The organism is Streptomyces sp. 3-6 (assembly GCF_056323165.1).
This window is the reverse complement of record NZ_JBWHZP010000005.1, coordinates 1-57223: the sequence shown is the minus strand read 5'-3', so window position 1 is coordinate 57223 and position 57223 is coordinate 1. Positions and strand designations below refer to the sequence as shown.

At 73.6% G+C, this 57223-nt stretch carries 48 protein-coding genes, 1 rRNA gene, 1 pseudogene and 1 riboswitch; of the genes and pseudogenes, 18 read left to right on the top strand and 32 right to left on the bottom strand.

Going from position 1 to position 57223, the window contains the following annotated elements; genetic code table 11:
- Positions 1-135 precede the first annotated feature (135 nt).
- The 4 genes from ung to fabG form a co-directional block, all read right to left on the bottom strand.
- A complete protein-coding gene (ung, locus tag AC02VZ_RS09130) occupies positions 136-819 on the bottom strand; it encodes a uracil-DNA glycosylase (RefSeq protein ID WP_476475057.1) in 684 nt (227 codons plus the stop codon).
- 114 nt (positions 820-933) lie between these two features.
- Positions 934-2520, bottom strand: coding sequence for an ABC transporter substrate-binding protein (locus AC02VZ_RS09125; protein WP_476475056.1), 1587 nt, complete (start codon positions 2518-2520; stop codon positions 934-936).
- 312 nt (positions 2521-2832) lie between these two features.
- Positions 2833-3591 (bottom strand): SDR family oxidoreductase, encoded by a 759-nt coding sequence (locus AC02VZ_RS09120; protein WP_476475055.1) that lies wholly within the window; start codon positions 3589-3591, stop codon positions 2833-2835.
- A 28-nt stretch (positions 3592-3619) separates the two neighbouring features.
- A complete protein-coding gene (gene fabG / locus AC02VZ_RS09115) occupies positions 3620-4381 on the bottom strand; it encodes a 3-oxoacyl-ACP reductase FabG (RefSeq protein WP_432053564.1) in 762 nt (253 codons plus the stop codon).
- A 322-nt stretch (positions 4382-4703) separates the two neighbouring features.
- On the opposite strand from fabG, the gene AC02VZ_RS09110 reads away from it, so the two are divergent.
- Positions 4704-5231 carry an excalibur calcium-binding protein gene (locus AC02VZ_RS09110; RefSeq protein WP_476475054.1) on the top strand — a complete coding sequence of 176 codons (528 nt, stop codon included), beginning with the start codon at positions 4704-4706 and terminating at the stop codon, positions 5229-5231.
- A gap of 76 nt (positions 5232-5307) precedes the next feature.
- Here AC02VZ_RS09110 and AC02VZ_RS09105 read toward each other — a convergent pair whose 3' ends face one another.
- Together AC02VZ_RS09105 and AC02VZ_RS09100 are read right to left on the bottom strand one after the other, a co-directional pair.
- Positions 5308-5691, bottom strand: a complete 384-nt coding sequence (locus tag AC02VZ_RS09105) for a DUF3037 domain-containing protein (RefSeq protein WP_432053562.1) — start codon at positions 5689-5691, stop codon at positions 5308-5310.
- A complete protein-coding gene (locus tag AC02VZ_RS09100) occupies positions 5688-6452 on the bottom strand; it encodes a HipA family kinase (RefSeq protein WP_476475053.1) in 765 nt (254 codons plus the stop codon). The genes AC02VZ_RS09105 and AC02VZ_RS09100 overlap by 4 nt, the downstream gene beginning before the upstream one ends.
- Before the next feature lie 796 nt (positions 6453-7248).
- On the opposite strand from AC02VZ_RS09100, the gene AC02VZ_RS09095 reads away from it, so the two are divergent.
- The 3 genes from AC02VZ_RS09095 to AC02VZ_RS09085 all read left to right on the top strand — a co-directional run bounded on the left by AC02VZ_RS09095 (position 7249) and on the right by AC02VZ_RS09085 (position 12795).
- Positions 7249-8364, top strand: a complete 1116-nt coding sequence (locus AC02VZ_RS09095) for a sensor histidine kinase (RefSeq protein WP_476475052.1) — start codon at positions 7249-7251, stop codon at positions 8362-8364.
- On the top strand, positions 8352-9005 hold the full coding sequence (locus AC02VZ_RS09090) for a response regulator (RefSeq protein ID WP_476475051.1): 654 nt from the start codon (positions 8352-8354) through the stop codon (positions 9003-9005). The genes AC02VZ_RS09095 and AC02VZ_RS09090 overlap by 13 nt, the downstream gene beginning before the upstream one ends.
- 523 nt (positions 9006-9528) lie before the next feature.
- The gene (locus AC02VZ_RS09085) at positions 9529-12795 is read left to right on the top strand and encodes a helix-turn-helix transcriptional regulator (protein ID WP_476475050.1); all 3267 of its coding nucleotides are present in this window, start codon (positions 9529-9531) and stop codon (positions 12793-12795) included.
- Between the two features lie 325 nt (positions 12796-13120).
- On the opposite strand, the gene AC02VZ_RS09080 is transcribed toward AC02VZ_RS09085, so the two are convergent.
- From AC02VZ_RS09080 to AC02VZ_RS09065, 4 genes are all read right to left on the bottom strand, one after another.
- Complete coding sequence (locus tag AC02VZ_RS09080; protein WP_476475049.1) at positions 13121-14749, bottom strand: ATP-binding cassette domain-containing protein; 1629 nt, start codon at positions 14747-14749, stop codon at positions 13121-13123.
- The gene (lanKC, locus tag AC02VZ_RS09075; RefSeq protein ID WP_432053556.1) at positions 14746-17442 is read right to left on the bottom strand and encodes a class III lanthionine synthetase LanKC; all 2697 of its coding nucleotides are present in this window, start codon (positions 17440-17442) and stop codon (positions 14746-14748) included. Before lanKC ends, AC02VZ_RS09080 begins: the two co-directional genes overlap by 4 nt.
- 114 nt (positions 17443-17556) lie before the next feature.
- Entirely contained in the window at positions 17557-17670 is a 114-nt protein-coding gene (locus AC02VZ_RS09070; protein WP_432053555.1) for a class III lanthipeptide, read from the bottom strand.
- Between the two features lie 115 nt (positions 17671-17785).
- The gene (locus tag AC02VZ_RS09065; RefSeq protein WP_399852944.1) at positions 17786-17896 is read right to left on the bottom strand and encodes a class III lanthipeptide; all 111 of its coding nucleotides are present in this window, start codon (positions 17894-17896) and stop codon (positions 17786-17788) included.
- Positions 17897-18420: 524 nt separating this feature from the next.
- On the opposite strand from AC02VZ_RS09065, the gene AC02VZ_RS09060 reads away from it, so the two are divergent.
- Together AC02VZ_RS09060 and AC02VZ_RS09055 are read left to right on the top strand one after the other, a co-directional pair.
- Positions 18421-18969, top strand: coding sequence for a Rieske (2Fe-2S) protein (locus tag AC02VZ_RS09060; protein ID WP_476475048.1), 549 nt, complete (start codon positions 18421-18423; stop codon positions 18967-18969).
- A gap of 448 nt (positions 18970-19417) precedes the next feature.
- Entirely contained in the window at positions 19418-19888 is a 471-nt protein-coding gene (locus AC02VZ_RS09055; RefSeq protein ID WP_432053553.1) for a pyridoxamine 5'-phosphate oxidase family protein, read from the top strand.
- A 348-nt stretch (positions 19889-20236) separates the two neighbouring features.
- Here the strand turns inward: AC02VZ_RS09055 and AC02VZ_RS09050 are convergent, their stop codons facing one another.
- Complete coding sequence (locus tag AC02VZ_RS09050; RefSeq protein WP_432053547.1) at positions 20237-21139, bottom strand: LysR family transcriptional regulator; 903 nt, start codon at positions 21137-21139, stop codon at positions 20237-20239.
- A gap of 75 nt (positions 21140-21214) precedes the next feature.
- On the opposite strand from AC02VZ_RS09050, the gene AC02VZ_RS09045 reads away from it, so the two are divergent.
- The gene (locus AC02VZ_RS09045) at positions 21215-22165 is read left to right on the top strand and encodes a DMT family transporter (RefSeq protein WP_476475047.1); all 951 of its coding nucleotides are present in this window, start codon (positions 21215-21217) and stop codon (positions 22163-22165) included.
- 43 nt (positions 22166-22208) lie between these two features.
- Here the strand turns inward: AC02VZ_RS09045 and AC02VZ_RS09040 are convergent, their stop codons facing one another.
- Positions 22209-23546, bottom strand: a complete 1338-nt coding sequence (locus tag AC02VZ_RS09040) for an aminotransferase class I/II-fold pyridoxal phosphate-dependent enzyme (RefSeq protein ID WP_476475046.1) — start codon at positions 23544-23546, stop codon at positions 22209-22211.
- Between the two features lie 45 nt (positions 23547-23591).
- On the opposite strand from AC02VZ_RS09040, the gene AC02VZ_RS09035 reads away from it, so the two are divergent.
- Positions 23592-24281: a pyridoxamine 5'-phosphate oxidase family protein gene (locus tag AC02VZ_RS09035; RefSeq protein ID WP_476475045.1), complete on the top strand. Its 690-nt coding sequence runs from the start codon at positions 23592-23594 to the stop codon at positions 24279-24281.
- 779 nt (positions 24282-25060) lie between these two features.
- Here AC02VZ_RS09035 and AC02VZ_RS09030 read toward each other — a convergent pair.
- The 3 genes from AC02VZ_RS09030 to AC02VZ_RS09020 all read right to left on the bottom strand — a co-directional run bounded on the left by AC02VZ_RS09030 (position 25061) and on the right by AC02VZ_RS09020 (position 28104).
- Positions 25061-26017 carry a DMT family transporter gene (locus AC02VZ_RS09030; protein WP_476475044.1) on the bottom strand — a complete coding sequence of 319 codons (957 nt, stop codon included), beginning with the start codon at positions 26015-26017 and terminating at the stop codon, positions 25061-25063.
- Between the two features lie 220 nt (positions 26018-26237).
- Positions 26238-27236 carry an EamA family transporter gene (locus AC02VZ_RS09025; protein WP_432053542.1) on the bottom strand — a complete coding sequence of 333 codons (999 nt, stop codon included), beginning with the start codon at positions 27234-27236 and terminating at the stop codon, positions 26238-26240.
- A 271-nt stretch (positions 27237-27507) separates the two neighbouring features.
- A complete protein-coding gene (locus tag AC02VZ_RS09020) occupies positions 27508-28104 on the bottom strand; it encodes a Clp protease N-terminal domain-containing protein (protein ID WP_432053541.1) in 597 nt (198 codons plus the stop codon).
- Positions 28105-28302: 198 nt separating this feature from the next.
- On the opposite strand from AC02VZ_RS09020, the gene AC02VZ_RS09015 reads away from it, so the two are divergent.
- Entirely contained in the window at positions 28303-28515 is a 213-nt protein-coding gene (locus tag AC02VZ_RS09015) for a hypothetical protein (RefSeq protein ID WP_476475043.1), read from the top strand.
- Between the two features lie 187 nt (positions 28516-28702).
- On the opposite strand, the gene AC02VZ_RS09010 is transcribed toward AC02VZ_RS09015, so the two are convergent.
- Complete coding sequence (locus tag AC02VZ_RS09010) at positions 28703-29338, bottom strand: PadR family transcriptional regulator (RefSeq protein WP_476475042.1); 636 nt, start codon at positions 29336-29338, stop codon at positions 28703-28705.
- A 257-nt stretch (positions 29339-29595) separates the two neighbouring features.
- Here AC02VZ_RS09010 and AC02VZ_RS09005 point away from each other — a divergent pair, with 257 nt between their 5' ends.
- Positions 29596-30420, top strand: a complete 825-nt coding sequence (locus AC02VZ_RS09005) for a PhzF family phenazine biosynthesis protein (protein WP_476475041.1) — start codon at positions 29596-29598, stop codon at positions 30418-30420.
- 34 nt (positions 30421-30454) lie between these two features.
- Here AC02VZ_RS09005 and AC02VZ_RS09000 read toward each other — a convergent pair whose 3' ends face one another.
- Positions 30455-31255 (bottom strand): CPBP family intramembrane glutamic endopeptidase, encoded by an 801-nt coding sequence (locus AC02VZ_RS09000; protein WP_476475040.1) that lies wholly within the window; start codon positions 31253-31255, stop codon positions 30455-30457.
- 165 nt (positions 31256-31420) lie between these two features.
- A complete protein-coding gene (locus tag AC02VZ_RS08995; RefSeq protein WP_476475039.1) occupies positions 31421-32938 on the bottom strand; it encodes a glutamate-cysteine ligase family protein in 1518 nt (505 codons plus the stop codon).
- A gap of 563 nt (positions 32939-33501) precedes the next feature.
- On the opposite strand from AC02VZ_RS08995, the gene AC02VZ_RS08990 reads away from it, so the two are divergent.
- The 6 genes from AC02VZ_RS08990 (at position 33502) to AC02VZ_RS08965 (ending at position 38753) form a co-directional block, all read left to right on the top strand.
- Positions 33502-34083, top strand: a complete 582-nt coding sequence (locus AC02VZ_RS08990; RefSeq protein ID WP_432058626.1) for a hypothetical protein — start codon at positions 33502-33504, stop codon at positions 34081-34083.
- A gap of 528 nt (positions 34084-34611) precedes the next feature.
- A complete protein-coding gene (locus AC02VZ_RS08985) occupies positions 34612-34818 on the top strand; it encodes a DUF5999 family protein (protein WP_432058627.1) in 207 nt (68 codons plus the stop codon).
- Between the two features lie 260 nt (positions 34819-35078).
- Positions 35079-35474: a TOBE domain-containing protein gene (locus AC02VZ_RS08980; RefSeq protein ID WP_432058628.1), complete on the top strand. Its 396-nt coding sequence runs from the start codon at positions 35079-35081 to the stop codon at positions 35472-35474.
- A gap of 284 nt (positions 35475-35758) precedes the next feature.
- Positions 35759-36598 (top strand): molybdate ABC transporter substrate-binding protein, encoded by an 840-nt coding sequence (modA, locus tag AC02VZ_RS08975; protein WP_476475038.1) that lies wholly within the window; start codon positions 35759-35761, stop codon positions 36596-36598.
- Complete coding sequence (locus AC02VZ_RS08970; protein WP_432058630.1) at positions 36595-37476, top strand: ABC transporter permease; 882 nt, start codon at positions 36595-36597, stop codon at positions 37474-37476. The genes modA and AC02VZ_RS08970 overlap by 4 nt, the downstream gene beginning before the upstream one ends.
- Positions 37477-37481: 5 nt before the next feature.
- A complete protein-coding gene (locus AC02VZ_RS08965; RefSeq protein WP_432058631.1) occupies positions 37482-38753 on the top strand; it encodes an ABC transporter ATP-binding protein in 1272 nt (423 codons plus the stop codon).
- A 165-nt stretch (positions 38754-38918) separates the two neighbouring features.
- On the opposite strand, the gene AC02VZ_RS08960 is transcribed toward AC02VZ_RS08965, so the two are convergent.
- On the bottom strand, positions 38919-39578 hold the full coding sequence (locus tag AC02VZ_RS08960) for a DUF5701 family protein (protein WP_432058632.1): 660 nt from the start codon (positions 39576-39578) through the stop codon (positions 38919-38921).
- A 56-nt stretch (positions 39579-39634) separates the two neighbouring features.
- The gene (locus tag AC02VZ_RS08955) at positions 39635-40300 is read right to left on the bottom strand and encodes a CatB-related O-acetyltransferase (RefSeq protein WP_476475037.1); all 666 of its coding nucleotides are present in this window, start codon (positions 40298-40300) and stop codon (positions 39635-39637) included.
- Between the two features lie 96 nt (positions 40301-40396).
- Here AC02VZ_RS08955 and AC02VZ_RS08950 point away from each other — a divergent pair, with 96 nt between their 5' ends.
- Positions 40397-41056, top strand: coding sequence for a TetR/AcrR family transcriptional regulator (locus tag AC02VZ_RS08950; protein ID WP_476475036.1), 660 nt, complete (start codon positions 40397-40399; stop codon positions 41054-41056).
- A gap of 372 nt (positions 41057-41428) precedes the next feature.
- Here AC02VZ_RS08950 and gcvP read toward each other — a convergent pair whose 3' ends face one another.
- Positions 41429-44314 carry an aminomethyl-transferring glycine dehydrogenase gene (gene gcvP, locus AC02VZ_RS08945; protein ID WP_476475035.1) on the bottom strand — a complete coding sequence of 962 codons (2886 nt, stop codon included), beginning with the start codon at positions 44312-44314 and terminating at the stop codon, positions 41429-41431.
- Positions 44315-44489: 175 nt separating this feature from the next.
- A riboswitch (glycine riboswitch) is annotated at positions 44490-44585 on the bottom strand.
- 112 nt (positions 44586-44697) lie between these two features.
- Here gcvP and AC02VZ_RS08940 point away from each other — a divergent pair.
- Positions 44698-45072 (top strand): PRC-barrel domain-containing protein, encoded by a 375-nt coding sequence (locus AC02VZ_RS08940; RefSeq protein WP_362100941.1) that lies wholly within the window; start codon positions 44698-44700, stop codon positions 45070-45072.
- Here the strand turns inward: AC02VZ_RS08940 and AC02VZ_RS08935 are convergent.
- The 11 genes and pseudogenes from AC02VZ_RS08935 to rrf all read right to left on the bottom strand — a co-directional run bounded on the left by AC02VZ_RS08935 (position 44991) and on the right by rrf (position 57075).
- A pseudogene (locus tag AC02VZ_RS08935) lies at positions 44991-46524 on the bottom strand (DNA polymerase IV). The gene AC02VZ_RS08940 and the pseudogene AC02VZ_RS08935 sit on opposite strands and share 82 nt — an antisense overlap.
- Positions 46525-46898: 374 nt before the next feature.
- The gene (locus AC02VZ_RS08930; RefSeq protein ID WP_432058638.1) at positions 46899-47576 is read right to left on the bottom strand and encodes a MerR family transcriptional regulator; all 678 of its coding nucleotides are present in this window, start codon (positions 47574-47576) and stop codon (positions 46899-46901) included.
- A gap of 227 nt (positions 47577-47803) precedes the next feature.
- Entirely contained in the window at positions 47804-48277 is a 474-nt protein-coding gene (locus AC02VZ_RS08925) for a bifunctional nuclease family protein (RefSeq protein WP_026253112.1), read from the bottom strand.
- A gap of 141 nt (positions 48278-48418) precedes the next feature.
- On the bottom strand, positions 48419-49159 hold the full coding sequence (gene ftsR, locus AC02VZ_RS08920) for a transcriptional regulator FtsR (RefSeq protein ID WP_432058639.1): 741 nt from the start codon (positions 49157-49159) through the stop codon (positions 48419-48421).
- Between the two features lie 39 nt (positions 49160-49198).
- Positions 49199-50134: an FHA domain-containing protein gene (locus AC02VZ_RS08915; protein WP_432058640.1), complete on the bottom strand. Its 936-nt coding sequence runs from the start codon at positions 50132-50134 to the stop codon at positions 49199-49201.
- Between the two features lie 61 nt (positions 50135-50195).
- Positions 50196-50978, bottom strand: a complete 783-nt coding sequence (locus AC02VZ_RS08910) for a DUF881 domain-containing protein (protein WP_432058641.1) — start codon at positions 50976-50978, stop codon at positions 50196-50198.
- A 1265-nt stretch (positions 50979-52243) separates the two neighbouring features.
- Positions 52244-52576, bottom strand: a complete 333-nt coding sequence (locus tag AC02VZ_RS08905; protein ID WP_003988855.1) for a small basic family protein — start codon at positions 52574-52576, stop codon at positions 52244-52246.
- Positions 52573-53406 (bottom strand): DUF881 domain-containing protein, encoded by an 834-nt coding sequence (locus AC02VZ_RS08900; RefSeq protein WP_432058642.1) that lies wholly within the window; start codon positions 53404-53406, stop codon positions 52573-52575. Before AC02VZ_RS08900 ends, AC02VZ_RS08905 begins: the two co-directional genes overlap by 4 nt.
- Before the next feature lie 225 nt (positions 53407-53631).
- Positions 53632-56127, bottom strand: coding sequence for a mannose-1-phosphate guanyltransferase (locus AC02VZ_RS08895; RefSeq protein ID WP_362100922.1), 2496 nt, complete (start codon positions 56125-56127; stop codon positions 53632-53634).
- Positions 56128-56241: 114 nt separating this feature from the next.
- Positions 56242-56850 carry a cardiolipin synthase ClsA gene (clsA, locus tag AC02VZ_RS08890; protein WP_432058643.1) on the bottom strand — a complete coding sequence of 203 codons (609 nt, stop codon included), beginning with the start codon at positions 56848-56850 and terminating at the stop codon, positions 56242-56244.
- A 109-nt stretch (positions 56851-56959) separates the two neighbouring features.
- Positions 56960-57075: ribosomal RNA gene (gene rrf / locus AC02VZ_RS08885) — 5S ribosomal RNA — on the bottom strand.
- Between the last annotated feature and the right edge of the window lie 148 nt (positions 57076-57223).

Sequence of the window (57223 nt, the reverse complement as noted above, 5' to 3'; positions counted from 1 at the left end):
CGCCCTCCGCACCGCTCGCCGGATGTCGCTCCCGACGCTAACCGCAGCCGGCCGCGACGGCGGACAGGGCGCCCCGTGGCGCACCGGCGGGTCGTCCGGGTGCGGGAACCCGGCGGTCCCGCACCCGGCGCCGGGTCAGCCGAGGTCGGGGATGGTCCAGTCGACCGGGGCGTGGCCCTGGGCGGCGAGGGCCTCGTTGATCTGCGTGAACGGGCGGGAGCCGAAGAACTTCTTCGCCGAGAGCGGGGAGGGGTGGGCGCCCTTCACCACCGTGTGACGGGACGTGTCGATCAGGGGCAGCTTCTTCTGCGCGTAGTTGCCCCAGAGCACGAAGACGGCCGGCTCGGGCCGGTCCGCCACCGCGCGGATGACCGCGTCGGTGAACCTCTCCCAGCCGCGGCCCTTGTGCGAGTTGGCCTCGCCGGCGCGCACCGTGAGCACCGCGTTCAGCAGCACCACGCCCTGCTCGGCCCATGGCATGAGGTAGCCGTTGTCCGGGACGGGCGTGCCCAGCTCCGCGTGCATCTCCTTGTAGATGTTGCGCAGCGACGGCGGGGTGCGCACGCCCGGCCGCACCGAGAAGCACAGACCGTGGCCCTGGCCCTCACCGTGGTAGGGGTCCTGGCCGAGGACCAGGACCTTGACCTTGTCGTAGGGGGTGGCGTCCAGCGCCGCGAAGACCTCCTCGCGGGGCGGGTACACGGGGCCCTTCGCCCGCTCCTCCTCGACGAACTCCACCAGCTCCTTGAAGTAGGGCTGCTGCAGCTCGTCGCCCAGAACCCCGCGCCAGGACTCGGGCAGCATGGCGATGTCGGTCACGTCAACGTCCTCACGATTGCGGTCACTTGCCGGTGCCCGCAACCTACCGGCGACCACTGACAACGCCCTCCGCGCGGGGGCGGACGACCGACCCCGCGCGGGCTGCCCGGTCCGTCACCAGCTGGTCTTGCGGGAGAGCTCCCACATCATCATGATCGTCGAGGGGTCCAGGGCCCGCTCGCCGCCCGAGATGTCCCGGCTGGCCGCGACGTACTGCCGGCCCTGCCACAGCGGGAGCAGTCGCGCGTCGTCGACGAGGATCTCCTGGGCCTCCTCGAACTCGCGGACCACGTTGCCGCGGTCGCTCTCCCGGCGGGAGCGCGGCAGCAGCACGTTGGTGATCTGGGTCGCCTCGTAGGGCGTGCCGAGCGCGTTCTGCTTGCCGACGAACGGGGCGATGAAGTTGTCCGCGTCCGGGAAGTCGGGGAACCAGCCACGCCCGAAGACCGGGTACTCGCCCTTCTGGTAGCCGGCGACGTACGTCTTCCACGGGCGGCTCTTGAGCGTGATGTCGAACAGCTTGGACGCCTCCAGCTGCCGTTCGAGCTCCTTGAACTCCACCGCGGTCGCGGATCCGTAGCGGTCCGTGGTGTACCAGAACGTCAGCGGGACCTTCTGCGTGATGCCCGCGTCGGTGAGGATCTGCTTGGCCTTGGCCACGCTGGGCTCGCCGTAGTTGTCGAAGAAGCCGGTCGTGTGGCCGGTCAGCCCCTTGGGCACCATGGAGTACAGCGGGTCGACGGTGTCCTTGTAGACCTTGTGCGCGATGGCCCCGCGGTCGATGACCTGCGCGATGGCCCGGCGCACCTCCTTCTTGCCCGCCCACGGGTCCTTGGGGTTGAACACCAGGTAGCTGATGTCGGTCCCGGTGCCCTCGACGAGCTGGATCTCGTCCTCGGAGCCGGTCTTGCTCTGGAGGTCGATGATGTCGTCGGCGGCGAGACCGCGGTAGGTGATGTCGACCTCCTTGCCGCGCAGCGCCTCGACCATCGGCTGGGATTCCTGGAAGTAGCGGACGGTCACCGCCTGGTTCCGCGGCTTGGCGAATCCCTTGTACGTGCCGTTGCGGACCAGTTCGGCCGTCTTGCCCTCGTCGTAGGACTTCAGCGCGTACGGGCCGGAGCCGACGATGCCGCTCTCCTTGCGCAGGGCGTCGGCGGGGTAGTCGTCCGGGGCGACGATCGACATGGCGGGCGTGGCCAGGACGAACGGGAAGGTCGCGTCGGGCTTGTTGAGGTAGAAGACCACCTCGCGCTCGCTCGGCGCCTGCACCCGCTCCAGGCTGCCGAGCAGACCCGCCGGTCCGCCGTTGACGTTGATCTTGCGGATGCGGTCGATGGAGTGCTTGACCGCCTTGGCGTCGAGGGTGGCGCCGTCGGAGAACTTCAGCCCCTCGCGCAGTTCGCAGCGGAAGACCTGGTTGGAGTCGTCCGAGAAGGCGCAGCTCTCGGCGGCGTCCGGCTGGGGCGTCGTCGCGCCGACCGGATAACTCAGCAGGGTCTGGTAGATGTTGCGGAACAGCTCCCAGGAGCTGTCCCAGGAAGCGGCAGGATCCAGCGTGCTGGGCGCACTGGTCGTCCCCACGACGATTGGCTCCTCGTCATCCGGGGTATCGGACGACAAGACGCCGCATCCGGCGACCAACGACGATATGGACGCGATGGCCGCCATCCGCCGCAGGCCTCGGTTCCGGTTGAACACGCGCACGCTCCTCGATCTGCCGTACCAAGGGTCGGCAGACGATACCGCAGTGTTCCGCGTGCTGACCCTCCCCCGGACGACAGTTGAGATCGAGCCGCAACCGACGGCGACGCCATATCCCCCCACAAGCCCCGGAACGCCGACACGGGCTTCCCTTTCGTCAAGGAAAGCCCGTGCCGGGACCGTCGGGTCAGCTCCGTACGGAGCGGTTGCTCCGCCGCCGGGGCCGGGTGTCCGCGCAAGCGGTCGCTCCCGCCGCCCGGGGCGTGGTGTCCGCGCAAGCGGCTGCTCCGCGGCCCGGGCGGGGCGCGGTCAGACCACTCCGGCCTTCAGGAAGACGCCGCCGTCGACCACGAGGGTCTGGCCGGTCACCCAGTCCGACTGCTGCGAGGTGAGGAACGCGGCGGCGCCGCCGATGTCGGAGGGCACACCGAGCCGGCCCAGCGGGTAACCGGCGGCGGCCTCCTCCTCCCGCCCCTCGTACAGGGCCTGCGCGAACTTCGTCTTCACCACGGCCGGGGCGATGGCGTTGACCCGGACCTTCGGCGCGAACTCGTGCGCGAGCTGCACGGTCAGGTTGATCAGGGCGGCCTTGCTGACGCCGTAAGCGCCGATGAACGGCGAGGGCGCCAGGCCCGCGACGGACGCGATGTTGACGATCGCGCCGCCGTTGTCCTTCTGCCAGGCGTGCCAGGTGCGCTGGGCGAAGCCGAGCGCGGAGACCACGTTGGTCTCGAAGACCTTGCGGGCCACGTTCAGGTCGAGGTCCGCGATCGGCCCGAACACCGGGTTGGTCCCGGCGTTGTTGACGAGGTAGTCGACGCGGCCGAAGGTCTCCATGGTGCGCTCGACGGCGACGGCCTGGTGGGCCTCGTCGTGCGCCTTGCCGGCCACGTACATGGCGCGGTCGGCACCCAGGGTCTCGACGGCCTCCTTCAGGGCGTCCTCGTTGCGGCCGGTGATGCACACCCGGTCGCCGCGCGCGACGAGCGCCTCGGCGACGCCCAGGCCGATGCCCCGGCTGGCGCCGGTGATCAGGGCGACCTTGCCCGAGAGTTCCACTGCGGTCATGTCCAGTGCTCCAGTCGTCCCGGTCGTCCTAGTCGAGCGGCCCGCCGGCCACGTACAGCACCTGGCCGGAGACGAAGCCGGCCGCTTCCCCGGTGAAGAAGGCGATGGCGTTGGCGATGTCGTCGGGCTCGCCGACCCGGGCGACGGGGATCTGGGTGGCCGCGGCGGCCTTGAAGTCCTCGAAGCCCATGCCGACGCGGTCGGCGGTGGCCTTGGTCATCTCGGTGGCGATGAAGCCGGGGGCGACGGCGTTGGCGGTGACGCCGAACTTGCCGAGCTCCTTGGCGAGGGTCTTGGTGAAGCCCTGGAGGCCGGCCTTGGCGGCGGAGTAGTTGACCTGGCCCCGGTTGCCGAGCGCGGAGGAGGACGACAGGTTGACGATGCGGCCGAAGCCCGCGTCGACCATGTGCTTCTGGCAGGCCTTCGACATCAGGAAGGCGCCGCGCAGGTGCACGTTCATGACCGTGTCCCAGTCGGAGACACTCATCTTGAACAGCAGGTTGTCGCGCAGCACGCCCGCGTTGTTGACCAGGATGGTGGGAGCGCCGAGCTCCTCGGCGATCCGCGCGACGGCGGCCTCGACCTGCGCCTCGTCGGAGACGTCGCAGCCGACGGCGATCGCCCTGCCACCCGCGGCGGTGATCTTCTCGACGGTGTCCTTGCAGGCGGCCTCGTCGAGGTCGATCACGGCGACGGCACGGCCCTCGGCGGCCAGTCGTACGGCGGTGGCGGCGCCGATGCCGCGCGCGGCACCGGTGACGACCGCGACCCGCTGCTCAGTGGTGGACATTGCTGCTTCTCCTCGCCCTTGGGGTGCGGCTCCAGCGGTCCGGCCCATCGGTGAGCGACCGCTTAGTACCTTCAGCAGACGTGACGCTAGAAGCCCTGGCACGCGGTGTCAACGGCGCGTCCGGCCCGTGTGATCCATTACCCGTCTCCCGGACGCCCCATCCGCCGCCCCATCCGCCGCCCCGGCGGCGGCACCGGCCGGGCCCGCGCCCCCGGCCGCACGCCCGGCACGGCACCCGATCGGCCCACGGCCGCGCGCCCGCGGAGACCGGCGGACCTAGCGTCGGAGGCCGAGCCATCCGTGGCCGGAAAGGAGGCGCTCCATGCGCCGTCGTACCGGTGCCATAGGCACACTGATCGCGCTCACCGCGGTCCTGCCGGCCGCCCCCGCGCACGCCCAGGACCTGGACTGCCGCGACTTCACCTACCAGGAGGACGCGCAGGCGCTGTTCGACTCCGACCGCCGGGACCCGCACCGTCTCGACGAGGACCAGGGCCCCGACGACGGCATCGCCTGCGAGGCACTCCCCCGGCGCGCCGGCGGCACCGCCTCCTCGACCAGTTCGCCCCGTCCGACGACGGCCGCCCCGTCCGCCTCGCCCGCCGGACCCACCACCGCCCCGCCCACCGGGCCCACCGCCGTCCCCACGACGACGCCCGCGCCCGAGCCGCCGCCCGGCGTGGCCGGCACCTCGACGTCCCCCGCCGCGGTCGCCTCGCGCGGGGTGCGGGGCGGGCTGGGCGGCTCCTCCGACAGCGGCCCGAGCGGCCTGGAGCTGGGCATCGGGGCGGCCTTCGTGGCCGGCGCCCTCGCTGTCGGCGGCTACCTCCTCAGGCGCCGTCGGTCCTGACCCCGCGGCTACCGCACCAGGCCACCGGTCCTGATCCCGCGGCTACCGCACCAGGCCACCGGTCCTGGCCCCGCCGCTACCGCACCAGCAGGTTCAGCAGCCGTTCCGTCTCGGTGGCCGGGTCGGCGGTAAAACCGGTGTGCACCGGGCCGGGCTGCACGATGGTGGAGCGGGGCGCGATCAGCCAGCGGAAACGGCGGCCCGCGTCGTCCTGCGCCGCCTGGCCCGCCCCGTCCCCGCCCGCGCAGACCCGCTCGACGGCCCGCAGCGCCGCCCGCACGCCCGGGAGGTCGACGTCCGGGTCGAGGGCCAGCAGGCGGGCCTCGTCCAGATGGGTGCGCGCCGCGACGAAGGACAGCGGCCGGCAGTACAGCAGGACCCCGGCGTTGACGCACTCACCGCGTTCGACGCGCGGCACCACCCGCAGCAGCGCGTACTCGTAGACGTGCCGGCCGCTCACCGGTCCTCCTCGATGCCGTCGATGTGCCGGTGGACGGTGGCCGCGCGGGCGAGCAGCGGGCGCGCGTAGGCCCGCCGCAGGTCGTCCGGGGTGTCGAAGCCGGGCTCGTCGTGCAGCCAGGCGTCCGGCACGGCGGCGGTGACCTCGGCGAGCAGGTCCTCGGTGACCAGCGGCGCGAGACGCGCGGCGGCGGCCCGGACGTCCGGCGCGAACGTGCGCAGCACGTGGTCGGAGGCGTCGTAGGGGCGGGCGGCGGAGGCGTCGGCGCCGGGCCAGTTGTGGTGCCAGATCATGGTCGCGCCGTGATCGATGAGCCACAGTTCCCCGCGCCGGAGCAGCAGGTTGGGGTTGCGCCAGGAGCGGTCGACGTTGTTCACCAACGCGTCGAACCAGACGATCCGCCCGGCCTCCTCCGGGTCCACGTCGAAGGCCACCGGGTCGAACCCGAGGGCACCGAAGAGGAACTCCATGCCGAGATTGGTGCCGCCGCTGCTGCGGAGCAGCGCCTGCACCTCCTGGTCGGGCTCCCCCAGGCCGAGCACCGGATCGACGTCGACGGTCACCAGGCGCGGCACCCGGAACCCCAGCCGGCGGGCGAGTTCCCCGCACACGACCTCGGCGACCAGCGTCTTGCGGCCCTGGCCGGCGCCGGTGAACTTCAGCACGTAGGCGCCCAGGTCGTCGGCCTCGATCAGCCCGGGCAGGGAGCCTCCCTCGCGCAGGGGCGTGATGTAGCGGGTGGCGGTGACTCCGGTCAGCACGTTCCCAGGCCATCCGATCCGCCGGCCCTGCCGTCCGTGTCCGACTCCGGACACCCGGGGCCCGGGAGTCGGGCACGGTCAACCGGCGGAAGAATGCGGGGAGTTCCGGCCGGCACGCTGATCTCCCCTCTTCCCGAGCGTCCCGTCGAGGACGGCGCTCTGTCGAGGCCGGTGCGCTGCTGCTCCGGGCCTCCGGCGTGACGTGAGCATAGTAACCGAGCGTGACAGCCGCCGCGGAACGCCCGAGCCGTCGCGCGGAGATCACCGCGGACTCCCCCGCCGCCCGCAGGATCGAGGCGTAACGCTGCCGCGGCACGTGGAAGCCGCCCTTCGGCACCGCCCGCCACCGCCACCCCTACGCCTCCTCGGGACGCGGCGGGGCGACGCCCGGCCACCGTCGGCGCGGGCTTTCTGGTGTACGTGCTCCGGGTATGCGCGTGCCAGGTGTACGCGCTCGGGTGTTCGCGGCCGCGAGCTGTTTCCCACCGGGCCGCCGAGCGGGTCGGGCGGGACGACGCACACGGCCGTGCGTCCCGGCACGGGGCTGAACGCGGGGGCGTTACGGACGTTGATCTTCCGAGTCTGGGCGATCTGCGACCGAACTGCGCTCGGCATGGACATGTTGGGGCAGAATACGTGGCGTCGTGGACACGTACCGGCGCCGCGGGTCCCATCCCGTCCCGCACCGGACCGCGCGGCGCCCCGGGCAGGGAGGCGTGGCGTGGCTTTGTCGGCGGTGCCCTTGTGGTTACGGCGACCCGGACTGTCGCGTGAACGGACCGCGGTGGGCTCGGGGTTGCAGCGCGCCAGGTCCTTCATGGTGCTGGCCACCCTGCTCTACCGGGTCAGCCATCTGACGGTGGGTCTGGTCGCGGTCCTCCAGCACCAACGCGACCAGCCGGTGCCGTACGTGCTGCTCGCGCTCGCGCTGGGGCTGAGCGCGCTCGTCCACGGTACGGCGCTGCGGAGCGGGTGGTTGCAGCGGCGGCACATCTGGGCGGACGTCCTGGTCAACGGGGTCGGGCTGCCGCTGGCCCTGTACGCCTGGGGCGGCGCCGACAGCTCCGCCGCGCTCGGCTGGACGATGCTGCTCGGCGGCTCGGCGTGCGCCACCGCCGCCCTCGTCCTGGACCGGCTCCAGGTGGTCGGCGTGGTCGTCCTCCTCGCCGCCGCCCATCTCCTGGGCTACCGGCTGGTGGACGCCAGCACCGCGGTCGTCCTCGGTCACACCAACTCGCTGCTCTCGTCCGCCGCGATGGCCTGGGTCTTCTGGTGGTACCTGCGGCGCCAGGGCCGGCTGCTGGACGACGCCAACGCCCGCGCGCTGGCCGCCGAGGCGGCCAAGGCCCGGTACGCCGAGCGGCTGGAACACCACCGGCTGCTGCACGACACCGTCCTCGCCACCCTGACCACCCTCGCCGCCGGCGGGGTGGACGCCAACGCCCCCGCGGTGCGGGAGCGTTGCGCCCGCGAGGCGGCGTATCTGCGCCGGCTGATCGAGCGGACCACCGACGAGGTCCACCACCGGGGGATCAGCGAGGCACTGGAGGAGGTGATAGGCGCCGCGGAGAGCCTGCGGCTGCGGGTCACCGCCCGCTACCACGCCCTGCCCGAAGTGCCGCCGGAGGTCTCCGGCGCCCTCGCGGACGCGGTCCGGGAGGCGTTGAACAACGTGCGCCGGCACGCGGGCACCGACCACGCCTACCTCACCGCCACCGGCGACCCGGAACGGCCCGGGACCGTCGTGGTCACCGTCGTCGACCGGGGACGCGGGTTCGATCCGCAGCGGCACGAACCCGGTCTCGGGCTGCGCCGCTCGGTCTGCGGGCGGATGACCGCTGTGGGCGGCCGGGCCGAACTGGACACCGAACCCGGTGAGGGCGTACGAGTGGAGCTGAGATGGCCCGGGTGATCACCGTCGCACTGGTGGACGACGACCGGATGCTCGCCGACGGCATGCGGGCCTGGCTGGAAGGGGTGCCGGGCCTGCGACTGGTGGCCACCGCCACCACCCCCGCGGAGCTGCTCCGCCTGCCCGACCCGGAACCGTCGTACGTGCCCCCCGACGTGGTGCTGCTCGACCTCCGGCTGGGCGACGGCTCCGACCCGGCCGACAACATCCGGCTGCTGCTGAACTCCGGGAGCCGGGTGCTGGTGATCAGCACCGTTCCGGACCGGGCCCGGATCATGGAGTCGGTACGGGCCGGCGCGGCCGGCTATCTGACCAAGGACAACGACCTGCCGACCCTGGTCGCCGCGATCGAGGACGTCGCCGCCGGCCGCAGCGCCCACTCCCCGGAACTCGCCTTCGCCTGCGCGCACGACGAGAGCCCCACCCGCCCCCGGCTCTCGCCCCGGGAGCGGCAGATCCTGCTCGACTACGCGTCCGGGATGACGCTGAAGTCGGCCGCCCGGCGCGCCGGCATCACGGTGCACACGGCCAAGGACTACCTGGACCGGGTCAAGGCCAAGTACCGCCAGGTGGGCCGGCCCGCGTACACGAAGATCGACCTGGCCCGGGTGATGCGGGAGGACAGCCTGGACGCGCAGTGAGCGGGCGGCGGTGCGGGCGCAGGTGCCGGTGCCGGTATCGACGTCGGTTTCCGGGGCCGGGGCCGGTTCCGGAGTTCCGGTTCCGTTCCGGGTCAGGGCCACGTGTTCTCGCGCCGCCGCGTCGTGCGGACCTGCCGCCCCGGAGCGGCCGGGCACTGCGCCGGGCCGGGCGGTGACGCGGAGGGCGGCGGCCCTCCTGCAGGAGGGCAAGGGACACAACGGGGGCCCACAAGCCCCCCAAATGGACGGCTGTAGAGGGGCTGTGCACCGTTCCTATCCTTGGTCCCGGCTGTTCGGCGCGGGGCGACGGGAGGGCGAACCGGTGCACCGACCTCGCGCCGACGGCACGGGGTGGCGCCCGCCCGCGGCACCCCTGCCTCCCGTACGTCCCGCTGCTCCGTTCCGTCCCCAACGCCTGCTTCCTCCGCTTCGCTCCGCCCGGTGCCCGGCGCCGCGCCCCTGCGTCCCGGGCCCGCACGGCCGATCGGGCCGAGTCCTCTCTTCCCCACCTCAGGAGAGACAGATGACGCAGCTCCACGTCCGCCCCGCCGTTGTCCCCGTCGTCCTCGGTCCGCTCCCCTCCGGGCCCCGGGCCGTCCCCGGAGTCGGTGAACCACCCGAGGAGCAGACGGAGTTCGTCGGCCGGGCAGCCGAACGGGGGCGGATCGCCGCCGCCCTGGCCGCCGCGCGAGCCGGCCGGGGCGGGGCGATCTTCGTCACCGGCGAGCCCGGCGCGGGACGGACCCGGCTCGCCGCCGAGGCGCTCGCCGCGGCCGGACCAGGCGTGGCCACCACGAGCGGCCGGGCCAGTACGGTCGGCTCGGTCGTGCCGTACCGCCCGCTGGTCGAGGCGCTGCTGTCGCTGGCCCGTGCCGGACTCCTGCCAGGTCAGGAGGAACTCGGCTGCTACCAAAGGGTGTTGACTCGTCTGCTGACCGGCACCCCGGGGGTCGGCTCCCCGTTGGCGGTCGCCGAGGCCGTCCTGCGCCTGGTCGCCGTCGTCGGTCGGCGGCGCGGGGCGCTGCTGCTGGTCCTCGACGACCTGCACGACGCCGACCCCGGCACCCTGACGGTGGTCGAGTACCTGCTGGACCACCTCGCACGGCTGCCCGCCGTCCTGCTGCTCACCGCCCGGAGCGAGCCGTGCGTGGCGGTCGAACTCGCCGCCCGGGCGCGGCAGCGCGGCACCGCGGTCGTCCTGGACCTGGCCCCGCTCGACCTCGACGAGGTGCGCCGGCTGGTCGCCACGGTACGCCGGATCCCCGCGAGCGAGGTCGACGCCGAGGTGGTCCACCGGGTACGGCAGTACAGCGGCGGCATCCCGTTCGTCGCCGTCGAACTGCTCCGGCAGCCCGGTGGCGGCGGCGAACGGCTCCTCCGGTCTCATCCGCAGCACCACCACAGACCGGCGGTGCCCGGCGCGGTCGCCCACAGCATCCGATGTCGCACCGCCCGTCTCACCCCGCTCGGTACGGAGTTACTGAACGCGGCGGCGCTCTGCGGCCCGCGCTTCCCGTTGCCGGTGCTGCATCGCGCGCTCGGCTGCACGGACGCCGATTTCACCGCGGTGGTCCGGGCGGCGACCGCCGCCCACCTGATCGTGCCCGACGCCGACGACCCGCGGTGGTACGCCTTCCGGCACCCCCTGGTGGGCCACGCGCTGCTGGCCGATCTCGGACCGGTCGGCCGCGCCGCCCACGCCCGTCGGGTCGCCGCCGCCCTGGTCGCACTCCACCCGGAACTCCCCGGCGGCTGGGGCGTACTCGCCGCGGACCTCCACGCCCAGGCCGGCGACACCGCGCAGGCCGTCCGGTTGTACTGCGCCGCGGCGGAACGCAGCGTGAGAGCGAACGGCGGCGCCGGGGCGGAGGGCGGCGCGGGGGCGGATCACGGTACGGCGGGTGAGGGTACGGGGCTCGGGGACGGTACGGCGGACGGGCGTACGACGGGAGTCGGGGGCGCGGTCGTCCTGCTGGACCGGGCGCACCGGCTGGCCGGTCCCGAGACCCCGCCCGAGCTGCGGACCACCGTACTGGCCCGCCTGCTGGACGCCGCCGCCTGGTCGGCCCGCTTTCAGCCGGTGGCCGCGCTGCTCACCGGCGAGGAGGCGCCGTCCGAGGACCTCCCCGCCGCGTCCCGCGCCGTACTTCACGCCCGCCTGGCCGAACTCTCGCTCCTCACCGGGCGGTTGGCGACCGCCGAACGGCACCTCGACACCGCCCACTGGCTGCTCGGCGACGAACCGGCCGACGCCGACACCGCCGTGGTCGACCTGGCCGCCGCGCACGCGCAGCTCCACCGGCCGGCGCCCGAGCGCCTGCGCACCGCCGCCGAACGCGCCGAACGCGCCCGGGCCGCCGCCCTGCGCGCCGAACGGCCCGCCCTCGCCTGCCGTGCTCTGCTCCTCCTCGCCCGACTCGCGGAGGATTACGCCGAGTCGGCCGCCCGGGCACGGCTGGAGGAGGCCCGAACGCTGGCCCTGGCCCACCACCTCCCGGTGCTCCGGCTGGCCGCCGAGGCCGAGTTGGCCCGGCTCGCCGCGGACCGCGACGGCTGCCTGTCCCCGCTCGAAGACGCCCACCGGGAGGCGGTCCGCCGGGGCGTACTCCCGTTGGCGCTGCACCTCTGCCTGGCGATGGCCCTGGAGCGGATCCGTCGCGGCGAGTTCGAGACCGCCGGGGAGAAGATCCGTGCGGCGACCGCCGAGGCCGAACGGCTCGGCCTGGTGGGAACGCTGGCCGAGCTGCGGCTGGCCGAGGCGGTACGCCTGGCCCATCAGGGCCGCCGCGCGGAGGCGGAGAGCGCGTTGGAGAGGCTGGAGTCGGTGGCCGACGCCGCCCCCGGCCTGCGCCCGGTGGCGTACGGGCTGGCGCGCGCCTTCTGCTCGCTGCTGGAGGAACGGCCGGGCGACGCGGAGCGGGAACTCGCCCAGGCGCTCGCCCTCGACGCGGAGAACCCCTCGACCGCCGACTTCGGCCGCCACGGACTGGCGGTGCTGCTGGGCGTGTTGGCGGGGCGGCTGGGCCGGCAGCACCTGCCCGGCACCGCCGGCGCCGGCGGCACCCGCTGGAACCGCCAGTTCGCCGGGCTGGCCCACGCCGTCCTGCTGGGCCGCGAGGGCCGCACCGGAGCGGCGACCGCCGCGGCGGCAACCGCGCTGGAGGCCGCCACCGCCCACCCCGTCGCCCGCCACCTGGCGGTCCGCCTGGTCGCCCCGGCAGCGCACCGGGACGGCTGGGGCACCCCGGTGGAGTGGCTGCGCGAGGCCGAGGAGTACTTCCACGGTGCCGGGCTGCGAGCCCCCGCCGGCGCCTGCCGCGCGCTGCTGCGCGGCATGGGCGCCACGGTCCGGCAGCGGCGCACCGGCACCGAGCGGGTACCACCGGCGCTGCGCCGGTGCGGTGTCACCGCCCGGGAGTTCGAGGTGGCCCAGCTGCTCGCCGAGCGGGTCGCCAACAAGGACATCGCCGCCCTGCTGCACATCTCCCCACGCACCGTGGAGAAGCACGTGGCGAGCCTGCTCCAGAAGACCGGCCACCCCGACCGCACCTCCTTCGCCACCGCCGTCCGCGCCACCCCGGCCCTCTTCGAGGGCACGGGTGCGGGCACGGGGGGCGGCATGGGTGCGGACCTGGGTGTGGGCATGGCTGTGGGCGTGGGTGTGGGCATCGGTACGGAGACCGGTCGCGGTACGGGGACGGGTAGGGGTATGGGGATCGGCAGGGCCCGGCTCACCCCGACCTCACCCGCCTTCCCGTCGGTCGGCACCGCCGGGAGGGCGAGCGGCTGAGCCCCACGCCCGGCCGCAAGCCCCCGGGGAGCCCGGCGAGCAGCTTCGCGGGTACCCGGTACGGGTCCGCTTTCCCCCTTCCCGTACGGCAGACCCTGAACGGTCCTGCCGGCGGTCGTCGGTCGCCGGCGGCCCGTACCGGGCTCCTGGCACCGGGGGCGGAGGTGGCACGGGCTCGGAGAGGCCCCCCTTGAGGTCGGAGGGACGGTGGCGCTGGAGCGGGGTGCCCCGCCCTCCGGAGACGGGGGCAGTCCCCGGCCACGGAGGCCGTCCCCCGGACACGGGGGCCGTCCCCCGGGCCCGGAGGGCCGTGCCGTCGGCCGGTTCACGGGGAGGGGACCGATGGGTGGGCGGACGTCAGTCGGCGCGCGGTGGGCTGCTCCGCCGCGCCCGCGTCCGGCGCCGGGCCGGCCGCCGGGCCCGGCTTCGGCGGTGGTGGCAGGGTGACCACGCGGTCGAAGTGGCTGTCCAGCACCTCGTCGCCGTGGTGCACCACCAGCAGCGCCCGCCCCTCGGTCCGCCCGCTCAGCTCCCGGAACACCACGTCCCGGCCGAGTTCGTCGAGGTTGGCGAACGGCTCGTCGGCGAGGTAGGCGTCCGCGTCCTCGCTCAACAGCGCGCCCACCCCGACCCGTTGCCGCTGCCCGGAGGAGAGGTTCGAGGGAAGCTGGTCGGTCAGTCCGTCCAGGCCGAGCGCGGCGCGCAGCTCCTCGTCCGGCACCAGCTCACCCACCGGCAGTGGCGGGAGGTTCACCGGCGCGGTCAGGCTCGCCACCCGCGGCGGGAGGACGACCGTACCGGTGTCCGGGGCGAGGGTCCCGGCGACGACGTGCAGCAGGGTGGTCTTCCCGCAGCCGTTGGGGCCGCGGAGCAGGACGCGCTCACCGGTGCCCAGGTCGAAGTCGGCGACCGGCACCTCCTTGGCGTCCGGCACCTCCGCGGTGTCGTCGTAGCGGACCCGTACCCCGCGCAGCCGTACCGCGGGGCCCTCGTCGGCGTAGGCGGACCCGGGGGCGTCGCGCAGCGACCGGATCCGGCGCAGCACCGCGTTGCTCCGCCGGACCTGCGGAATCATGTTGATCAGGTCGAAGATGCCGGAGACCGCCCGCCACAGCGAGTTCACGAAGGCGAGGAAGCTGCCGAAGGACATCCGGCCGGTGAACACGAAGAACGCCCCGACCACCATCGACGCGGTGTCCGACAGGTTCATCACCAGGTCGCTGAGGGTCCGTTGCTTCAGCGACAGGCGGTAGTTGACGTAGGTGAGGTCCAGGAAGCCGCTCAGCGCACGCCGGTTGACCGCCCGGGTGCCCGGGAGCAGTGCGGGCAGGCCGCGCAGCGCGTGGAAGGACTCCAGGGTGCGGGTGAGGCGGCTGACGTAGCCGGCCTCGGCCTCCCGTTCGGGCTCCGTGTTGTCCTCGATCCGCTTGGCCAGCCGGTTGCTCACGACCACCAGCGGCGGCACGATCACCAGCAGGATCAGGCTGGCCTGCCAGGACAGGTAGAGCAGCACGCCGACGAAGACCACCGAGGAGACCAGCGTCCGGCCGATCCGGATGCAGACGTCCATCGCGGGAAGGACGCCCTCGGTGACGTCGTTGTGGATCCGGCTGACGTACGAGGCGTTCCCGGGTCCGGTCAGCTTGCGGCTGTCCAGGCCGAGCGTACGGTCCAGCAGTTCGGTCTCCAGCGTCAGCATGAACGCGTTCTCGAAGCGCTTGCGCCACGCGGAGATCCAGAACGCCGCCAGGTTGAGGCTGATGCCGAGCACCAGGTAGCAGCCGCCGAGGAAGAGGAAGCGCCGCAGGTCGGCGGTCATGATCGCCTGGTCGAACAGCGCCTTGAGCAACAGCGGGTGGAGCAGCGCCTCGATCCCGCCGGTGCTCGCCTCGGCGATCAGGATCGCCACGAACCGCGGGCGATGCCCGCGCAGGGTCACCCACAGTTCCTTCACGGCGCCACCTCGTCCAGCAGGAAGGCGGGCCGGCCGCCGTGGTTGACCCGGTGCAGAACCCGCAGCACCCCGGCCGAGCCGGTCAGGTAGTCGGTGGAGCAGCGCAGCAGTCCCTCGCCGGGGACGCCCAGCGGCACCGGCCCGTCGTCCTCGCGCGGCACCCCGAAGCGCTCGGCCGGCTCGAAGAGGAACACCGAGCGCACGTAGTCGAGTTGGCGCAGCGCGGTGTCCCGGTAGGCGCGGTCGCCGGTGAACTCGGCCGCGTCCAGCAGCGCCTCGGCCACTCCGGTGAGCCCGAAGCAGTACGCCGGGAGCACCGAGAAGCGCACTTCCAGACCGCGCAGCACCTCCCGGGCAGCCTCCAGGTCGCCGTAGCGCAGCAGCACCTGCGCCACGCCCGCCGACCCCACCTCGATGTACGGCTCCATGGTGCCCTCGTGCTCGAACATCTTCCGGCCCTCGTCGTCCAGCTCCTTGAGCCGGCTCATCTCCCAGGCCAGGGCCTCCCGACCGAGCCGCAGCCACTCCTCCTCGCCGGTCACCTGGTGCATCCGCAGCAGGAAGAGCGCCACCCCGGCCTGGCCGAAGCCCAGCCCGGTCAGCGGCTCCTCCCCGGTGAACTCGTTGCGCCAGTGGGCCATTCCGTCCGAGCGCTCCGCGCGCTCGCGCAGCACCCGCGCGCACTCCCGGGCGGCGGCCAGGTCGACCGGGTCCCGGCCGTGGTGGAAGAAGCGGAGGTTGGTCACGCCCAGGCCGCTGAGGCCGTAGTAGAAGGTGTGGTCGCCGACCTCGAGCGCCCGCCGGTTGGCGTGGCCGAGCAACTCCCGTGCCCGCGAGCCCAGTCCGAGCTCGTCGGCCGCCCAGGCGATGCCCGCGAGACCGGCCATCAGCCCGTCCGGGTAGTCGCGTACGTCCAGGTCGGCGATCCGCTCGGCCAGCCAGTCGCGCCACTGCGGCCGTACCGGCACACCGGAGGCGTGCAGCGCCCACAGCACCCCGCTCGCCCCGAAACCCAGGCTCAGCGGGTTGGTGACGTGCGCGAACGGGTCCACCGGGAAGAGCGTGGAGCGCTCGGGGTCGGCCACTGCGGTGACGAACGCGGCCACCCCGGCCTCCGCCTCCACCAGCCGCGCCGGCTCCGGCAGCTCCGGGGGTGGCGGAGCGGCCGTCACGAGGTCTACCAGCTCCGAGCCGTCGACCAGCTCCTCCAGCACGTCGGTGAGGGTGATCCGGTTCGCGGCCAGGTCCATGATCAGGGTGTGGATCCGCTCCGGCCAGCCCAGCGCGTCGACGAAGACCCGGTAGCTGTCCAGGATGTCCGTGCGCAGGTAGGACATGGCGGCGATCGGGAAGACGAAGTACGCCATGGTGGTGGCCAGGCCGAACAGGTCACCCTCCGGGCCCACCGCCCGGTAGAGGTGCCCGGAGAGGCTGAACCCCGGGGTGAACAGCTCGACCGGCTTCGCCAGGGCCGCGTCGTCGCCCGCCTCGGTGCCCGGCGCCTCGATCAGCCGGCACGCTTCCAGGTCGACGATGGTCACCTCGTGGGTGGTGGTGTCGATGAGCAGGTTCGCCGGGGTGAAGTCGCCGAGGATCACCCCGTGTTCGTGGGCCGCCCGGATCGCCCGGGCCAGCGCGCGGAAGACGTCCAGGAAGAGCCGCAGGAAGTCGCGGGACCGTTCGAGGTCGAAGCCGGGCCGGGCCAGCGGGTTGTCGGCGAGCAGCACCGTGCGGATGTCGGCGCCTTCCACGAACTCCTCGGCGATGTAGTGGTGCTCCCAGTGCTCGAAGTACGCGATCGGCCGCGGATAGGCCCCCACGTCGGCCAGCCGGTTCAGGAACATCCACTCCCGGGCCAGGATGTCCACCGCGTCGTGGCCCTGCCGCGGATTGGGGTTGGTGTGCGGGCGGGCCTCCTTCAGCACCACCTTGCGGTCCCCGTCCGCGGTGTCCTCGGCGGTGTAGACCCCACCGCTGTTGGAGAACTGGATCGCGCCGGTCACCCGGAAACGGCCGCCCAGCAGCCCGTCGTCCTCCGGCTCCTCGGCCGGCTTCCAGTCGTCGAACGGCCACTCCACCCACCAGGGCTGGGCGTATCCGGGCCGCCGGTCGTCGGGCACCGGCCCCTCCGGCCCCTCGATGTGCGCCACCGGCCGCCCGAGCACGTCCACCGCCCGCGAGTGCAGGAACTGGCCGTAGCGGAAGTACAGCGCCCTGCTGTCCCGGTAGCGCATGTCGGACAGCACGTACGCGCCCTCGACGCCGTCCAGCAGCCGGGCCAGGTCGGCCAGACAGGACCGGAACTCCGCGTCGTCGCGCGGGTAGACGGTGACCAGCTTGCCGCCGCTGCCCCGGGACATGCCCTTGGAGTTGAGCATCTCGTACACGTTGAGGTCGAGGGCGATCTTGAAGTCGGCCTCCCGGTCGACCAGGTGGCGGATCACCACGTTCGCCACCCGGTGCACGCTGCGGTGGTCCGCCGACACGTGGATCTTCCAGCCCTGCGCGGGCAGTGCGGGGTTGTGCCGGTGGCTCCACCAGATCCCGCTGCGGACGAAACGCGCTCGGGTCCGCTCGTCGAACCCGGCGAGGAAGTGGTCCTCCCGCGGGTGGTAGTAGACGTCCAGCGGGTCGAAGAACAGGGTGTCGTTCCAGGCGAAGAGGAAACGGTTGATCCAGCGTTCGTCGCGCATGTCAGCCTCTGTGGTCGTCGTCCGGGGGCCGCGGGTCGAAGCGGTGGCCGGCGGGGCACGGGCGGAGCGGTCCGGGCGCGGGCACCCGGTGCCCGCGCCCGGACCGCCCGGGGACTACTGCGGCTGCTCGGCGCTGCAGCAGGTGCTGCTGCTGCTGGTGATGCTGAGCGGGCCGCGGGCCGCGGCCGAGGTGGACGGCTGCAGGGTCTGGAGCTTCAGCACACTCATCTGGATTCCTCCCGGAGTACGGATGGGGGGCGGGGGTGGGGTGGTCACCCCCGGATCGCCGGTGGCGGCGGTCCCGACGGGGACGCGGGCGCGACTCCGTCCGGACCGCCGGCGATCACTGCGGCTTGGTGGTGCAGCAGGAGCTGCTGCTGCTGGTGAGGCTCACGGGGCCGCGGTTCGCCGCCGAGGTGGACGGCTGCAGGGTCTGGAGCTTCAGCACACTCATGGGACTCCCCCTTGGGGTACGGCTGCAGTGGCAGGCCGCCCGGGCGGGCGGCGACCCCGAGTCAACCCCCGCCCGACGCGGACCACATGGGGACTCCGCCCCCATAATCCGGTCCCTCCACCCCCACTCGGCCGCCCGCTCCCCCACCCCCGAATGCGGGTACCGGCGCCCCACCCGCCTCCGGCGGGGACCGGTGCCCCTTCCCTCCCCGCCCCGCAGGCGGGCCGCCACGCCCGGACGGCAACGCTCCGCCCCACGACGACGGACCGCCCCGGTGGAACCAGCCGCCCGTGGGAACGCGACCCGTGGGAACGCGGCCCGGTGGAACCGACCCGTGGAAACGTGGCCCGGCGGACCGGCCCGTGGGAACGCGGTCCGGAAGCGGCGGCCGGTGCCGACAGCCGAACGACAGCTGTGGCTTACGTCCCCCCGACCCCCGGGCGGCCAAGCTGGGACCGCTGAACGGCGTGGGCCCGCCGGCCGTACCTGTCCACGGATCAACCTCCCCGGAAGGGACGCACCGCATGACCAGGGCATCGCTCGAACCCACCCCCGAGATCCCGGCCGCATCCGAGCAGGACGACGCCGCCCCCGGACCCGGGCGCCGGGCCGTGATGGCGACGGTCACCGCCGCGGGTCTCGCCGTGGCGCTGACCGCGTGCGGAGGTTCCGACGACTCGCCGTCCGCCGGCGCTTCCGGCGACTCCTCGTCCGCCGCCGGCTCGGACGACTCCGCCGGCGGCTCGGCGGACGACGACGGCGGCGGGAGTGAGGGCGGCGAGGCCGGTGCCGCGCTCGCGACCACCGCCGAGATCCCCGAGGGCGGCGGCAAGGTCTTCGCCGACCAGAAGGTCGTGGTCACCCAGCCGTCCGCCGGGGAGTTCAAGGCCTTCTCGGCGAACTGCACCCACCGGGGCTGCGCGGTGCAGAGCGTCGCCGACGGAGTGATCAACTGCCCCTGCCACAACAGCAACTTATCCATCACCGACGGCAGCGTGCGGGGCGGACCCGCGCCGAAGCCGCTGCCGTCCGTGCCCATCACCGTCGACGGGGACTCGATCTCGCTGGCCTGAACCGCCGGGACCGGACCGCACGACCCCCTCCGCCCGGCGGATGCCGACGCCGCCTCCTCCGGGCGCCGGGGCGGTGAGCCGCCGGCACCCGCCGGGCCACCGTCCCCTCCACCGGGACGGCGGCTCGGGCGCCCGCTACCGCACAGGTGGCAGGACCACCGATGCGGTCGCGGGCCGCCGGCGCGCCGAGTCCGCCGGCTCGGTCGGCGCACGGAATCCGACCGGCGGGCGGGGGCGGACCCCGGCGGGTCGGCGCACGACGGTGCCGGACGCACCGGGCAGGCGACCGTGCGGCGTGCGACCGTGCTCTCGCGCACGGTCCTCCCCGGTCACCGCCGACCGGGTGGTGAGTCGGCGTACATTGCGCGGAGCGGGAGAACGACCCATCCTTTTCTGACGTGATGTCAGAGGATCTCCTCTGGCACGACGTGAGAGAAAGAGAGGCCGTATGAGCGCCACGCAACGCCGGGGCCGGAAGATCATGATGACGCCCGGCGAGCTGGACGATTTCCTCACCGCCCAGCGCACCTGCCGGGTGGCCACGGTGTCGGCCGACGGCGCACCGCACGTGAGCGCGCTCTGGTTCGCCTGGGACGGCGTCTCGCTCTGGCTGTACTCGGTGGTGCGCAGCAAGCGCTGGACGCAGCTGCGCCGTGACCCGCGGATCGCGATCGTGGTGGACACCGGCGAGGAGTACGACCAGCTGCGCGGGGCGGAACTGTCGGGCCGGGCCGAGTTCGTGGGCGAGGTCCCCCGCGTCGGGGACCTGCACGCCGAACTGGACGTCCCGGAGACACTGTTCGCCCGGAAGTACTTCGGCCTGGAGGAACTGCCGCACGACGGCCGGCACGCCTGGGTACGACTGACCCCGGAGAAGGTCGTGTCCTGGGACTTCAGGAAGCTGGGGGCCGCCGGTTAGGCCCTGCCAGGACGCCCCCGAGCGGTACGGTCCCGGCCACGCCGCTCCCCTCCCGCCGACGGTCCGAACACGGCACCGTCGAGCGGGAGCCCCCAGGGTCACCGGGACACGGGCGCCCAGCCGGCGCCCCCGGGACATCGAGCGGCTGGCGCCGGCCGACTCCCCATGCGCTCGGGCCCGCCAACACGCGGCCGGGACACACGGGGCATGCCTCGCGTTCCGGGTCCGCCCCTGTCCCCGGGAACCGTCCGGGCACCCGCCCGACGCGCACCGCAGGCCGCGTCCGAGGCGCGGCGTCGCAGGCCGCGTCCGAGGCGCGGCGTCCTTTCGGCGCGGGGCGGCGGCCGGTCAGCCGACGCGCTCCCCCGCCGCCCGTAGTTCCCGTACCGCCGCGCGGATGGACGGGCGGCGGTCGGCGTCCGCGCGCCAGACGACGTACACGTGGCGGCGGACCCGCTGCCGGAGGGGGATGGTGACCACGCCGGCGGGCAGCGGGTCGCGGCCCAGCAGCGGGACGACGCACACGCCGAGGCCCGCCGCGACGAGGCCGAGCTGGGTGTGGCTCTCGGCGGCGCGGTGGCCGATGATCGGCTCCACACCCCGCGAGCGCAGCGTGAACATCAGCCACTCGTGGCAGAACTCGCCCTCGCCCCAGGTGATCCATTCGTCGTCGGCGAGTTCGGCGAGGTCCACCTCCTCCCGGCCGGCGAGCCGGTGTCCGGCGGGCACCGCCACGTCGGCCGGGTCGTCCAGGAGGGGCGCCTTCACCAGGCCGTCCGGCAGCGGCATCGGCTTGTTGTACCAGTCGAGCACCACCGCCAGGTCGAGGTCGCCGCGCACCACCCCGGCGATGCCCCGCTCGGGCTCCAGCTCGCGGGAGCGCACGCGCAGGGCGGGGTGCTGCTCGCGCAGGGCCGCCAGGGCGAGGGGGAACAGGCCCCGCGCGGCGGTGGGGAACGCCGACACCCGCAGCTCGCCGACGACCTGCCCGCGCTGCGCCTCCAGGTCGGCCTGGGCCAGCTCGACCTGGGACAGGATGCGGCCGGCGTGTTCGGCGAGCAGCCGGCCCGCGTCGGTGAGCCGTACGCCGCGGCCGTTCTTCGCCAGCAGGCGCTGCCCGACCTCACGCTCCAGCTTGGCCATCTGCTGCGACACGGCGGAGGTGGTGATGTGCAGTCCCGCGGCGGCGCCGCTGACCGAGCCGTGCCGGGCGAGGGCGTCGAGGGTCCGTAGGCGCTCCAGGTTCAACATGTAAGCGATGCTACGAGATATCGGGTGCGAATTCTCGATTGTGCTACGAGATGACGGTCCTTCATCGTGGCATCCATGAGCAGCACGACCACCACCACGACCACCCCCCAGGGTCCCGCCCGTCGGACACCCGGCCGCACCCGCCGCCGGCCGGACTGGCGGCTCCGCTTCGGCGCGCTGTCCCTGATCTGGGGGTTCAGTTTCCTCCTGATCAAGGTCGGCACCGAGGGATACGCCCCCTTCCAGGTCACGCTCGGCCGGCTGGCCTTCGGGACGGCCGTGCTGGCCACGGCGATGGCCGTGCGCCGTGAGCGGCTGCCGCGCGGACTGCGCACCTGGGGACACCTCGCGGTGGCCGGGTTCCTGCTCAACGCCCTGCCGTTCTCGCTGTTCGCGTTCGCGGAGCTGACCATCCCGTCCACCCTGGCGGGCATCTGCAACGCCACCTCACCGCTGTGGGGCATGGCCCTGTCGCTGGTGGCCCTGTCCGAGGACCGGCCGACCCGGGTGCGGCTGGCGGGTCTCGGCGTGGGATTCGTGGGGGTGCTGACCGTGCTGGGGGCCTGGCAGGGCTTCGAGGGCCTGGACGCGAGGGGCACGGCCCTGGCGCTGCTGGCGTCGCTGAGTTACCCGGTCGGCTGGATCTACGTCCGCCGCACCCTCGCCGGCAGCCCCCATTCCCACCTGTCCCTGACGGGCGGGCAACTGCTCCTGGCGACCCTGCAACTCGCCGTCGTCACCGTGCTGTTCACGTCCGCGCCGACCGGGCTCGCGGTCGTCCCGCTGCTGGCGATCGCCGCGCTGGGCACGCTCGGCACGGGCCTGGCGATGCTCCTCCAGTACGGCCTGGTCGCCGAGGTCGGCCCGACGACCGGCCAGATGGTGACGTACTTCGTCCCGGTGATCGCGGCGGCGGCCGGCGTCACGATCCTGGGCGAGCGGCTGACCTGGTCGATCCCGGTCGGCGCGGTGATCGTGCTGGCGGGCGCCGCGCTCACCCAGGTCAAGCCGCGCTCCTCCGGGTGAGGCGCCGGGGCGCGGGTCCCGCCGGCCTCGGGCCGACGGGGCGTCAGACGTACGTCCTGACGGCTCCGCCCGGGGCTTCGAGCGCCGACGCGATCGCCGCCGCGAGCGGTTCGGTCTCGTCGACGGTGAGGGTGGAGACGGTGACGCGGATGCCCTGCGGTGCGTGGGAGCGGAAGCGGGCTCCGGGGGCGACGGCCCAGCCCGCGTGCAGCAGCCGGGCGACGGCGCCGGTCTCGTCCGGCACCGGCACCCACACGTTCGGACCGCTGCGCCCGTGGGCGGCGATCCCGCGCCGGGCCAGGGCCCCGATCAGCGCCTCACGGCGCCGTCCGTAGGCCGCGGCGACCGCGTCCGGGTCCACCACGCCGCCGGCCCACAGCCGGCCGACCGCGCGCTGGAGCAGCAGGGGCACCCAGCCGGGGCCGAGTCGCTGCCGGCCCCGGACCCGGTCGAGGGTGACGGGGTCTCCGGTGAGCACGGCGAGCCGCAGGTCGGGGCCGTAGGCCTTGGCCGCCGACCGGACGAACGCCCAGGCGGGGGTGGTCCCGGCGAGGGGGTGCGGCGGGAGGTCGACGATGTGGTGACCGTGGTCGTCCTCGATGAGCAGGGTGCCCGGATGACCGGCGAGCACCGAGCGCAGGGCCCGCGCGCGGCCGGCGCTCACCGCGGCGCCGGTGGGGTTCTGCGCGCGGGCCGTGACCACGAGGGCCCGCGCGCCGCCCGCGAGGGCGCGCCGCACATCGTCCGGGAGCGGACCCTCGTCGTCCACACCGACCGGCACCGTGCGCAGCCCGAGTGCCGGGACCAGGTCCAGGAGGCTGCCCCAGCCGGGGTCCTCCACGGCGACCGCGTCCCCGGGCCTGAGGTGGGCCGCGAGCACCCGTTCGATGGCGTCCAGCGCGCCGGAGGTGACGGCGAGGGGTCCGTCCGGGACGCCGTCGGCGTGCAGCCCGGCCCGGGCGGGCCCGGCCAGCTCGGCGGCGACCGGGTCACTGCCGTAGAGCACCGGGTCCCGGTCGCCCTGCGCCGCGGCGGCCGCGATCACGTCGGCGAGCGGCGGAAGGAGGGCGGGGTCGGGGTTGCCGTCGGACAGGTTCCGCACGCCGTCCGGCACCTCGACGCGGATCAGGTCGCGCGCGGTGGTGGCCGGTTTGGCCCGCACCCGGCTCCCGCGCCGGCCCGCGGTCTCGATGACCCCGCGCTCGCGCAGGGTCCGGTAGGCCGCCGCGACCGTGTTGGGGTTCACGCCGAGCTGCTCCGCCAGGGCGCGCAGCGGAGGCAGCGCCCGGCCGGGGGGCAGGGCACCCTCCCCGACTCCGCGCTCGATGCTCGCGGCGATCTCGGCGGCGCCGCTTCCAGTGATCCGATATTCTCCTAGCACAAACCCAAGTATGCACTAGTGCAAAAGAGGACGCCAGTGAACGCCATGCCGGGAACCCCTCCGCACCAGCCGCCGCCGTCGTCGTACGCGCGCACCGGGCGTACCGTCCCCACCCGTTCCGCCCACCGCGCGGCGTACGACAGGGAGTCGGTGCACGCGATACTCGACGCGGGCTGCGTCTGCCACCTCGGTTTCGTCCGCGACGGCGCACCGGTGGTGCTGCCCACCCTCTACAGCCGCGTCGGGGAACGCCTCTACGTGCACGGCTCGACCGGCTCCCGGCCGCTGCGCGCCGCACGCGACGACGACGCCGGGCTGCCCGTGTGTCTGACGGTCACCCACGTCGACGGCCTGGTGCTGGCCCGCTCGGCCTTCCACCACTCGGTCAACTACCGCTCCGTCGTGGTGCACGGACGCGCCCACGACGTGACCGACCCGGAGGAGAAGCGCCGGGCACTGGACTCCCTCGTCGAGCAGGCCGTACCCGGGCGGGCCGCCGACTGCCGCCCCGCCGACAAGAAGGAACTCGCCGCCACCGCCGTGCTCCGGCTCGACCTGCGCGAGGTCTCCGCCAAGGTCCGCACCGGCGGCGCCAACGACGAGCCCGAGGACCTCGCCCTCCCCCACTGGGCCGGTGTCCTCCCGCTGCGCACGGGGTACGACACCCCCGTCCCGGACCCCGGCCTGGCCCCGGGGACCGTGCTGCCCGGTTACCTGGCGGCTCTGGGGTGCTGATCCACCCCGGGGCCACACCCCGCGAGGGCGCCTGGCAGCAGCGGATCGGCCGTGCGCGACGTCGGCCGGCTCGCGCGCAACGGCCCGCCCGGTGAACCGCCGTGGGTCCTCCAACCCGGGTACTTCTCCGACGACGCCGGGCGCGGCGAGGCGGTCACCCACCCCGGCCCGGCCCACCGCGCTCCGGACAGGCTAGGGAGGCGAATTCCGAGTTCGCGTGAGCGTGATCGACGACCATGTCCGGGTCCCCCGCTCCTGGCAGACGAGCCGGCACCCTGCCCGGCCCGGCGCGCCGACGAGCGTGTACGTGACCGTCCCACAGCGGTGCCGGGCCGGCGGCTCCGCCTTCTGCACCGGATCGCCACCATGGGCCGCGCCCGTCGTGGCGGCGGGCGCGAGGCCCCGTCCGGCAGGCCGCTGCCGGGGGTCCGCGGGCTCCGGCTGGAGGTGACCGGGGTCGGGCGAAGCCCACGTACGCAGGCAGGCGGTCGGCAGCCGTCCGCGAGCGGATCGCGGGCGGATCGCGGACGGATCGCGGACGGATCGTGGGCGGATCGCGGGTGGCCCTGCCGGCCGGGACGGCCCGAGGAACGCGCGGGTCCGCGTGCACATGGCACGGCCGTAGCATCGGGGACCGGGGACGGGAGGCGACGGGGCCAGGACGGCAGGGCCCAGGGCCCGCCCCACGCCCGTCCGGCCTCTCGGCCCTACGCGTCCGCCCCGATCACTCCGCCCCGCCGGACCGCCCCGCCGGACCGCCCCGCCGGACCGCCGCCCCGTCAGACCGGTACGGCCTCCGGCTCCGCCCGGCGGGCCCGGGCGCCGCGGGCCTCGCTCGCGGCGAGCCCGGCGACCGAGCCGAGCATCAGCAGGGTGCCGACCAGGGTGGCCGCGGTCAGTCGTTCGCCGAGCACGGCGACGGCCAGCACCGCGGCGCTCACCGGCTCCAGCAGCATGATCACGGACACGGTGGCCGAGCGGACGACGGCGGCACCGGCGAAGTAGAGGCCGTAGGCGAGCGCCGTCGGCACCGTCGCCACGTACACGACCAGGAGCAGCAGCGTGCCGGGCCGGTCGGTGTGCGGCACCAGGCCCTCGATCGCGGCGAGGGGCAGCAGCACCAGGCTGGTGACGGCGAAGGCGCCCATGGTCGTGCCGGTGGCGTCCGTGGCTCCGTCGCGGCCCCACCAGCGGGTGAGCAGGGTCATCGTCGAGTACCCGGCCGCGGAGAGCAGGGCGAGCAGGACACCCCACGCGTCCACGGTCGTCTCCCCGCCGCCGAGGACGAGCACCACCAGACCGGCGAGCGCGCCCGCGACGGCGGCCAGACCGCCGCGCCCGAGCCGCTCGCCCAGGGTCAGCCGGGCGCCGAGGGCGATGAGCACGGGCCCGGCGCCGAGGGTGACGACGGTGGCCACGGCCAGGCCGGTGGCGGAGACAGCCGCGAAGTAGGCGGTCTGGAAGACCGCGAGGCCGATGCCGGTGGCCCCGGCCCGCAGCACCCGGCGGCGCAGCGGCTCGGTGACGGCGGCGCGGGGGCGCCGGGCGAGCCGCTGCGCCACGAACAGCAGCACCAGCCCGAGCGCACAGCGCCAGAAGGACAGGGCGACGGGCCCCATGTCACCGGTCCGGTAGACCAGTGACGCGGCGGCGCCCGCGGTGCCCCAGGCGGCACCGGCGACGACGAGATAGAGCAGGCCCCGCCCGACGGGCAGACCGGAGACGGTGTTCGACACGTGTTCTCTCCGCAGATGTGCGCACCCCGCCCGACGGCGCGGGTGCGGAAGTTCGGGAAGGGATCCGGCGGTCCCGGCCGGGGCCGGGGCGGCGGGATCCACGGACTTCATCTGCGGGCAGCCCCGTTGCGCCCGGCAACCAGCCGGGCGGGGTGACGGAGGCCCGCCTCAGACGGCCGGAGGCGGAAGAACGAGGGCGCGCGCATGCATGATCGGCACCCTAAGCCGCCTTCCCCGGCGAGGACAACTCCCGGTCCGGGCCGCCCCGGGCCACCGGCCCGTCGGAGGCCCTGGCCGGTGCCGAGGACTGCGCGATGAACGCGCCGGCCAGCACCACCGCGCCGCCCACGAGTTGTGGCGCCGAGAGGTGCTCGCCGAGGAGGAACCAGGCCAGGACGGTGGCGATGACCGCCTCCAGGCAGGCGACCACCCCCGCCACCTGGGGCGACAGCCGGCGCACGGCCAGCACGCCGGTGCCGTAGGCGAGCACCGTCGCGAGCAGCACGACCCAGGCCACCAGGAGGCCGGCGGCGACCGGCGTGCCGTCCATCTCCGCGGTGCCGGCGAGCACGGACCAGTCCATGGACCAGGGCCGGGCGACCACGGTCAGGACGGCGGCGCCGATGAGCAGGCCGAAGGCGATCACGCCGAGCGGGTCGGGTGCCCGGTCGCCGGCGTCACTGCCCTGGTCGGACAGGACGAAGTAGCCGACCTGGCAGCAGGCGGCACCGAGGGCGAGCAGCAGGCCCAGGGCGTCGAAACGGAGACCGGCCCACACCTCGACGACGCAGGCCAGGCCGCCCACGGCGAGGACCACCCCGACCGCCGCGGCCCGGGTGACCGGCCGCCGCTGCACGAACCGGACCCAGCCGAGGACCAGCGCGGGCGCCAGGTACTCCACCAGCAGGGCGACCCCGACCGGGATGCGGGAGATGGCGGCGAAGTAGAAGGCCTGGACACCGGCGACGGCGAGCAGGCCGAACCCCGCGAGCAGGGCCGGGTGGCGGCGCAGCAGGTCCCGGTGGCGGACGGCCAGCGGGGCCATGACGAGGGCGGCTCCGGCCACCCGGAGCCACACCACGTGGAGCGGATCGAGGCCCGCCTCGATCAACGGCTTGGCCGCGACACCGGATCCGCCGAAGGCCACCGCGGACAGCAGCGCCAGACCCAGTCCGACACCCCTGCCGCGACCGCCCGGCGCGCTGACAGTCGTATGCACCGACTCATGATGGCAGGCGTCGACAGGAGCGTCACCCCCGATGGCACCTGTCTCACCGAGTGGACGGCCCGGTTGGGCCCCCGGGTGGGCGGCCGGGCGCATCGGGCGGACGGGATCGGACGGACGGCCGGACCGGTCAAGCCGGTCAGGCCCGTCAGGCCCGTCAGGCCGGTCAGGCCGGTCAGGCCGGTCGGGAGAGCCACATCGCGCGGACGGAGGGACGGGCGGGCGGGGCCGGGAGCGGGGGGCAGGGGGCGGTCGGAGCCCCGCTTCAGCGCGGGCCCTCCCCGAACGTGCGGTCGGCGCGGACCGCCGGACACTCCCGGGGCCGCCCGGGCCCTGCCGCCCGCGCCTCGGTCCGGACGGTCAGCGCGGGCACGTCGATGCCCGCCCGTTCGAGCACCTCGACGGCGCGTGCCCCCGGTGCGGCGACGATCGCCGCGAGGAGGTCCACTCCTCGGGCGGGCCCGCCGCGCCGTGCGGCATGCGCGCGGGCGCTGTCCATGCAGGCGGCGGCCACCGGTGACAGGCCCGCGGCGGTGCCGCTCACCACCGGGACGGTGCCGGAGTCCTCCACGGCGCTCTGCCAGCGCAGGCCGTAGCCGATGCTGCGCTGCACCAGGTAACCGAGCAGCCGGGCGCTGCCGGGCCCCTCACCGAACACCTCGCCCACCTCCGCGTCGGACTCCAGGAGGGAGTGCAGCAGGTGGGCCGTGTCGATCTGCCGGTCCCCGTCCCTGAGGGCGCGGCGGCGGGCACCGGCGACCACGGCCGCGAGGTCTTCGCTCAGCCCGGCAGCGCGGTCCGCGGGGCGCCTGCCCGGCTCCGCGGGCTCGGGGGCCGTCGGCCGTGATGTACGGGGGTGCACGTCCCCACCCCATCAGCCGGGCCCGGCCCCGGACATCCGCGCCGGGAAGCATCTTCGCGTCCCACGGGAAGCTGACGGCGGCGGCCGGCCCTCCTCCTTGCGAAGGAGATTCGCCGTCCCGGCCCGTGGGGGCGCGCGCCGCCTTGACCCGCGCCCGCACGGCAACCGGAGGGGCCCCGCCGCTCGTCCCACAGGGGCATGGAGAGCAGGTGCTGGCTGGTCGCCCTGCCGGCCGTGGACGGCAGGCAGTACGTCTACCGGGTCTACGCCCCGGACGACGCCCTGCCCGCCGACCTGTTCTGGGAGGCATGGCACCACCACGACGAGGGGCCCTTCCCCCGGGCCTGCGACCTGTTCGACGCGGCGGTCATACGCAGGGTCGGCACCCCCGGCGGCCCGGCCCGCCCCTGACACCTCGCCGTACCGCGCCGCCCCTCACCGCGCTTCGCCTCCCGCCCTGGCGCCACCCGCCCCGGCCTTCCCGGCCCGGCACACGGGGCGGCGCCCCACGTGCCCGACGTGGGGCGCCGCCGACTCCGGCGGGGTCCGATACCAGGGCCCTGGGGCCGGACAGGTCCGGCCCCAGGCCGGGGGAGGCTCAGTCCTCGCCGGCCAGGATCAGGTACAGCTTCTTGCGGGCCTCGTTGATGACGGCCAGCGCCTTCTCCCGCTGCTCCTCGCTCCCGGTCTTCCACACCTGCCCGAACGCTTCCATCAGCCCGAAGCCGGCCTGCCGGATCTCGTTCAGGGCCTCCCAGTCCACTCCGCGCGAGACGTCCTCCCACGGCGCCTCGGGCCCGTCGTCGGCGGCCGCGCGGCCGTCGTCGGTGAGCGCGAACAGCTTCTTGCCGCCGTCCGCCTCGCTGGCGATCAGCCCCTCGTCCTCCAGCAACTGGAGGGTGGGGTACACGGAGCCGGGGCTGGGCTTCCACGCCCCGCCGCTGCGTTCGGCGATCTCCCGGATCATCTCGTAGCCGTGCATCGGCCGCTCCCGCAGCAGGGCGAGGATCGAGGCGCGCACGTCACCGCGTCGCGCCCTCCCTCCCCTCGGCCCTCCGCGCCCCCGTCCGCCCCAGGGGCCGCCGTGACCGAAGCCGAAGCCGGGTCCGCCGCCTCCCGGGCCACCGGGACCGAAGGGGCCGAATGCGGCGCGCAGCCGCTGGAAGTCACCCCGCCCCTCGTGAGGGCCGCCGTGACGGCGTCCGCAGTCGTGTTCGTGTCCGTGAGTACGCATGGCCACCACTCTCCTCGTCGTTGAGCTGTCGCGATAACTCAACGATATATCGGTGACGCATCGCCTGACAACCCCGTCGCGCCCCCGTGGCGCGCTTCGGATCGCGCCCGCCCTCCACGCCCGGGCGGGCCCACTCCTCCGGTCGCAGAGGACGGCGGGCGCCTCCAACCGGCACGGCCCGCCCTCTCCCGCGCACCGGGCCGGCACTCGCCGACCGGCCTTGGCACGGACGTTCCCGCAGGCCGTACGGTCACGCCATGCGGATTCACATCGTCGACGCCTTCACCGACCGCCCCTTCGCCGGCAACCCCGCCGGGGTGCTGCTCCTGGACGGCGGCTTCCCCGACGACGCCTGGATGCAGGACGTCGCACGCGAGGTCAACCACGCCGAGACCGCCTTCGCGCACCCCATGAGCCGGGGCGGGGAGGCCGACTGGGCGCTGCGCTGGTTCACCCCGGTCACCGAGGTGGCGATGTGCGGGCACGCCACCCTGGCCACCGCGCACGTGCTGAACACCACCGGGGCGCACCGGGGCCCCGTGCGGTTCGCCACCCGCAGCGGGGTGCTGCGCGCGGACAGCGCGGAGGACGGCAGCCTGACCCTCGACTTCCCCACGGCTCCGCTCACCCCCGCGGCCGTCCCACCGGGACTCGGCGACGCGCTGGGCACCGCCGTGCTGTCGGCCTTCGACACCGGCCCCGACGTCGGGGACCTCCTCGTCGAGGTCAACGACGAGGAGACGGTGCACGCGCTGCGCCCGGATCTGCCGTCCCTGGCCGCCCACTCCACGCGCGGCATCATCGCCACCGCCCGCGCGGCGGACCCGGCGCGGGGGTACGACTTCGTCTCGCGCTGCTTCTTCCCGAACGTGGGCATCGACGAGGACCCCGTGACCGGCAGCGCCCACACCGCGCTCGCGCCCTACTGGTCCGAGCGCCTCGGCAGGACGGTCCTCACCGGGCTCCAGGCCTCGTCCCGTTCCGGCAGGATCCGCACGGAGGTGCGGGGCGCGCGCACCCTGCTGCACGGGCACGCCGTCACGGTGATCGCCGGCGATCTGGTGGCGGAGCCGGGCGCCTGACGGAGCGGGCCGGGGGCGCGGCGCGCCCGCCCGCTCAGGCCGTCGGCAGCCAGTCCACCTTGCCGGCCAGCAGGGCGTACCCGACGAACGCCCCGATGTCGAGCAGTGTGTGGGCGACGACCAGCGGCCCCACCCGGCCCCACCGTCGGTACAGCAGGACGAACACCACGCCCATCACCATGTTGCCGATGAAGCCGCCGATGCCCTGGTAGAGGTGGTACGAGCCGCGCAGCACCGCGCTGGCCGCCAGCACGGCCCCGGGTCCCCAGCCCAACTGGTCGAGTCTGCGCACCAGATAGGCGAGGACGATGACCTCCTCGACGACGGAGTTCTCCATCGCCGCGAGGATGAGCACCGGGAACTTCCACCACACCTCGGGCAGCGCCTCGGGCACCACGGTGAGGTTGAAGCCGAGGCCGCGCGCGGCCAGGTAGAAGGCGATGCCGCTGCTGCCGATGACCGCGGCGACGGCGGCCCCGCGGCCCAGGTCGGACCAGGGCCGGGTGCGGTCGAAGCCGAGGGTGCGCAGACCGGCGCCCTCCCGCAGCAGGAAGTGCGCGACGAGGGCCACCGGCACGAGCGCCGTGCTGATCCCGAACAGCTGCCAGGCCAGGTCCAGCCACGGACGGCCGGGCGCGGCCGAGGCGTTGAGCGTGGCGGCCTGGTCCTTGAGGCCCCCGGGCCGGGTGACCGAGCCGATGAAACTGATCAGCGCGGAGACCGCGCTCGCGCCGAGGGAGAGCGCCAGGACCAGCAGCGTCTCGTCCCGCAGGGTCCTGCGGGACAGCTCCCGCCGAGGAGGGGACACGTCCCCCGGGCCCGCCTCCGCCTGCACGCCTGCCTCCCCATCACCGACCGGTCCGGATCAGTATGCAGGTCAGTATGCGGGGCGACGGCCCGGAGGCCCCCGGCGGCCCCGCCGCACGACGGGCCCGGGGCGCCCCTCCCGGGCCGGTCGGCCGTCCCGGGCGGTGACGCGCGGATACCGTCCGGGGGGCGGTCAGGTCGCCGGGACCGGTTCGGGCAGTCCGACGGGCCAGCTGTGCACCGGATCGCCCTGCACCATCAGCTCGCGGTAGCGGCGGGTGGTGGCGGCCAGGGCGGCCTGCCGGTCCAGACCGGCGTCCAGCGCCCGGTGGAAGGTCGCGGCCTGCCAGCTCGCGCCGTTCGTGCGGCGGCGGCAGCGCTCCTCGATCACCCCGAGGTACAGGTCGCGGTCGGCCGGTTCGATGCCCCACGCGTCCAGCCCCGCCTCGGCCAGCGGCAGCAGTTCGTCGCGCACCAGGGCGACCGCGTCGACCTCGGTCGTCCCGCCGTAGCGGCCGCGCCGGGGCCAGGTCAGGCGTGCGTCGATCCCGTACCGGCACGCGGCGTCGAAGTTGGCGGCGGCGGCCTCGAAGGGCAGCCGGGTCCACACCGGGCGGCTCTCCTCGGCGAGGGCGCGCACGACGCCGTAGTAGAAGGCGGCGTTGGCCACCACGTCGACGACGGTGGGGCCGGCCGGCAGCACCCGGTTCTCCACGCGCAGGTGGGGGACGCCGTCGGCGATGCCGTAGACCGGACGGTTCCACCGGTAGACCGTGCCGTTGTGCAGGACGAGTTCGGCCAGCGACGGCACTCCGCCCTTGTCGAGCACCTCCAGCGGGTCCTCGTCGTCGCAGATCGGCAGCAGGGCCGGGTAGTACCGCAGGTTCTCCTCGAACAGGTCGTACGCCGAGGTCACCCAGCGCTCGCCGAACCAGGTGCGCGGGCGCACGCCCTGGGCCTGCAGCTCGGGCGGCCGGGTGTCGGTGGACTGCTGGAACAGCGGGGGCCGCGACTCCCGCCACAGCTCCCGGCCGAACAGGAACGGCGAGTTGGCCCCCAGCGCGATCTGCGCGGCGGCCACGGCCTGGGCCGCGTTCCACACGTCGGCGAAGCGGGCCGGGGTGACCTGGAGGTGGAGCTGCACGGAGGTGCAGGCGGCCTCGGGGGCGATGGACTTCGAGGTGCAGGTGAGGTGTTCGACCCCTTCGATGTCGAGGGTGAAGTCCTCGCCGCGCGCGGCCACGATCTGGTCGTTGAGGAGGGTGTAGCGGTCGACGGCGGACAGGTTCGAGGACACCAGGTCGTCCCGGTCCAGCGTCGGCAGAATGCCGATCATCACAATGCCGGCGTCCACCTCCGCGGCTTTTCGGTCCGCGTACGCGAGTGAGGTGCGCAGTTCCTCCGCGAGCCGGTCGAAAACCCGGCCGTCCACCCGGTGGGGGGCGATGTTGACTTCCAGATTGAACATGGCGAGTTCGGTCTGGAAGTCACGGCTCGCGATGCGTTCGAGGACTTGCGCGTTGAGCATTCTCGGCATGCCGTCGGCGCCCGCGAGGTTCAATTCGATCTCGACCCCCATGAGGTTCTTGGGGCGGTCGAACCGCTTCTCCGCCAGCAGTCGCTCCAAGCCGGTCAGACACCTGCGCAGCTTGTCGCGGTAGAGCTGGCGATCGGACAGGTCGAACTGACCCGCCACGACCTTTTCCCCCATCGAAGTCCCTCCTCGGATGGGCGGGCCGAAGACCGGCCGCCGGGGTCCTGGTGCACAGAGGAGGATGCCCAGCCGATGCGATCGATAACGTCCCCGACCGGCCCGGCACCCGCTACCCTGTGGGTTGTGACCAGTGGCACATTCACGGGGCATGAAGCGCAACAGACGTCACGCACCCATTGAGGAATCGTGAAAAACGCCGATCGAAATGGGCCGACCGCGCTTCACGCATTTCTCCAGGTCACCGCCTCGCAGCCACCGCGGAACCGGGATGGTTCACGCATTTCATCGACCGGAAGTACCCTTGTTTTCCCTGCTCGAAACGGCTAGCCGAAACATAGCCCTAACACGTTTCGTATAAACTCCGTGAACAAGGCAGAGAGCTGGCGCCGCGGTCGAGCGATCCAGCCGACGAGGTGACGTCCGGCAGTCCTCACCCCCACCTCTCGGGCTCCGGCCCGGCCCCCGCCTCTCTGACTTCCGCGAGCAGACAGCGCCGTCCGCCACGCCACGCCACCCCCCGCCCTCGTGCCACCGTGCCTTCGAATGAGAGGCGACCCACCATGCCCCTGCATGTCCCTCCGGCTCCCGCGCCCGCCCTGCGGTCCGTCCTGACCGCGCTCTCCTCCCCCACCGCGGTCCGCGACGCCCGCACGCCCTCGCTCCTGGACGCCCCACGCCCCCTCACGCCCGAGCTGCCGCTGCCCGTGCACGTCCTGGACGGGATCACCACCGGCGGCTCGGCGACGCGGCTGGCCGGCTGGCGGTTCCTGGTCCGCTCCGGCGAACACGCGGTGGCCGCGGCGGACACCGTGCTCACGGCCGACGGCTGGACGTTCTCCCGCTTCTTCGAGGGGCCCTACGTCACCTCCACCGAACTGGCGCTGCGCCAGGCCGAGGCGATGACGGAGGCGTACCAGCCCCGGCTGCTGTCGGTGCCGGAGCTGTACATGCTGACGCTCTGGCTGCACGGCGACCGCACCGCGGACGGCGCCGCGGGCCGTCCGGCCGCCACCGACCTGCTCGTCCCGCTGGCCCCGGCCCCGCCCGGGATCGCGGCGCACCGTCCGCACCGGGTGGCCGACCTGCTCCCGGTGCTGACCCACCGGGTGACCCGGCCCCGGCTGCTCGGCTCCCCGGCGTGACCCACGACCGGCGCCCTCCGCGCCGCCGCCCGTGACGCACCGCGCCCTCGGCACGACGCACGACGTACAGCACGTCCCGCACCCCGCCGCCCCGGACGTTCCGGGCGCGGCGGGGTGCGCGCCGTGAGGCGGGCCGGCGCCCGTGACCCGTGCCGCGGCAGACAGCGTCCGCCCGCCGAGGAGCCGCGGCAGGCAGCGTTCGCCCGCCGGGGAGCACGCGTCCGGTGGGTGCTCTCGGCGTGCCGGGCGCCGCGACGGGGCGGACGTTGCCCGCCGGGGGACTAGCCCGATCCGGCCCCCTCGAACCACCCGAAGTGACAGTGCAGTTGGGATGAACCGTCCGCGTGGGTGACGCGTCCTCCCGGCAGGAGGGGCGGTACCGCGAAATCCCTGCGGATCGACGCCCTTGCGGCAACACTGTTCCCGACCGACTTGTCACCACGGGGGGCGGCCATGAACGACGCTTCGAGCCGCGCGACTGCACGATCCGCCATGCCACAGGACACCACAGAGCGAGAGAACCCACCCATGTGCCAGCACCAGCCACCGTGCCCCTCAGCCGACTCCGCCGACCGGGAGTCCGCCCGCCTGGCGGCCCACCACCCGGAACAGGGCTGGAGCCTGCTGTGCAACGGTGTCGTGCTCTTCGAGGACCTCGGTGAGCTGCTGCCCGACGGCAGCGTCATCGCGCCGCAGCGCCCCCGGGACACCGATCCGGTCATGACCACGGCCTGACCGCCACCCCGACCGGCGGCGCCGCACCCGCTCGCGGCCGGTGCCGGACGCACGCGCCCGCGGCCGGTGAAGACACGAAGGGCCGGGCGACGGGCCGCCCCCGCCGCCCGGTTCTGCCGCACGTCCCGCCCGGCCCGCCGATTCCTCGTGTCCCGCACGTCCGACGCATCGGTCCCGACTCGCGTACCGACCCGTCGGCGCAGCGGCGCAGCGGCGCAGCGGCGGCACGGTACCCGGCACCCGGCCATAGGGTGACCGGCATGCAGTCCTACACCATCGGCCAGGCAGCACGACTGCTCGGCGTGAGCCCCGACACCGCCCGCCGCTGGGCCGACGCCGGGCGGATCACCACCCACCGCGACCGGGGCGGACGCCGCCTCGTCGACGGCCGGGACCTGGCCGTCTTCTCCGTCGAGCTCGCCAAGGCGGCCACGGACGAGGAGGACGCCCCCTACACCTCGGCCCGCAACGCCTTCCCCGGCATCGTCACCGCGATCAAGCTGGGAGACGTCGCCGCGCAGGTCGAGATCCAGGCCGGGCCGCACCGCCTCGTCTCGCTGCTCACCCGGGAGGCTGTCGAGGACCTGGGGCTGGAGGTCGGCATGGAGGCCACCGCCCGCGTGAAGTCGACAAACGTCCACATCGACCGGGTCTGACGCCGGTCCCCTGTCACGCGGGCCGGCTCGGCCGACGGCCGGGCAGGGGTCCAGACGGCATCCCCCTCCCTCCCGTCGCCTCCGTCCCCTGGTGCCTCGTCCTCGACACGCCGGACACCCGCTCGTCGGACGAACGCACACACCCACCTGATCGCCCGTCCACCTCGCTTGTGCGATGCCATGGATGACTTCGGCCTTGCATCTGCGCCATGATGGTCGGACCCGTGGAAGGCAGCGCAGCACGGCGCCTTCCCCCGTCTCGCACCCGAGGGAGCGGCCGAGAGATGCCCCGTCGTCGTACCGCGCGCCCGCCGCGGCGGCTCTCCACTGCCGTCGGGACGCGTCCGGGCCGGACCGTGGCCGGCACCGGGGCCGCCGCCCTCCTGTTGCTGACCGGTGCGTGCGCCGCCGACGGACAGGGCGAGCCCGGGGCCCGCGACGGCAGTCCCACCGGGTCGGTCACCGTGTTCGCCGCCGCCTCGCTCGAGGAGAGCTTCACGGTCCTGGGCGAACGGTTCGAGAAGGCCCACCCCGGCACGAAGGTCACGTTCAACTTCGGCGGCAGTGACAGCCTGGCCGCCGGCATCACCAACGGTGCCCCGGCCGACGTCTTCGCCGCCGCCAGCACGAAGACCATGGGGATCGTCACCCGCCACGGCGACGCCGACGGCACCCCCGCCCCGTTCGCCCGCAACCGCCTGACGATCGCCACCCTTCCGGGCAACCCGCGCGGCATCGGCTCCCTGAGCGACCTGACCCGGCCAGGTCTGAAGGTCGTCCTGTGCGACCGCTCCGTCCCCTGTGGTGCCGCCGCCCGGACCGCGCTGACCGCCGCCGCTGTCGATCTCACCCCGGTCTCCTACGAGCAGGACGTCAAGAGCGCCCTGACGAAGGTCGAGCTCAAGGAGGCGGACGCCGCCGTCGTGTACCGGACGGATGTGAGGGCGGCAGGTGACAGGGTGGACGGCGTGGACTTCCCCGAGTCGGCCGAGGCCGTCAACGACTACCCGGCCACCGTGCTGAAGAACGCTCCCAACCCCACGGCCGCGCGGGCGTTCCTCGCGCTGGTGCGGTCGGCCGAGGGACAGCGGGTGCTGAACGGTGCCGGGTTCCTCGCGCCATGACCGGCGCCGGTGAGTCCCCCCGCCCCGGGGACCGGACGTCCGCACGGCCCGGGCCCGGCCGTGCCCCCGGGGCCGGGAAGGCACGGCGGAGCCCACCCGGCCGGGGCGTCCCGCTGCCGCTCCTCGTGCCGGCCGTGCTGGGGCTCGCGTTCCTCCTCGTGCCCCTCCTCGCGCTGCTCCTGCGCGCCCCCTGGGGCAGTCTGCCGGAGCAGCTGCGCAGCCCCGAGGTGTGGGAGGCGCTGCGGCTCTCGCTGATCTGCGCCACGGCGGCGACCGCGCTCAGCCTGCTGTTCGGCGTGCCCCTCGCCTGGCTGCTGGCGCGCACGGACTTCCCGGGGCGGGGACTGGTCCGGGCCCTGGTCACGCTGCCCCTGGTCCTCCCGCCGGTGGTGGGCGGTGTGGCGCTGCTGCTCGCCCTCGGCCGCAACGGTGTCGTGGGCCAATGGCTGGACGCCTGGTTCGGCATCACGCTGCCCTTCTCCACCGCCGGTGTCGTGGTCGCCGAGACCTTCGTGGCGATGCCGTTCCTCGTCATCAGCGTCGAGGGCACCCTGCGGGCCGCGGACCCGCGGTTCGAGGAGGCCGCCGCCACCCTGGGCGCCTCCCGGTTCACCGCCTTCCGCCGGGTCACCCTGCCGATGATCCTCCCCGGCGTCGCGGCCGGGGCCGTGCTGGCCTGGGCGAGGGCGCTCGGCGAGTTCGGCGCCACGATCACCTTCGCGGGCAACTTCCCCGGCCGCACCCAGACGATGCCGCTCGCCGTGTACCTGGCCCTGCAGAACGACCCGGCGGCGGCCATCGCCCTGAGCCTGGTCCTGCTGGCGGTGTCCATCGCCGTGCTGGCCGGGCTGCGCGACCGCTGGACGAGGGCGGTGTGAACGGGATGACGGACGGCCTCCCGGAAGGCCCCGGCGGAACCGGCGACCCCACCGGTGCCGGAGCCGACGGAGCGACTGACCGGGGACATCCGGGTGGCGGTACGACCGACGGAACGACGGACCAAAGACACCCGGGCGACCGCACCGGCGCACCCGGCGCCCGCGACGGCACCGCCGGGAGCGCCCCCGCACGGCCTGCCCCGTCACCCGAGGCTTCCCGCTCCGGCGACCCCGGCACCGAAGGACTCGACGCCCGGCTCGTGGTGGACCGGGGCTCCTTCCGGCTGGACGTCTCGCTGCACGCGGCGCCCGGGGACGTGGTCGCGCTGCTCGGCCCGAACGGCGCGGGCAAGTCCACCGCGCTGCGCGCCCTGGCGGGCCTCTCCCCGCTCATCGAGGGGCACCTGCGGCTGGACGGGCGGGACCTGCGGGACACGGCCCCCGAGGACCGCCCGGTCGGCGTCGTCTTCCAGGACTACCTGCTCTTCCCGCACCTGACCGCGCTCGACAATGTGGCCTTCGGGCCGCGCTGCCGGGGCGCCAGGAAGGCGGAGGCGCGTGCGCTGGCCGCCGAGTGGCTGGACCGTATGGGACTGTCCGGACAGGCCGGTGCCAAGCCCCGCCGGCTGTCCGGCGGCCAGGCCCAGCGGGTGGCGCTCGCCCGGGCCCTCGTCACCCGCCCGCGGCTGCTGCTCCTGGACGAACCGCTGGCAGCGCTGGACGCCCGCACCCGGCTGGAGGTGCGGGCGGAACTCCGCCGGCACCTCGCCGCCTTCGAGGCCGTCGCCGTCCTGGTGACGCACGATCCACTGGACGCGATGGTGCTCGCCGACCGTCTCGTGGTGGTCGAGGAGGGCCGGACCGTGCAGGAGGGCACGCCCTCCGACATCGCCCGGCACCCCCGCAGCGAGTACATCGCCCGCCTGGTCGGGCTGAACCTGTACCGCGGCCGGGCCGACGGTCACACCGTCCGCCTCGCCGGGGGCCCCGCCGTCGCCACCGGCGAACACCTCGCCGGAGCCGCCTTCGTCGCGTTCCCGCCGAGTGCGGTGACCCTGCACGCGGAGCGTCCCGCCGGGTCCAGCGCCCGCAACCTGTGGCGCTGCGAGGTCGCCGGCCTGGAGGTGCACGGCGACCGGGTCCGGGCCGACCTGACCGGTGAGCTGCCGCTGGCCGCGGACCTGACCACGGTGGCCGCCGCCGAACTCGGCCTGCGGCCGGGTGCCCCGGTGTGGGCGGCGGTCAAGGCGACCCAGACCCACGCCTACCCGGCGTAGCCCGCCCCGCGCCGCGCCCCGCACGGCGACCGCCGCACCGGGCCGGAGGGTAGGGGGCCAAGGGGCAGGGGGCCCGGACCGGTGACCGGCGTCGGACGCGCGTGTCGCAGGCGGCCCCGGCCCTGATGCCGGGCCGCACCTCGACCCGGGCCCCTCACCCCAGCCTCAGGCGGGTCGGACGGTTCGGCCCGTGGCGGAGGCGAACCCGAGCCAGGTGTGGCGGTTTCCCCACCAGCACCAGCCGATCTTCGGGGCGTCGCGCCTCTCCTTGCCGTCACGGCCGGTGCCGTTGCTGATCCAGATCGCCGGCGTGCGGGCGTCGTACGTCCCCTTCGGCTTGCGCAGCCGGGAGCCGATGGTCATGAAGCAGCGGTTGCGTTCCAGGATCGCGGGCTGCTGGAGCACCCAGTGGATGCCCTCGGTGAGCAGCAACGGGGTCCGGCCCTCGCCGTCGAGCGCGGGCAGTGCCTCCTCCGGGCTCCAGTTGGCCAGATGGTCCCCCCGGTCGATCCCGGTGACGGCGTAGAGAGCGGCGTCGGGCAGGTCGACCCGGTAGGGGGTGAAGCGGTCGACGTCGGCCATGTCGGTCACCACGAAGCCGGGCTTGCCGGCGTGCCGGATGAGCGGCGCGAGGACCGAGGCGGGGAGGCGGTCCGGGTGGACGGCCAGCAGGGTGTCGCCGCCGGTGGGCAGCCGGCCGGCGAAGGAACGGACCTCGTCGGCGGGTGTCCCGGCGTGCGTGTGCAGCCCGAGCTCGATGAGGCGCTCCGCCTGCGCCGTCGGCGGCGGCAGCGTCCGCACCGGGGTGGCGGGGGTGTCGGTCACGTCGTGCTCCTTGCTCTGCGGGTCGCGAGGGCGTGGGGCCGGTCGCGCGGGGGCGGTCAGGTCGTCGGTGCGGTGTCGTGGCGGCCGCGCTCCCGCTCGGCGATCGCGGCGATCTCCGCCGGGGTGCCGGCCATGATCGTGCGCACGTGACGGGTGATCGTCCCGATCGGCCAGTCCCACCAGGCGGCCTCCAGCAGCAACTCGACGTCCGTGTCGGAGTGGCGCCGGCGGATCGGCCGGGCGGGGTTGCCGCCGACCACGGTGTACGGCGGGACGTCGGCCGTGACCACGGCTCCGGCGGCGACGATGGCGCCGTCGCCTATGCGCACGCCCGGCATGACGGTGACCCCGTAGCCGAACCAGACGTCGTTGCCGACCACCGTGTCCCCGCGGCTGGGCATGCCGGTGACCAGGTCGAGGGTCCGTTCCGCCCACTCGCCGCCGAACATCGTGAACGGGTAGGTCGACACCCCCATCGTCGGATGCTCCGCCCCGGCCATCAGGAAGCGGGTGCCGGTCGCGATGGCACAGAACCGTCCGATGACCAGCTTCTCCGGTCCGTAGGCGTAGAGGACGTTGCGCCGCTCGAAGTCAGCGGCCCCGTCGGGGTCGTCGTAGTACGTGTACTCGCCCACCTCGACCGTCGGCGAGGTCACCAGGGGCCGGAGGAACACCACGCGCTCGTGCTCCGGAAGCGGGTGCAGGACGTCAGGATCGATCATGTACTCCCCCGGGTCTCTTTTTACGTCGGTGGTAAATTTACGCGCGACCTATAACTACTGTCAATGTACTTTTGCCATGAGGGTAGGGTTCGGCCCATGAACAGCCAAGGCGAGAGCAAGGCACCGGCGCCCACGGTCGGCCTCCGGGAGGTCAAGAAGCAGGAGACCCGGCGTCACATCTCCGACCAGGCCACCCGTCTGTTCCTCCGCCAGGGCTTCGACGCGACGACGATCGCCGAGATCGCCGACGCCGCGCGGGTGTCGAAGAAGACGGTCACCAACTACTTCCCCCGCAAGGAGGACCTGGCCCTGGACCGCCAGGACTCCTTCGTCGGGGCCCTGGCCTCGGCGGTGGCCACGCGGCACCCGGGCGAGTCGGCCCTGGGCGCGCTGCGCCGCTCGTTCGCCGCGTCCGTCGCCGCGCACGATCCCGTGAGCGGCTTCACCGGCCCGGACTTCGCCCGGATGGTCGCCGACAGCGCCACCCTGACCGCCTGCGTGCGCGACCTGCACGACCGCCGGGAGGAGGCGCTGCGCGAAGCCCTGGCCCGGGCGGCGGGCGTGGCGGCCGACGACGTCGCGATCCGGGTGGCGGCGGCGCTGCTCGGTTCCGTCCACCGGCTGCTGTTCCAGCGCATCCAGCACCTCACCCTCGCCGGACTTCCTGCGCGGGAGATCGAGGCGACGGTGGCCGCGGAGGCGACCCACGCCTTCGACCTGCTGGAACCGTCCCTCGGGGACCTGGCGGTCCGCTGACCGGGGGACGCGCTGCGCTCCGCTCACCACGGACGCGCCGAGCGCACCGGACGCGGCCACCTCCGGTTGACTCCCCCCGGCGAGCCCGGCCCGTGCGCCGGACGGGTCAGGGCTTCGTTCCGGTCGCCGGAGGTCCCGGCGCGGGGCGCGCCGCCGCGGTCGCGCCCGGGTGGCCCACCCGCGAGGCGCCCCGGCGGTCACCGGCCGGCTGCACGACCCTCGGACGCCGAGTGCCCGGCCGGGAGACTCCCGGCCGGGCACCCGCACCCACGGTCCGTGCGTGCGACGAGGCGTGCCGCGTGCCACGCCCCGGCGTGATCCGGGGGCGTGGCCGCACGCCGCGCCTCAGTCCTCGTAGGCGTCCAGCGCCTCTCAGTCCTCGTACGCGTCCATCGGCGGGCAGGAGCACACCAGGTTGCGGTCGCCGAAGGCCTGGTCGATGCGCCGCACCGGCGGCCAGTACTTGTCGGCGGCGTTCACGCCGGCCGGGAACACCGCTTCCTCCCGGCTGTAGGCGTGATCCCACTCCCCGCCGAGCGCGGCCGCGGTGTGCGGGGCGTTGCGCAGCGGGTTGTCCTCGGCGGGCCACTCGCCCGAACCGACCTTCTCGATCTCCGCGCGGATGGCGATCATCGTCTCGCAGAACCGGTCGAGCTCGGCCAGGTCCTCCGACTCGGTCGGCTCGATCATCAGCGTGCCCGCCACCGGGAAGGACATCGTCGGCGCGTGGAAGCCGTAGTCGATCAGCCGCTTGGCCACGTCGTCGACGCTGACGCCGGTCGCCTTGGTCAGCGGGCGCAGGTCGATGATGCACTCGTGCGCGACCAGCCCGCCGGGGCCGGTGTAGAGCACCGGGTAGTGCGGCTCCAGACGCTTGGCGATGTAGTTGGCGCTGAGCACCGCCACCTGCGTGGCCCGCTTCAGGCCCTCGCCGCCCATGAGCCGGACGTAGGCCCAGGAGATGGGAAGGATGCCTGCCGACCCCCAGGGTGCCGCCGAGATCGGGCCGACCCCGGTCTCCGGGCCCGCCTCGGGCTGCATCGGGTGGTTCGGCAGGTAGGGCGCCAGGTGGGCGCGGACGCCGACCGGGCCGACGCCGGGGCCGCCGCCGCCGTGCGGGATGCAGAAGGTCTTGTGCAGGTTCAGGTGCGAGACGTCGCCGCCGAAGTGGCCCGGCTTGGCCAGACCGACCAGGGCGTTGAGGTTGGCGCCGTCCACGTAGACCTGGCCGCCCGCCTCGTGCACCGCCGCGCAGATGTCGGCGACGTGCTCCTCGAACACCCCGTGCGTCGACGGGTAGGTGATCATCAGCACGGCGAGCTGGTCGCGGTACTGCTCGATCTTGGCGCGCAGGTCCTCGACGTCGACCTCGCCGTCGTCGGCGGTCCTGACGACGACGACCTTCATGCCGGCCATGACGGCGCTCGCGGCGTTGGTGCCGTGCGCGGACGACGGGATGAGGCAGACGGTGCGCTGCTCGTCGCCGTTGGCCCGGTGGTAGCCGCGGACCGCGAGCAGACCGGCCAGCTCGCCCTGGGAGCCGGCGTTGGGCTGCAGGGAGACCTTGTCGTAGCCGGTGACCTCGGCAAGCCGGTCCTCCAGCTCACGGATGAGCGTGAGGTACCCGGCGGCCTGCTCGGCGGGCGCGAAGGGGTGCAGCTGACCGAACTCGGGCCAGGTGATCGGCTCCATCTCGGTCGTCGCGTTGAGCTTCATGGTGCAGGAGCCCAGCGGGATCATGCCGCGGTCCAGCGCGTAGTCCCGGTCGGCGAGCCGGCGCAGGTAGCGCAGCATCGCCGTCTCGGAGCGGTACTGGTGGAAGACCGGGTGGGTCAGGAACTCGTCGGAGCGCAGCAGCGCCTCCGGCAGGGTGTCCCGCGCGGTGCCGTCCAGGGACTCGACGTCGCCGTCGACCCCGAAGGCCCGCCAGACGGCCGTCAGCCGGTCGCGGGTGGTGGTCTCGTCGCAGGCGGCCGAGACGTGGTCCGCGTCGACGAGCCGCAGGTTGACGCCGTTGTCCCGGGCGGCGGCGACGACCTCGCCGGCCCGGCCGGGAACCCGCGCGGTCACGGTGTCGAAGTAGGAGTCGTGCACGATCTCGACCTCGCCGGCCCGCAGGCCCTCGGCGAGGATCGTGGCGTAGCGGTGGGTGCGCCGGGCGATGGTGCGCAGGCCCTCCGGGCCGTGGTAGACGGCGTACATGCCGGCCATGACGGCGAGCAGCACCTGGGCGGTGCAGATGTTGCTGGTGGCCTTCTCCCGGCGGATGTGCTGCTCACGGGTCTGCAGCGCGAGCCGGTAGGCCTGGTTGCCGTCGACGTCGACGGAGACGCCGACGAGGCGGCCGGGCAGGCTGCGGGCCATCTTCTCCCGCACGGCCATGTAGCCGGCGTGCGGCCCGCCGAAGCCCATCGGCACGCCGAACCGCTGGGTGGTGCCGACGGCGATGTCCGCGCCGAGCTCACCGGGCGAGGTCAGCAGCGTCAGCGCCAGCAGGTCGGCGGCGACGGTGACCAGGGCGCCGAGGTCGTGCGCCTGCTCGATGACCGGCTTGAGGTCGCGGACGGCGCCGGAGGCGCCGGGGTACTGCAGCAGCACGCCGTTGATCTCGCGCTCGGCGATCTCGGCGGGGATGCCGTCGCTGAGGTCGGCGACGACGACCTCCACGCCGGTCGGCACCGCGCGGGTGCGGATCACGGCGATGGTCTGCGGCAGGGCGTCCGCGTCGACCAGGAACAGGCCCTTCTTGTTCTTGCCCATGCGCCGCGACAGCGCCATCGCCTCGGCGGCGGCGGTGCCCTCGTCGAGCAGCGAGGCGCCGGAGGTCGGCAGCCCGGTCAGCTCGGCGACGGTGGTCTGGAAGTTCAGCAGGGCCTCCAGGCGGCCCTGGGAAATCTCCGGCTGGTAGGGCGTGTACGCCGTGTACCAGGCGGGGTTCTCCATGACGTTGCGCAGGATGACGGGCGGGGTGAACGTCCCGTAGTAGCCGAGCCCGATCATCGAGCCGAGCACCTGGTTGCGTCCGGCCAGGGAGCGCAGTTCGGCGAGCACTTCGGCCTCGCTGCGGGCTCCGGGCAGGTCCAGGGCGTCGGCGTTCTTGATGACGTCCGGCACCGCGGCGGCCGTCAGCTCGTCCAGCGAGCCGTAGCCGACCTGGGCGAGCATCTTGGCCCGGGCTTCGTGGTCGGGTCCGATGTGGCGCTGCTCGAAGGGGATCCCCTGCTCGAGCTCGGAGAGCGGAGTGCGATGGGCGGTCATTGCGGAGGCCTCCTGGTCTGACGACCTTCGTGGGGCACCACGGCACGGGTACCCGGACGGCCTCCCCCTCTGTCATCTCGACCTGAGAGCTTCACCGGACCGCCCCAGGGACGCCCGGCTTTCACCGTCGGTGAGAGCGGAAGCCGTCGACACCCGCCCTGCTTTCCAGAGTGACCTCGTCCGTGCGGTACGTGGGCCTGAGAGATTCCGGGGAGGATTTGCTCCTTCGGCGCCTCCGATGGTGCCTGGAGGACTCTCCCGCACGGGGTCAGCGGCCGAAAGCCAGCGTACCAGCGAGGGCCCCGCACGGACCTTCGAGTGGCCGCCGGACCGAATGTGCCGTTCTGTAGTGCTTACGGATGAGTGCGACCTGTGGAGGGCCCGTGCGTACCGACATCGACCCGCGCCACCTGATCGGCCGCAAGGCGTTCGACCGCAACGGACACCGCATCGGAACGATCGACGAGGTCTACCTCGACGACGCCACGGGAGTCCCCGAGTGGGCGGCGATACGCACCGGACTGTTCGGCCGCGACGCCTTCGTCCCCCTGGAACCGAGCGAACTGGTGGAGGGCGCCCTCCACGTCCCCTTCGACCGCGCCCTGATCAAGGACGCCCCCGACTTCGGCGTCGGACGGCACCTCTCCCCCGAGCAGGAGCTGCAGCTCTACCACCACTACGGCCTGGACGTCGCCGCCCCGCCGCCGCTCCCGGACCGCGACTTCGGCAGGCTCGCGGGCCAGGACGAGCCGGCCTGAGCCGGAGCCGTCCCGCGACCGGTCCGGCGCCCCCGTGCCCCTTGGAAGTGCCCGGCGCCGTCACCGCCGCGGTCACCCGGTGCCGTCCGCGGCGGCCGGGGCGGCGTCCCGTGGGCCGGGGTCGCGGGGGACCAGCGGGAGCGGGTCCTCGAACTGCAGGTCGGGGTCGTCGGTGCGGAAGGTCCTGACCCGGCCCGGTGCGGAGCCGGGCGTCTCGAAGCGCACGGTGACCCGGCCCAGCCCGCTGCCTTGCACCCAGCCGTGGCCGAACACGGCGTGCCGTACGTCGTGTCCGGCGGGCCAGCTCCGCTCCGGCGCCGGCCGGTCCTCGGGAGCGGGTGCGACGGCGGTCTCCTCGGGTACGGCCTCCTCCCGCTCCCCTGCCGCCTGGGCGAACAGGTCCTCCTGCGTGTAGTCGGCCAGGCCGGTGACGCCGACGCCGAGGAGCCGCACGCCGCCCGTGGTGTCGACCGCGTCGAGCAGGCGGGCCGCGGCCTCCCGCACCACCGCCGGGTCGTCCGTCGGCCCGCGCAGCGTCTCGGACCGGGTGAGCGTCGAGAAGTCGTAGCGGCGCACCTTCAGCACGATGGTGCGGCCCGACAGGCCCGCGCCGCGCAGCCGGCGCACACACCGGTCGGCGAGCCGCCGCACCTCCGTGCCGACCCGGACCCGGTCGTGGATGTCGACGTCGTAGGTGTCCTCCACCGACACCGACTTCGCCTCCCGCTCGGCCACCACGGGCCGTTCGTCGTGCGCCAGCGCCATGGCGTACAGCCCGTGCCCGTGCGCCTTGCCCAGCAGCCGCACCAGTTCGTCCTCGCCCGCCTCGGCGAGGTCCCGCACCGTGTACAGGCCCGCGCGGCGCAGGTGGTCGCCGGTGGCCGGACCGACGCCCGGCAGGGTCCGCACCGACAGCGGCGCGAGCAGGTCACGCTCGGTCCCCGGTTCGATGACCACCAGGCCGTCCGGCTTGGCCCGCTCGGAGGCGATCTTGGCGAGCATCTTGGAGGCGGCCAGCCCCACCGATCCGGTGAGCCCGGTGACCCGGCGGATGTCCGCGCGCAGGCCGGCTCCGACACGGCGCGCCGACGTCTCGTCCCAGGCGGCGCCGGCGGCCTCCAGGTCCACGAACGCCTCGTCCAGGCTCAGCGGCTCCACCAGCGGGGACAGGTCCCTGAGGAGGGTCATGACCTGCTCGCTGAGGGAGCGGTAGAAGGCGAAGCGCGGCACGAGGTACGCGGCGTGCGGGGCCAGCCGGCGCGCCTGCGCCATGGGCATCGCGGAGTGCACGCCGAACACCCGGGCCTCGTAGGAGGCCGTGGCCACCACCCCGCGCGGCCCGAGACCGCCGACCACGACCGCCTTCCCGCGCAGACTCGGCTTGGACGCCTGCTCCACCGAGGCGAAGAAGGCATCCATGTCGAGATGCAGGATCGTGGGCGCGGACCTCACGTCTTCGATGCTGCCCCATGCCACTGACAACGCCCCACCGGGGCGCTCCGCGACCGGCGGACGTGTCCGGGCCGGAGCCGGGGCGGGTCCGGGCAGCCGGGCCGGGGCGTGTCCGGGTGAGGGCTCGGACGGTCCGGGCCGGGTCCGGGCGGGGCTTGGGCGCGTCCGGGGCGGGGTCCGGGTTCGGGTCCGGGGCCTGTCCGGACTGGATCAGGGCGGATTTCGGGTTCGGGTCCGGGCGGAATCCGGGTTCGGGTTCGGGGTGTGCCCGGCCCGGGCGGGGGTGGGTTCCGGTGGTCGGGGACCGGCCCGGTTCCGGCCGGGATCGCCGTCCCGGCCGGCGGGAGCCCCTCAGGTGCGGGCCGGGGCCGGTCTCAGACGGCCCGGTTGCGCCGTCGGGCCAGTTCGTCCGCGGGGTTGTGGCCGACCAGCGTCTCGCCGGTGTCGACGCGTTCGCCGTGCAGCTGGGACAGCGCCCCCTCGACGTCCCGCCACACCACGCCCACGGCGATGCCGAAGATGCCCTGGCCACCCTGGAGCAGGGCGTGCACCTCGTCGGGCGAGGTGCACTCGTAGACGGTGGCCCCGTCGCTCATCAGGGTCATGCGCTCCAGATCGCTGAAGCCGCGCTCGCGCAGGTGCTGGACCGCCGTGCGGATGTTCTGGAGCGACACACCGGTGTCGAGGAAGCGCTTGACGATCTTCAGGACGACGACGTCGCGGAAGCTGTACAGCCGCTGGGTGCCGGATCCGTGGGCGGGGCGCACGCTCGGCTCCACCAGGCCGGTACGGGCCCAGTAGTCGAGCTGGCGGTAGGTGATCCCCGCGGCGGCGCAGGCGGTGGGACCCCGGTAGCCGATCTCGTCGGACGCCATGGACGTTGCCCCTTTGGTGTCCGCCGAGGCGGCCGTCAGATGTCGCGCGTGCTCGGCCGTGCTGCTGTGCGGGGGGTACACCCCGCCCACGCGGAGCCGAGAGCCCATGGGAGGGTACGGGCTGCTCGCCCCCAGTCCGGGGGCACCCCCAGCCGTACCGTCGCCGCTGCTTCTCACGCCGACCTCCGTCCTTGACCTGCCTCCTCGACGGTAGGCAGTCACCAAGGGTGCGTCAACGATCGCCACACTCGGCACGCCGAGTGATAATCACCCTAAGAGTGGTTTCCCGTGCCCCGTCGCGGGGAAAGGCTAGCCGAATGCGCTCCGCACGGGCGGGATCGCGCCCCTGTACGGCCCTCGTGCGGCCCTGTACGGCCGCTGTGCGGCGCCCCGGAGCGCGCCGCTCACTGACTGCTGGTGCCGAAGTCCTCCGGCGAGATCTGGTCGAGGAACTCGCGGAACTTCTCCACCTCGTCCTCCTGCTCGTCCGGAATGGCGATGCCGGCGTCGTCGAGCACGGTGTCACTGCCGTAGATGGGCGTCCCCGTGCGCAGCGCCAGCGCTATGGCGTCGGACGGGCGCGCGCTGACCTCCACGCCACTGGCGAAGACCAGCTCCGCGTAGAAGACGCCCTCACGCAGATCGGTGATGCGCACTTCCGTGAGCTCCTGTCCGACGGCTTCCAGCACGTCCTTGAACAGGTCGTGGGTCAGCGGCCGAGCAGGGGCCATGCCCTGCTGGGCGAAGGCGATGGCCGTCGCCTCCCCCGGTCCGATCCAGATGGGGAGGTAGCGGTCCCCTCCCACTTCACGCAGCAGCACGATCGGTTGGTTGGAGGGCATTTCGACCCGGACACCTACGACATCGAGCTCGTTCACACAGCAACCCTAGGCCGTGCCCGGGATGTTTGGGTAGTCGGGCCGGGAACGGGTGAGCGATCCGGCCTCCCGACGGGCGCAGCCCGGAACCGCCCCGGACGCCCGACGCGGGACGGGAGCGGCTGCCGGGTACCCAGGTCCCTAGGGGGCGCGCACACCGAGGGCCAGGTGGACCAGCGTGGCGTGCAGCCGGGCGGTCAGCCCCGCCAGTTCCTTCGTGCGGGCCTCCGCATGGGCCCTGGTCTGCGGGTTGCGGTGCCGCCGCAAGGGCGCGACGACCTGGTCCACCAGCCCGGCCTCCCGGTCGGCCGCGGCCTTCATCGCCCTCAGGTGCCGCGGCTCGATCCCGTGCCGGCCCAGCTCGCGGACCAGTCCGGCCACGGTCACCGCCTCGGCGTCGTAGACGCCGTCCTCCACCGGGGTGAGGAGTCCGTACGACTCCCACTCCGCCAGCTCCCGCTCGTCGACTCCGACGGCGGCCAGCAGCTGCGCCCGGCCGATGCGGGCGGCCGTCGGCACGTCCGCGAGCACGGGCTCGACGCCCTCGCCGTCCCGCTGACGGCCCACGACCGGCAGCGACACCGCCTCACCCCGCTCCACGGCGTCCAGGTGCTCCCGGATGACCTTGAGCGGCAGGTAGTGGTCCCGCTGCATGCGCAGCACCTGCCCCAGGCGCTCCACGTCCTGGGCGCTGAACTTGCGGTACCCCGACGGGGTGCGCCGCGGCTCGATGAGCCCTTCCGCCTCCAGGAAGCGGATCTTCGAGATGGTGACCTCGGGGAACTCCTCGCGCAGCACGTTCAGCACCGTGCCGATGCTCATCAGTCCGGTGTCCGCGGCGGCGGCACCGTGTCCGGTGCCGCCGCTCGGTGTGTGAGGCATGGACCTTCCCTCGGGTCCCCGGGACGCGGCCCGGGGACCTCAGTAGCCCCGCTGGCTCGCGTAGAAGACCAGCCGGTACTTGCCGATCTGCACTTCGTCCCCGTTGGACAGGGCGACCTGGTCGATCCGCTCCCGGTTGACGTAGGTGCCGTTGAGGCTGCCGACGTCGGCCACCGTGAACGAACCGTCCTGGCTCCGGCGGAACTCCACGTGCCGCCGGGAGACCGTCACGTCGTCCAGGAAGATGTCGCTCTGCGGATGACGGCCGGCCGTCGTCAGGTCGCCGTCGAGCAGGAAGCGGCTGCCGGAGTTGGGCCCCCGGCGCACCACCAGCAGCGCCGAGCCGAACGGCAGCGCGTCGACCGCCGCCTGCGCCTCCGGCGACAGCATCGGCATCTGGGTCTGGCCGGTCGTCTCGGAGTCGTACGCCTCGAGACCGGAGATCGAGATGGTCGACGTCGTCTCCGACGGACGCTCCGGGGTGACGCCGGGCTTCAGCGGCGCGCCGCAGTTGGAGCAGAAGCGGCTGTTCTCCGCGTTGCGGTTACCGCACCTCGTGCACACCAGGGCCGACATGGACGGATCCTCCTGCCGCGGCTGCCCACCGGGGGCTTGGGACGCGTACGGACCGGAGAAGTCTCCACCCGTACCTGAGGTTGACGGTTGCCCGAAACCTATGCCTCCCTGCTGCGCAGGGTCAACCGACGGCGCGCCCGGAGCACCGACCTGATCCCGGAACAGCGGACGTCCGCCGTCCTCCTCGGGCTGCGCGCGATGGCGAGCGGTCGCGTTGGCGTTGTCCTCTCGCGCGCTCTTGCCGAACAACTTCGCAAACAACTTCACGGGCGATTCCCCTTGACCGAAACAGACCCGCCCGTGGGGCAGGACGAACCCTGACTGAACACACTGGCCGACGACCCGGACATCCTCACAACGTCCGTATCCACCAGACAGTTTCCACCACGCACCGCCCAATCGGTGCGCCGACCCCCCGCAACCTCATGCCCTCGCCGGACGGGCCGCATGCACCCCCGGTTCACCGGGAGGACGACCGAGCGTAGTCAGGCCGCTTCGCCGCTCGCAAGGCATCCACGACGATCTTGGTCGACCTCTCCACGGTCACGGTGGCCTGTTCCTTCTCGAGAGTCTGCACCACGCCTCCAGGGATGTTGAGCGCCGGCTCGAGGTCCTGCGGCTTGCCGATGACCTTGAAACGATACGGGGCCGTGATCTTGTTCCCGTCCACCCCCACGCCGTTGCCGGAATCCGTCAGATAGGTGTTGGCCACCACCCGTACGCCGTTCACCTGGATCGCCTCCGCACCCGCCGCGCGCAGCTCCTGGACGGCGTCCAGCAGCATGTCCGCCTCGACCGTCCCCTTCGGGTCCTCGACGGTCATCGTGATGCCGGGCCCCTGGGCCGCCACGGTGCCCGCCAGGATGCCGAGTTGCCGTTCCCGCTCGGCCGTCTGCCGCCGGGCCTCCTCGGCCTGGTCGGAGCTGTTCTCCAGTTCGTCGCGCTGCTCCTCCAGGCCCGCCTTCTCGTCCTCAAGACGCTGCGTGCGGTCGTCGAGTTCATCGAGGATGCGGACGAGATCCTCCTGACGTGCTCCGCGCAGGGCGTTGTCGCCGTCGCTGTTGGAGGCCACCTGGACGGCCAGGCCGAAGCCCAGGCCGAACAGCAGCACGGCGACGATCAGTTGGGCCCGCGTCAGCCTCGGCGGCCACAGCCCCTTCACCAGCCGCTGCCGCCCGGTCAGCTCCGGCACGGGCTGCGCCTGCGTGCCGTCCTCCACGGCTCCCGGCGCGCTCGCGGGCACCTCCTGGGGCAACTCCTTGCGCAGCCCGCTCCCGCGCTCCGGCCGCTCCTGTGCGGACGGCCCGGCCTGCGGGGGCCGCTGTCCGGCGCGGGGCACCTGCGGTGTTCGCTGCCCGGGAGGCGGGGTGTGCGGGGCCCCCTGCTCGGCGCGAGGTGCCTGCGGTGCTCGCTGCCCGGGGCGGGGTGCCTGCGGTGCTCGCTGCCCACCGGGCGGCGCCGCCCGGTGGGGACCGGGACGCCCGTCGGGCCCCGGCACGTACCCGGGGCGGTCCCCCGGTACCGGTGCCGGACCGGGGCGGTTCCCGCCGGAGGCGGGCGCCGGCCCTGGACGGTTGCCGGGCGCAGGGCCGGGTCCGGGGCGGCCGTCGGTCCCGCGCACCGGACCAGGACGGTTGCCCGGGCCGGGAGTCGGTCCGGGTCGGCCGTCGCTCGCACGCGGCGGCCCGGGAGGTCCCTCCGCTCCGCGGACGGGCCCCGGCGGTCGTCCGCCGGTACCGCGCACCGGGGCCGGGCGGCCCCCGGGCCCGGGGGCCTGCTCCGGTCGCCCGTCGGTCCGGCCCCGCACCGGCCCGGGACGTCCCTCCGCCCCGGGGCGCCCCTCCGGCCGGGGGCGCTGCTCCGGCCGGGGGCGTGCCTCCGGTCCCGGGTGCGGGCCCGGCCTGCCCTCACGTCCGCGCGGCGGTCCGGGACGGGCCTCGCCTCCGGGGCGGGGCTCGCCTCCGGGTGCCGTCCCCGGCCCGTCACCGGCGCCGGGCGGCGGCCCCGGGCGGTCCCCCTGCCCCGATGCGGGCACAGGGCGTCCGCCTGCGCCGCGCACCGGGCCGGGACGATGCTCCGGCCCCGGCGTCCGTCCCGCACGGGCATCGGTGCCAGGCGCCGGGGCAGGACGGTGCTGCTGCGGGCCGGAGGTCCGTCCCGGACGGCCCTCGACGTCGGGCGCCGGGCCGGGACCGTGTTCCGGATCCGGACGGCGGCCGGGTCCAGGGGTCTGTGCCGGTCCGCCCTCGTTCCCCTGTGACGGCCCGGAGCGGTGCTCCGCGCCGGGTGCGGCACCGGGCGCCGGGCGTCCCTCGGTTGCGCGCGCGGGCCCAGGGCGCTCTCCCTGCCCGGGGAGCGGCCCCGTCCGGCCGTCCTCGCCCATCGGCGGCTCGGGACGGCCCTCGGCCTCGGGTCCCGCTCCGGTGCGTGCCGCCGCCTCGTCCGTGCCGCTCTGGGGCTCGTCGGGGCGGCCGGTTCCGTGGTCCTGCTCGCGCTCGTTCATCGGCCTCACGCCCGGAAGACGTGGCGGCGGATCGCCGCGGCGTTGGAGAAGATGCGGATGCCGAGGACGACCACCACACCGGTGGACAACTGGGCGCCGACGCCCAGCTTGTCGCCGAGGAAGACGATCAGCGCGGCCACGACCACGTTGGACAGGAACGACACCACGAAGACCTTGTCGTCGAAGATGCCGTCGAGCATGGCGCGCAGTCCGCCGAAGACGGCGTCCAGCGCCGCCACGACGGCGATCGGCAGATACGGCTCGACGACCGCCGGAACCTCGGGCCGGACCAACAGGCCGGCCACGACTCCCACGACGAGGCCCAGTACGGCGATCACGATGTGCCCTTTCCGGATATCGGCTGCGCGGTTCGTACGATGACACTCGGTGCGGCGGGCAGCCGGAGGTCGTCCGCCGTGGAGAGGGCGGTGCGGATCCCGTAGTTCTCCTGCAGGGCGTGCAGGTAGAGCCCGTCGGCGCTGTTCTGGAACCGCTCGCTCAGCGACGGTCCGTCCCCCACCGCGAGCACCGTGTACGGCGGCACCAGCGGTTTGTTGTCGACCAGTATCGCGTCCCCCGCGGCCCGGATGGCCGACAGGGCGGTCAGCCGCTGACCGTTGATGGAGATCGCCTCGGCTCCCGACTCCCACAGCCCGTTGACCACGCGCTGCATGTCGCGGTCCCGGACCCGGCCGGTGTCGGAGAAGCCGGACGCCGAGCGCGGGTCACCGTTGCCGCCGGTGCCGGCGTCCTTCGCGTCGTCCACGACGAGCCGCACGCCCGGCCCGTGCACGGCGACCGACCCGGCGAGTACGCCCACCAGCCGGGAGCGGTCACCGCCGCTGTCCCTGAGGGCCTCCTGCCGGCGGGCGTCCACGTCCGCGCGCAGCGCGTCGACCCGGCTCTCCAGCTTGTCGGCCGCCTCGGTCTCCTGGTCGATGCGGTCGATCAGTTCCTCGCGTTCCTTCGCCACGACCGGGGCGCTGACCCGGGCCTGCGCCGCTCCGACGGTGACGACCAGGGCCGCCAGAACCAGGCCCACGGCAAGTCCCAGTTTGGCGCGGAGGGTCTTCGGCAGGCCGCCTTCACCCGCGGCCTTCCTGCGCTCCGCGGCCTCGGCGTATCCGTCGTCGAGGCTGTGGTCCATGACGTTGGTGAGCAACGACATGGACGCGTCCGGGCGCGGTGGCCGCGTCGGTGTGCTCCGAACCGGGGGTTGCTGCGGCATGCCGGACATCGTCGCACGTCGCGGCCGGTACCTCCGAACGGCCCTGGCCGGGTGCCGGACAGGCCCCCTTGGGGAGGCTTGTCCGGCACGCACGCATACCGCTCCTTGTCCCGGCCGGGCGACGCCCGGTGGCTCGGGACCGGGCGCCGGCCGGGCTGCGTCCGCCTACCGTCCGGCGCTGTCCACGACGGCGGACCACTCGTCGAGCAGCGCCTGCGCGGAGGCGTCGTCGGGGCCCTCCGCCCACAGGTGGGTGACCGCCTCGGCCGGGTCCGGCAGCACCATGACCCAACGGCCGTCGGCTTCGACGACGCGCACCCCGTCGGTGGTGTCGACGAAGCGGTCTCCCGCCTCCTCGACGACGCGCCGCATGACGAGGCCCTTGACGGCCCACGGCGTGGCGAGATCGCGACGGATCACGTGGGCCCGCGGGATCCGCGCGTCGATCTGACTGAGCGTGAGCTGCGTCCTGGCCACCAGGCCGATCAGCCGTACGAAGGCCGCGGTGCCGTCGTAGACGCTGCTGAACTCGGGGACGATGAAGCCGCCCTTGCCGTCGCCGCCGAAGATCGTCCCTTCCTCGCGGCCCACGCGGGTCAGGTCGTCGGGCGACGTCGTCGTCCACTCGACCTGGGTGCCGTGGTAGGCGGCGACCTGCTCGGCGATCCGGGTGGTCGTCACCGGGAGCGCGACCCGGCCGCTGCGGCGCTCGGCCGCGATGAGGTCGAGCATGACCAGCAGGGCCCGGTCGTCCTCGATGATCCGGCCCTTCTCGTCCACCAGGGACAGCCGCTCGCCCACCGGGTCGAACCGCACCCCGAACGCGGCCCGGGACGACGCCACGATCTCCCCGAGCCGTACCAGCCCCGAGCGCCGCACGTCGGCCGTCTCGGTCGGGCGGGACTCGTCGAGACCGGGGTTGATCGTCAGCGAGTCCACACCCAGCTTCCCGAGCAGGCTGGGCAGGACGAGGCCGGCGCTTCCGTTGGACGCGTCGACGACGACCTTCAGCCCGGACTCGGCGATTCCGGTGATGTCGACGTTGCGCAGCAGCGACCCGGTGTACGAGTCGAAAACGCTGGCGGGGAAGCGCAGGTCGCCGATCTCGCCCGGGAAGGCACGCCGGTACTCCTGGCGTGCGAACACCCGGTCCAGCTTGCGCTGGCTGCCCTGCGACAGGTCGGCGCCCTGCCCGTCGAAGAACATGATGTCGACCGAGTCCGGTACCCCGGGCGTGGTCCGGATCATGATGCCGCCGGCGCTGCCCCGTGCGGTCTGCTGCCGGGCCACGGGCAGCGGAACGTTCTCCAGGTCCCGTACGTCGATGGCGCTCGCCTGCAGCGCGGAGATCACGGCGCGCTTCAGTGCGCGGGCACCGCGGGAGTGGTCGCGGGCCGTGGTGACCGTCGAGCCCTTCTTCAGGGTCGTCGCATAGGCGCCGGCGAGGCGCACGGCCAGCTCGGGCGTGATCTCGACGTTGAGGATGCCGGAGACCCCGCGGGCACCGAAGAGGTGTGCCTGGCCGCGGGACTCCCAGATGACGGACGTGTTGACGAACGCGCCCGCCTCGATGGTCTTGAACGGGTAGACCCGCACGTTGCCCTGGACGATCGATTCCTCACCGACCAGGCACTCGTCACCGATGACCGCGCCGTCCTCGATCCGCGCCGCGCGCATGATGTCGGTGTTCTTGCCGACGACGCAGCCGCGCAGGTTGCTGTGGGGCCCGACGTACACGTTGTCGTGGACGACGGCCTTGTGCAGGAAGGCACCGCTCTTGACGACGACGTTGGAGCCCACGACCGTGTGCTCGCGGATCTCGGCGCCCGCTTCGACCTTGGCGTAGTCGCCGATGTACAGCGGTCCGCGCAGATCGGCGTCCGGGTGCACCTCGGCCCCCTCGGCGACCCACACGCCGGGCGAGATCTCGAACCCGTCGAGGTCGACGTCGACCTTGCCCTCGAGGACGTCGGCCTGCGCCTTCACGTAGCTCTCGTGGGTGCCGACGTCCTCCCAGTAGCCCTCGGCGATGTACCCGTAGACGGGCTTGCCCTCCTTCATCAACTGCGGGAAGACGTCGCCGGACCAGTCGACGGGCACGTCGGCCTCGACGTAGTCGAAGACCTCCGGCTCCATCACGTAGATGCCGGTGTTCACCGTGTCGGAGAAGACCTGGCCCCAGGTCGGCTTCTCGAGGAAGCGCTCGACCTTGCCCTCCTCGTCCACGATGGTGATGCCGAATTCGAGAGGATTGGGAACACGGGTCAGGCAGACCGTGACCAGCGCACCCTTTTCCTTGTGGAAATTGATGAGCTCGGTGAGGTCGAAGTCGGTCAGCGCATCACCGGAAATGACGAGAAAGGCGTCGTCCTTCAGCGCCTCCTCGGCGTTCTTGACGCTTCCGGCGGTTCCGAGGGGCTTCTCCTCATTGGCGTACGTGAGCTCCATGCCGAGCTCCTCGCCGTCACCGAAGTAGTTCTTGACGAGGGACGCCAGGAACTGGACGGTCACCACGGTTTCATTGAGCCCGTGCTTTTTGAGCAGCCGCAGCACGTGCTCCATGATCGGCCGGTTGGCGACCGGCAGGAGCGGCTTGGGCATGCTTGAGGTCATGGGGCGAAGGCGTGTGCCCTCTCCCCCGGCCATCACGACGGCCTTCATGTCGGAAGCGTCCTCCTCGAAGAGACGACGGTCTGACCGACGTCACTCGCAGAGATGGTCCGCAGGGTCACCCTGCGGGAAGGGGCGCAACGCTGCGCTTGCGAATCAGCGAGTTCAATCGGCCATGGCGTCCGCACGAACCAGACGGCGGACTTGTATCACGTAGAGAACTCCTGCCCACCAATACAGGGTTGTACCCCATCCGGCGAACGCCCATCCGAAGATTGCGGCGAGTGACGCGATCCAGCCGGATCCGTCACTGAGCAGGAGCAACGGGAAGGCATACATCAGGTTGAAGGTGGCGGCCTTGCCCAGGAAGTTCACCTGCGGCGGCGGATAGCCGTGCCGCCGGAGGATGCCCACCATCACCAGCAGGACCAGTTCTCGGGCAAGAAGTACGGCCGTGAGCCACAGCGGCAGAATCTCGCGCCACGTCAGACCGACCAATGTCGACAGAATGTAGAGCCGGTCCGCCGCGGGGTCGAGGAGCCGGCCCAGATTGCTGATCTGGTTCCAGCGACGCGCCAGCTTGCCGTCGAGGTAGTCACTGACGCCGCTCAGTGCGAGGACGAGCAGCGCCCAGCCGTCGCTGTTGGGTCCGCCGAACTCCGGCCTGAGGATGAGCCACAGGAAGAGCGGCACGCCGAGGAGCCGCGCCATGCTGAGGATGTTGGGGATGGTGAGGACGCGGTCCGTCTGGACGCGCGTCTCCTGGACCTCCACCCGGGAGCCTCCTGTGGGAAAACGTGTCAACGATGCTCCATGACTTTACCGCAACGCAAAGAAGCTCCGGCTCTCGGGTTGTATGCCCGAGAGCCGGAGCTCAAGAGGAGTTCGGCGGCGTCCTACTCTCCCACAGGGTCCCCCTGCAGTACCATCGGCGCTGTAAGGCTTAGCTTCCGGGTTCGGAATGTAACCGGGCGTTTCCCCTACGCTATGACCACCGAAACACTATGAAACACTCAACCGCACCATGCACAAACATGGGGTTGTTCGTGGTTTCAGAACCAACACAGTGGACGCGAGCAACTGAGGACAAGCCCTCGGCCTATTAGTACCGGTCAACTCCACACGTTACCGTGCTTCCATATCCGGC

Bases quoted from the DNA above. Each gene is read 5' to 3' on its own strand.
- AC02VZ_RS09120 (WP_476475055.1), bottom strand. From the start codon at position 3,591: ATGACCGCAGTGGAACTCTCGGGCAAGGTCGCCCTGATCACCGGCGCC.
- fabG (WP_432053564.1), bottom strand. From the start codon at position 4,381: ATGTCCACCACTGAGCAGCGGGTCGCGGTCGTCACCGGTGCCGCGCGC.
- AC02VZ_RS09110 (WP_476475054.1), top strand. From the start codon at position 4,704: ATGCGCCGTCGTACCGGTGCCATAGGCACACTGATCGCGCTCACCGCG.
- AC02VZ_RS09090 (WP_476475051.1), top strand. From the start codon at position 8,352: ATGGCCCGGGTGATCACCGTCGCACTGGTGGACGACGACCGGATGCTC.
- AC02VZ_RS09085 (WP_476475050.1), top strand. From the start codon at position 9,529: ATGACGCAGCTCCACGTCCGCCCCGCCGTTGTCCCCGTCGTCCTCGGT.
- lanKC (WP_432053556.1), bottom strand. From the start codon at position 17,442: ATGCGCGACGAACGCTGGATCAACCGTTTCCTCTTCGCCTGGAACGAC.
- AC02VZ_RS09070 (WP_432053555.1), bottom strand. From the start codon at position 17,670: ATGAGTGTGCTGAAGCTCCAGACCCTGCAGCCGTCCACCTCGGCCGCG.
- AC02VZ_RS09065 (WP_399852944.1), bottom strand. From the start codon at position 17,896: ATGAGTGTGCTGAAGCTCCAGACCCTGCAGCCGTCCACCTCGGCGGCG.
- AC02VZ_RS09060 (WP_476475048.1), top strand. From the start codon at position 18,421: ATGACCAGGGCATCGCTCGAACCCACCCCCGAGATCCCGGCCGCATCC.
- AC02VZ_RS09055 (WP_432053553.1), top strand. From the start codon at position 19,418: ATGAGCGCCACGCAACGCCGGGGCCGGAAGATCATGATGACGCCCGGC.
- AC02VZ_RS09050 (WP_432053547.1), bottom strand. From the start codon at position 21,139: ATGTTGAACCTGGAGCGCCTACGGACCCTCGACGCCCTCGCCCGGCAC.
- AC02VZ_RS09045 (WP_476475047.1), top strand. From the start codon at position 21,215: ATGAGCAGCACGACCACCACCACGACCACCCCCCAGGGTCCCGCCCGT.
- AC02VZ_RS09035 (WP_476475045.1), top strand. From the start codon at position 23,592: ATGCCGGGAACCCCTCCGCACCAGCCGCCGCCGTCGTCGTACGCGCGC.
- AC02VZ_RS09015 (WP_476475043.1), top strand. From the start codon at position 28,303: ATGGAGAGCAGGTGCTGGCTGGTCGCCCTGCCGGCCGTGGACGGCAGG.
- AC02VZ_RS09010 (WP_476475042.1), bottom strand. From the start codon at position 29,338: ATGCGTACTCACGGACACGAACACGACTGCGGACGCCGTCACGGCGGC.
- AC02VZ_RS09005 (WP_476475041.1), top strand. From the start codon at position 29,596: ATGCGGATTCACATCGTCGACGCCTTCACCGACCGCCCCTTCGCCGGC.
- AC02VZ_RS08995 (WP_476475039.1), bottom strand. From the start codon at position 32,938: ATGGGGGAAAAGGTCGTGGCGGGTCAGTTCGACCTGTCCGATCGCCAG.
- AC02VZ_RS08990 (WP_432058626.1), top strand. From the start codon at position 33,502: ATGCCCCTGCATGTCCCTCCGGCTCCCGCGCCCGCCCTGCGGTCCGTC.
- AC02VZ_RS08985 (WP_432058627.1), top strand. From the start codon at position 34,612: ATGTGCCAGCACCAGCCACCGTGCCCCTCAGCCGACTCCGCCGACCGG.
- AC02VZ_RS08980 (WP_432058628.1), top strand. From the start codon at position 35,079: ATGCAGTCCTACACCATCGGCCAGGCAGCACGACTGCTCGGCGTGAGC.
- modA (WP_476475038.1), top strand. From the start codon at position 35,759: ATGCCCCGTCGTCGTACCGCGCGCCCGCCGCGGCGGCTCTCCACTGCC.
- AC02VZ_RS08970 (WP_432058630.1), top strand. From the start codon at position 36,595: ATGACCGGCGCCGGTGAGTCCCCCCGCCCCGGGGACCGGACGTCCGCA.
- AC02VZ_RS08965 (WP_432058631.1), top strand. From the start codon at position 37,482: ATGACGGACGGCCTCCCGGAAGGCCCCGGCGGAACCGGCGACCCCACC.
- AC02VZ_RS08955 (WP_476475037.1), bottom strand. From the start codon at position 40,300: ATGATCGATCCTGACGTCCTGCACCCGCTTCCGGAGCACGAGCGCGTG.
- AC02VZ_RS08950 (WP_476475036.1), top strand. From the start codon at position 40,397: ATGAACAGCCAAGGCGAGAGCAAGGCACCGGCGCCCACGGTCGGCCTC.
- gcvP (WP_476475035.1), bottom strand. From the start codon at position 44,314: ATGACCGCCCATCGCACTCCGCTCTCCGAGCTCGAGCAGGGGATCCCC.
- ftsR (WP_432058639.1), bottom strand. From the start codon at position 49,159: ATGCCTCACACACCGAGCGGCGGCACCGGACACGGTGCCGCCGCCGCG.
- AC02VZ_RS08900 (WP_432058642.1), bottom strand. From the start codon at position 53,406: ATGTCGTTGCTCACCAACGTCATGGACCACAGCCTCGACGACGGATAC.
- AC02VZ_RS08895 (WP_362100922.1), bottom strand. From the start codon at position 56,127: ATGAAGGCCGTCGTGATGGCCGGGGGAGAGGGCACACGCCTTCGCCCC.